The sequence below is a fragment of the Nocardioides sp. genome, assembly GCF_029937575.1.
Lineage (GTDB): Bacteria > Actinomycetota > Actinomycetes > Propionibacteriales > Nocardioidaceae > Nocardioides.
Genome location: NZ_JAPYPS010000025.1, coordinates 1 through 55,100 on the forward strand (window position 1 = coordinate 1; position 55,100 = coordinate 55,100).

Consider the following 55,100-nt stretch of genomic DNA (forward strand, 5'->3'; position numbering starts at 1 on the left):
CATCCACAGGGTTGTGGATGATTCGTGGGTAGGCGGGGGTGTCGGAGGGTAGTTGCGTCGCCGGGTCTCGAGGTTCGTCGCTGGCGCGCCTCAGCCCTCGACCAGCGTCGGGTCCGCTCCTCGCTGGCGCTCGCTGCTCAACCTCCGGGGGAGGTGCGGGGTGACGCGGTGAAGAACGCGACCATCTCGTCGACGAGCAGGTCGCGCTCCGGCACGGGGAACAGGCCCCAGTCGTGGAGGAGGTCGTGCCCCAGGCGCAGCTCGTGGTCGGTGCCCGGTGCGCTCGCGGCCAGGTCGGCCAGGCGTTCGCACTGCGGCTGGAACATCTCGGCGGTGCCGACCCACGACCGGATCTCGCCGAGGTCGTGCAGGCCGCCATTGATGGGAGAGAGCCACGGGTCGGCGGGGTCCCGGTCACCGCGGTAGAGCTCGATGCAGCCGTGCAGGCCGCGCAGCGAGAGCAGGACGTCGTCGCGCGCCGCCGTGACGGTGGCGGGATCGGCCATCACCGCGTCCACCCATGGCGAGAGCAGCACGGTGCGGGACGGACGGGTACGCCCCGCCCCGCGGATCTCCTGCAGGAGGACCAGCGCCAGGCCGCCTCCGGCCGAGTCGCCGGCCAGGTCGATCGGCGCGCCGTCGGCGAGGTCCACGACGTGCTGCCACGCTGCCAGCATCATCGGCACGGTCTGGTCCACGGTGTGCTCGGGAGCGAGCGGGTAGTCGACCAGGTGGACCGTCCAGCCGCGGGCGATGAACAGCCCCAGCAGGGGCCAGTGCTGGTCCTCGAGGGTGTAGGCGCCGCCGTGCAGGTAGAAGAGATGGCGGCCGGCCCCCGGGCAAGCGGGGGAGCCGCCGCTCGTGTCCCCGGCTCGGCGGGAGCGTGCGGTCACGACCGCACCCTCGGCGATCGGCGTCTCGCTGACGTCGTACAGCCGTGACAGCCCTCGTGGCGCCGCCGTGCCCCGTCGCCGTCGCAGTGGCCGAGTCAGCGCCGCGCGCCTGAGGGCGTCCGGCAGGAGTCCGAGGCCGGCGGAGATGGCGTTGGTCGCGGTGCTGGGCATGAGGGCACGGTAGCGCCGTCGCGCCCGGGCTTCGGGAAAGCGCGAGCATCTGGCAAAGTTGAGTGGAACAGACTCAACTTTCCGATCGTTGCACCCAGTGGAAGCATCGGCACGCACGAGAGCGAGACCCCCATGAGCACCTTCGGCGCAGAGAAGTTCACCACCCGCAGTCGCGAGGCGATCGAGGCCGCCCAGCTGGCCGCCACCACTGGCGGCCACAGCGCGGTCGAGCCGATCCACGTCCTGACCGCGCTGCTGCGCGATGGCGAGGGCACGGCCGGCAGCCTGGTCACCAAGGCCGGGGTGGACGCCGCCCTCCTGAGGGCCCAGGCGGAAGCGGCCCAGTCGCGCCTGCCCAGCGCCAGCGGCGCCACGGTCAAGCAGCCCGCCGCCTCGCCAGCCCTGACCCGCGTCCTGGCGGCCGCGCTCGACCTGGCCGGCAGCATGAAGGACGACTACGTCGCCACCGAGCACCTCCTGATCGCGCTCGCCGGCACCGAGTCGAGCGCCCAGCAGGTGCTGACCGACGCCGGCCTGACCGAGGCGGGGCTGCGCGAGGGGCTCACCGCCGTACGCGGCAACCGGCGCGTGACCAGCCAGGACGCCGAGGCGACGTACGAGTCGCTGGAGAAGTACTCCGTCGACCTCACCCGCGCCGCCCAGGACGGCAAGCTCGACCCCGTCATCGGCCGCGACGCCGAGATCCGCCGCGTGATCCAGGTGCTGAGTCGTCGGACGAAGAACAACCCGGTCCTCATCGGCGAGCCCGGTGTCGGCAAGACCGCCGTCGTCGAGGGCCTCGCCCAGCGCGTCGTCGACGGCGACGTCCCCGACAGCCTCAAGGGCCGCCGGGTGCTGAGCCTCGACCTGGCCGCCATGGTGGCCGGCGCGAAGTACCGCGGCGAGTTCGAGGAGCGGCTCAAGGCCGTGCTCGAGGAGATCAAGGAGGCCGGCGGGCAGGTCATCACCTTCATCGACGAGCTGCACACCGTCGTCGGCGCGGGCGCCGGCGGCGACTCGGCGATGGACGCCGGCAACATGCTCAAGCCGATGCTCGCGCGCGGCGAGCTGCACATGATCGGCGCCACGACCCTCGACGAGTATCGCGAGCGGGTCGAGAAGGACCCCGCCCTCGAGCGCCGCTTCCAGCAGGTCTTCGTCGGCGAGCCCAGCGTCGAGGACACCATCCAGATCCTGCGCGGGATCCAGGAGAAGTACGAGGCGCACCACGGCGTCCGGATCACCGACGCAGCCCTCGTCGCGGCCGCGACCCTGTCCGACCGCTACATCCCCGGCCGCCAGCTGCCCGACAAGGCGATCGACCTCGTCGACGAGGCCGCGAGCCGGCTGCGGATGGAGATCGAGTCGTCTCCCGAGGAGATCGACGAGCTCCGCCGCCGGGTCGACCGGCTCAAGATGGAGGAGTTCGCCCTCGCCAAGGAGTCCGACGACGCCTCGGTCGAGCGACTGGCCGTGCTCCGCGCCGACCTCGCCGACCGCGAGGAGGAGCTGCGCGGCCTCGAGGCGCGCTGGGAGCAGGAGAAGGCCTCGCTCGAGGGCGAGGGCGATCTGCGCCGCCAGCTCGACGCCCTGCGCATCGAGTCCGAGCGACTCCAGCGCGATGGTGACTTCGAGGCGGCCAGCGAGATCCTCTACGGCCGCATCCCCACCCTCGAGGCCCAGATCGAGGCCGTCGCCGCCCACGAGAAGGCGGCCGGCTCCGACGTCGAGCCCCTGGTGGGGGAGGAGGTCGGCGCCGCCCAGATCGCCGACGTCGTCGAGGCCTGGACCGGCATCCCCACCGGGCGGATGCTCGAGGGCGAGACCGCCAAGCTGCTGCGGATGGAAGAGGTCGTCGGGGAGCGCCTGATCGGCCAGCACTCCGCCGTCGTGGCGGTGAGTGACGCCGTACGACGCTCGCGCGCCGGCATCGCCGACCCCAACCGCCCGACCGGCTCGTTCCTGTTCCTCGGCCCCACCGGCGTCGGCAAGACCGAGCTCGCCAAGTCGCTGGCCGACTTCCTCTTCGACGACGACCGGGCGATCATCCGCATCGACATGAGCGAGTACTCCGAGAAGCACTCGGTCTCGCGGCTCGTCGGTGCGCCTCCCGGCTACGTCGGCTACGACGAGGGCGGACAGCTGACCGAGGCCGTGCGCCGCCGTCCGTACTCGGTGGTGCTGCTCGACGAGGTCGAGAAGGCCCACCCCGAGGTCTTCGACATCCTGCTGCAGGTCCTCGACGACGGTCGGCTCACCGACGGTCAGGGTCGCACCGTCGACTTCCGCAACACGCTGCTCATCCTGACCAGCAACCTCGGCTCGCACTACCTGGTCGACCCGACGCTCGACGAGGACAAGAAGCGCGAGTCGGTGCTGGCCGTCGTACGCCAGAGCTTCAAGCCGGAGTTCCTCAACCGGCTCGACGAGATCGTGCAGTTCGACGCGCTCAGCAAGGACGACCTGACCCACATCGTCGACCTGCAGCTCGCCCTGCTCGAGCAGCGGCTCGCCGTACGACGTATCTCGATCAGCGTCACCGAGGCCGCCAAGCGGTGGCTCGCCGAGACCGGCTACGACCCGGCGTACGGCGCCCGCCCGCTGCGCCGGCTGATCCAGTCGGCCATCGGGGACCCGCTCGCCAAGCTGCTGATCGGCGGCGAGGTCGTCGACGGCGGACAGGTCGGGGTCGACGTGGGTGCGGACGGGCTGGAGCTGCACCGCTGAGCGTCCGAGCGTCGGGCACGCGCCGTTTCGTGCCCGGCGCACGGCCTCTGCTGCAATGGAGGCATGCAGTCCGCCGCTCGCGACGTCGACCCTTCCCCTGATTCCGGTGCCCTTTCGGCTGACGCCGCACCCCACGAAGCACCCCCGCGTCGGCGCGGGCAGCTGCCCGTGGACCTCGGTCGCGGCTTCCTGATCGGCACCGCCGAGCTCGTCCCGGGCGTCTCCGGCGGCACCGTGGCGCTCGTGACCGGGGTCTACGAGCAGCTCATCGACTCCCTCCACCACGTCAGCCAGGCCGGTCGACGACTGGTCCTCGGTCCCGATCGGCTGACGTCGGCCCGGGCGGAGCTGCGCCATGTGGACTGGCGCCTGGTGGTGCCGGTCCTGGTCGGGATGGCCGCCGCCCTGCTCACCGTCGCCGGCGTCATGGAGTCCTTCGTCACCGGCTCCCCGGAGCTGGCCCGTGGGTTGTTCCTGGGGTTGGTGGTGGTCTCGATCGCCGTGCCCGTGCGGATGCTGCCCCCCGGGCGCCGTGCCGGGTGGCTCGACCTCGCGCTGGTGGTCGCCGTCGCGGCGGTGGCCTTCTGGGTCGTGGGGCTGGCCGGGGACGGCGGCTCGGGCGAGGCGCCCCTGGTCCTGGTCTTCGTCGCCGCGGCCGTCGCTGTCTGTGCGCTCGTCGTTCCGGGGGTCTCGGGCTCGTTCCTGCTGCTCATCGTCGGCCTCTACACCGTGACGCTGGACGCCGTGGATGCCCGGGACCTCGGCTACCTGGCTGTCTTCGCGGCCGGGGCCCTGGTGGGGCTGGCGTCCTTCGTGCCGGTGCTGCGGCACCTGCTCGAGCACCGCCGCCGCACCACGCTGCTCGTGATGGTCGGCCTGCTGCTCGGCTCCCTGCGCGCGCTCTGGCCCTGGCAGTCGGTGCCTGCGGGTGCCGCGGAGGAGGCGCACGGCCCGGGCGACCTGCTCGCGCCGTACGACCCGGTGCTCGGGCCCGTGCTCCTGGCCGTGCTCGGCGCCGTGGTGGTGCTCGGACTGATCGTCGTGGAGTCCCGGGCCAGCCGCAGCACGGCAGCACCCTGACCCGCCGGGCTCGGTTGCCGAACGCAACGGTTGGGGCCTCTGGGACACTCGGCGCATGACCGACAAGCCACTCCCACGCCCCCGGCAGGTGACGTTCAGCGGCTGGTCGATCGTGGTCGGGTCGGTCGTCACCATCCTCTTCGCCTACCAGCGGGTGGCCGCCCTGGGCACGATCGAGTCCCAGGAGTCGGTCAACGAGTTCATCTCGACCCCACCAGGTGAGGGTTTGGGGCTCAGCGTCGACGACGTGCAGCTGGCGATCCGGCTCATGTGCCTGGTGGCGGGTGGCTGCGCTGCGGCGACGGCCATCCTCGGGTGGCAGGTGCTGCAGGCCTCGCGCAGCGCGCGTGTGGTGCTCAGCGTGCTCGCCCCGATCCTGTTCGTCGCCGGCCTCACCTCGGGCGGCCTGATGTCGGCACTCGTCGCTGCTGCCGTGGCGATGCTGTGGGTGCAACCGGCACGGGACTGGTTCGACGGCAAGGAGCCGGTCCGTGACCGGGCCGCGGTCGCCGCCACGACGAGCGCTGCGGCGCCGCCTGGCTCCCCCTCGTCCCCGCCGTCCCCCTCGTCCCCCTCGTCCTCGTCGTCGGCGCCGCCCTCGGGGCCGGGGACGCCGCCGCCACCGCCGTCCGGGTCGTCGTGGAACCTCCCTCACCCCGACGCGTCCCGTGCCACGATGACGGGCATGAGCGAGCAGCCCTACAACCCGTACGGCGCACCGGCGGGTCCTCCGGCCGGTCAAGCGAAGCGTCCCGGCGGCGTGACGGCTGCGGGCATCATCACGATGATCGCCAGCGGCATCACCCTCGCCGGCCTGGCGGTCTCGATGATCTTCATCGGGACCTCACGCCAGGACTTCGTCGACGAGGTCGAGAAGGAGCTGTCGTCCAACTCGGCCTACCAGGACATCTCGCCCGAGACGATCGCCAACGCCGCGATCGGCTTCCTGGCAGTGCTGGCCGTGTGGTGCGTGATCGCGATCGTGCTCGCGGTCCTCACGATCCGCGGCAGCAACGGGGCGCGGATCACGCTCGTCGTCTCCGCCTCGATGGCGGCCCTGATCAGCCTCCTCGGCGCCCTCGTCATCGTGCCGCTCGTGCTCACGATCGCCGCGATCGCGACCGTGGTCCTGTTGTTCGTCGGTGGTGCCGGTCCGTGGTTCGCCGCTCAGAAGCACCGCTCCTGACGCGCTGAGTCCGGACGCACGAACCGGTCCGAGACGTTCGGCTGTCGTTCACCTCGTCGACGCCGTGCTGCAGCCGGGCTCATCCAGGGTCGGAGCGCCCCTGCACCACCAGCTCGCTGACTCGGCAGCCGACCCCCTTCGAGGATGCACACGTGCGCGCTCGCTCCTTGCTCCATCCCCTCCTGTCCGCTGCCATCACGATGAGCGGGGCGCTGGCCGTCTCGGTCGTCGCCGCCGCCCCCGCCCTGGCGGCGCCTGCCGACCTGGTCATCAACGAGGTTGAGTCCAACGGCGACGCCACCGACTGGATCGAGCTGGTCAACCCGACGCCGGTGGAGATCGACGCGACCGGGCTGCGGCTGAAGGACAGCGACGACACCCGGACGTTCGCGATCGCTGCGGGTACGACGGTCCCGGCCGGTGGGTTCGTCGCCATCGACGTGGACATCGACGGTCAGGACGGGTTCGGACTCGGGGGCGGCGACTCCGCACGCCTCTTCGAGGCGGACGGCACGACGCTGATCGACTCCTACACGTGGACCGAGCACGCGGCGACGACGTACGGCCGGTGTCCCGATGCCACCGGTGACTTCTTCGCCACCGTGTCGCCGACCAAGGGTGCGGCCAACGACTGCCCCGCTGGCCCCGCGGTGACGGTGACCTTCAACGAGGTCGAGTCCAACGGTGACCCGGTCGGGGACTTCGCCGAGCTGGTCAACACCGGTGCGGAGCCGTTCGACCTGTCGGGCTTCCGCTTCCGCGACAACGACGACACCCGGCCCTTCTACACGATCCCCGACGAGACCGTCGTCGCTCCCGGCGACTACTACGTCCTGGCCGAGGCCGACTTCGACTTCGGCCTCGGTGGTGGCGACTCGGTGCGGCTCTACGCGCCCACCGGTGGGCTGGACGGGGACACCCCGGTCGACACCTACACCTGGACCCAGCACGCCGCCACCAGCTACGGCCGCTGCCCCGATGGCACCGGCGAGTTCGTGACCACCGCCTCGACCACGCGCGGAGCGGCCAACGACTGCCCCGGCCCCGAGCTGCCCAGCATCGCGGTCAACGAGGTCGAGTCCAACGGTGACGCGGTCGGCGACTTCGTCGAGCTCAAGAACACCGGCGACGCCTCCGTCGACATCTCGGGTTGGATCTTCAGGGACAACGACGACGAGGACCCGACGCACGCCTACCCGATCCCGGTCGGGACCACGGTCGCCCCGGACGAGTACTACGTGCTGGCGACCGCAGACTTCGGCTTCGGCCTGGGCGGTGGCGACTCGGCTCGGCTCTTCCTGGCCGACGGCACGACGTTGGTCGACTCCTACGAGTGGACCGAGCACGCCGAGACGACGTACGGCCGCTGCCCCGACGGCACCGGCGGCTTCGGCACCACCCTGTCCTTGACGCGCGGTGCGGCCAACGACTGCCCCGCCGAGGCGAAGGTCACGGTGACCTTCAACGAGGTCGAGTCCAACGGCGACCTCGTCGGCGACTTCGCCGAGCTGGTCAACACCGGCACGGAGGGCTTCGACCTCTCGGGCTACCGGTTCAAGGACAACGACGACTCCAAGGCGTTCTACACGATCCCCGACGACACGATCGTCGCCCCGGGTGAGTACTACGTGCTCGCCGAGGCCGACTTCGGGTTCGGTCTGGGGGGTGCGGACTCGGTGCGGCTGTTCGGACCGGCCGGAGGCTCGGCCGGCGACGAGGCGATCGACACCTACACGTGGGTGACGCACGCGGCGACGACGTACGGCCGCTGCCCCGACGGCACCGGCGACTTCACCACCACCACGTCCTCGACGCGGGGTGCGGCCAACGACTGCTCGGCCGCGGTGCGGATCAACGAGGTCGAGTCCAGTGGCGGCGAGCCCGGTGACTGGGTCGAGCTGGTCAACAACGGTGTCGACCCGGTCGACGTCGGCGGATTCTTCTTCAAGGACGACGACGATGCCCGGACCTTCCAGATCCCGGCGGCGACGTCGATCGCGCCCGGTGCGTATCTCGTCCTCGACGAGGCCGACTTCGGGTTCGGTCTCGGGGGAGCGGACTCCGCTCGCCTCTTCGCGGCCGACGGGAGCACCCTGATCGACTCCTACACCTGGCTGACGCACGCGGCGACGACGTACGGCCGTTGCCCCGACGGGACCGGCGACTTTGCCACCACCCGGACCGCGACCAAGGGCGCCACCAACCAGTGCGTCGGTGACCTGGTCACCGAGCCGTGGCCCGGCAGCCAGGACGTCGCGACCGTCGACGAGGCCGGCGTGCTCGGCGGCGACATCAGTGGCCTGACCTACGAGAGCACCGGCACGACCACGCCGGCCACTCTCCTCGCCGTCAACAACGGCACCGGCGAGCTCGTGCGCCTCGCGAAGTCGGGCGACACCTGGTCGCCGACCGCGACCAACACCCTGACCTACCCCGACGGCACAGGTCTCCCCGACACCGAGGGCGTGACCCTGGGCGCCGGTGGCTCGGCCGACGGCGTGTACGCCGCCACCGAGCGCAACAACGCCTCCAGCGGCGTCAGCCGCCCTGCGATCCTGCGCTGGGACGTCCCGGCCGGCGAGGCCACCCTGAGTGCCACCCACGAGTGGAACCTCGTCGACGACCTGCCGACGGTCGCTGCCAACTCCGGGCTCGAGGGCATCGCCTTCGTGCCCGACTCCTACCTCCTCGAGGCTGGCCTGGTCGACGAGACCACCGGTGCGGCCTACGACCCGACGACGTACGCCGACCACCGCGGCGGGCTGTTCCTGGTCGGTCTCGAGGGCAACGGCCAGGTCTACGCCTACGCGCTCGACCACACCGCCGGCACCTTCACCCGCGTCGCCGACTTCGCCAGTGGCTTCCCCGCAGTGATGGACCTGCACTTCGAGGCGAGCACCCAGCAGCTGTGGGTCGTCTGCGACGACACGTGTGAAGGCCGGATCGGGCTCTTCGACGTCACCGACGGCGCGTTCGCGCCCGAGACCTACTACGAGCGCCCCGCCGGAATGCCCAACATCAACAACGAGGGCTTCACCCTCGCTGGCGGCAGCGAGTGCGTCGAGGGCGTCAAGCCGGCCCTCTGGTCCGACGACTCCAACACCGGCGGCTTCGCGCTGCGCGAGGGCACGGTCACGTGCGTCGAGGACGTCGACCCGGTCGTCGTCGACCCCACCATCACCGCGGACGTGACGTCGGCCGAGCCGCCGTCGGCCACCGGGTGGTACGCCGGCCCGGTCACCGTCACCTTCACCTGCACCCCGATGAGCGCACCGATCGTCGGGGACTGCCCGGCCCCGGCCGTGCTCGACGAGTCCGGCGCCGACCAGGTCGTGACCGGCTCCGTCACGGCCGAGGACGGCGGTACGGCGACCACGTCGGTGACCGTGGACGTCGACCTCGACGCCCCTGCCGTCACGGTGGGCGGCGTCAAGGACGGTCGCACCTACCGCGGCGACGAGCCGGCCGGCCGGTGCGTGGCCTCCGACGCCACGTCGGACGTCGACACCTGCACCGTCGAGTCGATGCGCAACGGTCGCTCGGTGCTGGTCACCGCGACGGCCACGGACCTCGCGGGGAACACCGCCAGCGCCTCCAAGCGCTTCCGGGTGCCGCTGGTCCAGGTGCTGGGCGCGCGCTTCAACGGCGGGCGCTACATCGTCAGACGCGGCGACGCGTTCCAGGTGCAGGCGGTCTTCGGTGCCTCCAGCAAGCCGCGGCTGCTCAAGCCCGTCAAGCAGAAGAAGCAGCTCTCGGGTGCCGGTCGCACGATGAGGGCGAGCGAGACCCAGGACAACGTGACGACCTGGGTCCGCAAGGCCAAGGTCGGCAAGAGGACCACGGGCAAGAAGTGGAAGGTCGGCGTCCTCGTCGGCGGCACCACGACGGTCATCAAGCTGAAGGTGCGCGGCTGAGGCCGTCCCGTGTCCGGCCCGGCCTGGCCGGCTCGGGCCGAGCCGGCTCGGGCCGGGCTCAGGCGTGCAGGTCTGCTGCGGCCAGCCGCGCCGTCGCCTCGCTGATCACGTCGCGCTGCTTGCAGAAGGCCCACCGCACCAGGTGGCGGCCGGCGCCGGCCGGGTCGTCGTAGAACCCCTGCACGGGGATCGCGACGACCCCGGCGCGCTCGGGCAGGGCCAGGCAGAACGCGGCGCTGTCCTGCCAGCCGAGCTCGCGGACGTCGGAGGTCGCGAAGTAGGTGCCCTGCGGGGTGGACGTCGGCAGGCCGGCGTCGCGCAGACCGCCGACGAGAAGGTCGCGTCGCTCCTGCAGGTCCCGGGACAGCGCACGAGGGAAGTCGGGGTGCTCGTTCAGCGCCACGGCGACGGCCGGCTGCAGGGGAGCCCCCGAGGTGTAGGTCATCCACTGCTTGGCGGCGACCATCGCGCCGACCAGCTCGGCCGGGCCGGTCGCCCAGCCGACCTTCCAGCCCGTCAGTGAGTAGGACTTCCCGACGCTCGACAGGGTGAGCGTTCGCTCGGCCATGCCGGGCAGCGTGGCGAGCGGGACGTGTGCGGGGTGGTCGGGGTCGTCGAAGACCAGGTGCTCGTAGACCTCGTCGGTGATGACGACCAGGTCGTGCTCGATCGCCAGCTCGGCGACCGCCTCCAGCTCGGCGCGGGTGAGCACGGTCCCGGTCGGGTTGTGCGGGCTGTTGAGCAGCACGAACCGGGTGCGCGGCGTGACGGCCGCGCGCAGCTCGTCGAGGTCGACACGGAAGTCGGGGGAGCGCAGCGTGACCGGTCGCCGTACGGCGCCGCACATCTGCAGCATGGCCGGGTAGGAGTCGTAGTAGGGCTCGAGGACGACGACCTCGTCTCCCGGGTCGACGAGGCCGAGCAGGGAGGCCGCGATCGCCTCGGTGCAGCCCGTCGTGACCGCGACCTGGGTGTCGGGATCGAGCTCGATCCCGTAGTGGCGGTGCTGGTGGTCGACGATCGCTCGTCGCAGCGCCGGGATCCCGATGCCGGGCGCGTACTGGTTGGCACCGCCCTGGATGGCCGCGACCGCGGCTGCGAGGACCTCGGCGGGTCCCTCCTCGTCGGGGAAGCCCTGGCCGAGGTTGAGGGAGCCCGTGCGCACGGCCAGGGCGGACATCTCGGCGAAGATCGTCGGGGGGATGCCGTCCAACCGGTGGGCGGGCCGGTGGTCGGGCCGGTGGTCGGGTCGGCGGGCGGGCGAGCGGCGGGACATGACGACTACCCTGCCAGTCGTGACCACCACCGACGACTCCCTCGCCGCCGACATCGACGCCTGCTGCCGCCTGACGGGTGAGTTCACCCTGCGCTCCGGCCAGGTCAGCCACGAGTACTTCGACAAGTACCTCTTCGAGGCCGATCCGCTCCTGCTCGGACGGGTGGCGCGCGAGATGATCCAGCTCGTGCCGCAGGACACCGAGCTGCTCGGCGGGCTGGAGATGGGCGGCATCCCGATCGCGACCGTGGTCAGCTCGATCCTCGGCACTCCGGCCCTCTTCGTGCGCAAGGAGGCCAAGACCTACGGCACCTGCAAGCTTGCCGAGGGCGGGGCGTACGACGGCAAGCGGGTCACCTTGATCGAGGACGTCATCACCACCGGCGGAGCGGTGCGTGACGCCACCCGGGCGCTGCGTGAGGGCGGGGCGATCGTCGACGTGGTCTGCTGCGCGATCGACCGCAGCCCCGCGGGCGAGAACCCGCTCGCCGACGTCGGTCTCGAGGTCCGCGCCGTGCTCACCAAGGCCGACCTGGACGCCGTACGCCACGCGGGATGAGCCTCGGTTGAGCGCGAGCGGAGCACCGTCCGGGCGCACGAGGACGCTCGCCGCCGAGCAGCCGTGGCACGATGACGGGGTCGCCGGATCGGACGCAGTGGGACATGGGGTCCTCACCGACGAGCGACTGCTCTGCGAAGGTGATCGCTCGTGTGGACTGCTCCCACCGCCCGTCCTGGCACCCGTCTCGCCGCGCTCGTCGTCGCGCTCCTGGTCCCGCTCGCGGCAGTGCTCGTGCCTGCCCAGCAGGCCGCGGCCGACCCCGTCCCCGGGGACGCTCACCCGGCGAGTGTGAAGAAGAAGGGGTGCACCAACTCCGGCAAGAGGTTCCGCCCGACGTCCCTCGGCGTGCCGGGCGTCTCGAAGCGGCGCGCCGTCCTGGCTCTGGGGCGCGATGCAAACAACGTGCCGAAGGCGCCCCCGCTGACCGACACCGGCAAGCGGCAGTTCGCGTGGGACGCGAAGGACAAGATCAGGGCCGGCGCCCGCCACGGCGTCGTGAAGACGAACGCCCACACCTACCCCGACGGTTCGGCGATCGGCAATGACCTCATCAACGGACTGCAGGTGGGCGGACGGATCGTCGCTCGTGGCGCCAAGGGTCAGGTGCGCTGCTACGAGGTGATCGACCGGGTCCAGATCACCGCCGAGAAGCGGTTCAAGCGCTACTACCGCACCGACGGCCCCGGCCGGCTGGCGATCGCCGTCTGCTCAGGCGTCCGGCGTGGCGCCGGCGACTGGAGCCACCGGACGATCTGGTTCGCGAAGGTGATCCGCTGAGGTAGGGGGGTCAGGCCTCGAGCTGACCGGAGACCTTGCCGACCTCGGGGGCCGCGGCGAGGTCCTCGGCGTGGCCGTGGCGCTTGTGCCGCCACCACTCCCACGCGAGCGGGATGACGGTGAAGAGCAGGATGGCGATGGTGACGTAGTCGATGTTCTCGCCGAGCCACGGCACCGCCTCGCCGAGGAAGTAGCCGAGCAGGGTGATGCTCGCGATCCAGAGCACCGCTCCGATGAAGCTCCACAGGAAGAAGCGACGGCGCTCCATCAGGGTGACGCCGGCAACCACGGTGATGTAGGTGCGGACGAAGGGGACGAACCGTCCGATGACCAGCGCCTTGTTGCCGTGCTTCTCGAAGAAGACCCCGGTCTGGTCGAAGTACTTCTTCTTCAGGATGCGGCCGTCGCGCTGATAGAGCGGTGGCCCGAGCTTGCGACCGATCTCGTACCCCACCACGTTGCCGAGGAAGGCCGCGATCACCAGCGCGATCATCGCCAGCACGAGCTCGACGGGCTTGTTCTCGAGGCCGAACGTCGTGTAGCCGGTCTTGGTGCCACCGGCGATGAAGAGGCCCAGCGCGAAGAGGAGCGTGTCACCGGGGAGGAACGGGAAGAACAGTCCGCACTCCACGAAGACGATCGCGAGCGCCAGGTAGATGAACGCGCCGCCGAACTCCGTCTGCAGGTAAGCGGGGTCGAGCCACTTGATACCGAAGAGCATCGGCTGGATGGTGTTCGGAAGGTCGGAGAACGCGGCCAGTAAGGTCACGTGCTTACGGTACCTGTCCCGATGCCGTCCTCGTGGCGGAGTCCGACCCTGGGATCACCCTGAGCTTCGCGCGGTCGTCCGCCCGTCGGCCCGGCCCGCTACGGTCTGCGTCGTGGGTCAGGGACCAGCGGAGGAGTCCGGCGGCGACGACGAGCGTCGCGCGCCGTACGACCCGATGCCGCACGGGCAGCCCGAGGTCGGGCTCGGCCCGTGGGAGGGCGCCTGGCCCGAGGGCGTCGGCGAGCCCGGCAGCGAGTACGACGCCGAGCTGCTCGCCGAGGGGGATCGACGCAACGTCGTCGACCGCTACCGGTACTGGACGCTCGAGGCGATCCGCGCCGACCTCGACACCCGCCGCCACGACTTCCACGTCGCGATCGAGAACTGGCAGCACGACTTCAACATCGGCACCATCGTCCGCTCGGCCAACGCGTTCCTGGCCGCCGAGGTCCACATCGTCGGCAACCGGCGGTGGAACCGCCGTGGCGCGATGGTCACCGACCGCTACCAGCACGTGCGCCACCACGAGACGGCCGCGGATCTCGCGGCCTACCTGGCGTCGTACGACGGGGGCACGGTGCCGCTGCTCGGCATCGACAACCTGCCCGGGTCGGCCCACCTCGAGACCATGACGCTGCCCCGGCGGGTCTGCCTCCTCTTCGGCCAGGAGGGACCGGGACTCTCCGAGGCGGCGCGGCAGGCGTGCGCGGGCACCTTCTCGATCGCGCAGTTCGGCTCGACGCGCTCGATCAACGCCTCGGCCGCGGCCGCGATCGCGATGCACGCGTGGGTGCGGACCCACGCCGACCTGTCGGGCGACGGTGCCCGCCCCGCCTGGCGGGGCGGGACACACGGCTGAGCTCAGCGCTTGTTCGCCGCCGCGCAGATGACGAACCTGAAGCCGTTGGCGAAGGACTCGGGGCTGGGCGGGATGGCCAGCCACTGCGGTCCGGCGATCGTGGTGCACCTGCGGTTGGCGATCCGCTGGAGCCGCGCCGAGGAGGGGTACTTCTTGCCCTTCAGCTTGAACGTGCCCTCGGCGCGGTACTCGTGACGCTGGGAGCATGACAGGGCCCGGTAGCCGGAGCGCTTGCCCGTGAAGCAGCGGGCCTCGACCGTGCTGGGAGAGCCCTTGCCGAGCTGCGGCTGGCGGGCATCCGGGAGCGACACGGCGCGCTTGTTGCCGACGATGATCAGGTCGCAGCGCAGGAAACGGGCGCCGTCCTCGATCTGGGCCTCGGTGGGGGCGAACCAGATGTAGGAGTAGACCGCCAGCAGCCTCTTGGCGGTGCTGCCGCCCACGGCCCGGTTCCACGCGGGGGTGCACTTCCGGTCGACGAGCTCGTTGAGAGCGTCGAGGTCGCTCATCTTCGTGCCCTTCGGCACGTCGATGACGCTGAACGTGCGGCTGGTGTGGTTGCGCTCGCAGTTGACCGGCTTCGTCCCGTCGGCGAGCGCTGCCTGCGCCGTGAGGTCGAGGCGGTGGCACTCGCCGACCTCCGGTTCGGCGACGGCGCGCTGCAGCGCCGAGCCGGCGAGGGCCGAGCTGGTGAGCGTCGAGCTCGCCGGTGCAGCGCCCGCCGGCGCGGGCACCAGCAGCAGGCTCGCCAGGAGGCCGAGGAGAGCGATGAGGGGGGTGGCGACCAGAGAAGGTCGACGGAGGAGGGTGGGCACGACGGGGTCCTTTCCCGAGATGGGTCGCGCAGAACCTAGCTCCCGGACCGGCTCGGGGGAGCCGAATGGCCAATTCGTGATGAAGGTTCTTTCGGACGTCGGACGCCGTTGGTCGGGGCGACCTACGCTGCCGGACGTGTGCGAGTCGAACCTCTCCCGGCGCCAGCTGCTGCAGTACGCCGCCCTGGTCGGTGCAACCTTCCCGGCTCTCGAGGCGATCGGGCCCGACTGGTCGCTGGCCGACGCGGTGGCCGAAGGAGGCAACGCCGTGCCGATCAACCTCGAGCTGGTGACCGTCACCGACACCACCGCGATCATCACCTGGTTCACCGGTGACCCGCTGCGTCTCGACGAGTTCGGCCGCCCCAGGCCGGTGGCGGCGCCGGGCCGGGTGCTCATCGGGACCGACCCCGACCCGCGCACGTGGAAGGTGGTCGGTCGCCACGACAAGACGGCCTACCACTACGTCGAGGTGACCGGGCTGAAGCCGGGACGCACGTACTACTGGCGCGCGGAGAGCAAGGGTCGGGTCGCGGTCGCCACGGGCGTGATCCCGGGCTCGATCCTGCGCGGTCCGGCCCCGCCGCTGTTCACCACGATGCTCCGCCCCGGCGGCAAGGAGGTCGGACGGGTCGCCTGGCTCAACGACCTGCACTTCGGCGAGCAGGTCGCCGGCCTGGCCTACAGTGACCCGAGCCTGCCCGGCGGCGGCATCCCGCCCGGCTTCCCGGTCGACCCCGAGCATCCCTACTGGCGCTTCATGGGCCGCGGCGCCGTCCACGACGCGAGGATGCGCGGCTGCAACCTGCTCCTCGCCAACGGCGACCTGTCCAACGAGTCCGAGCCCGCGGCACTGCGCGAGTGCAAGCGCACCCTCGACGGCCTCGGGGAGCTCGGCGGCACGGACCTGGTGCGTCCCGGCGACGACCCGCGCTACTTCGTGACCCGCGGCAACCACGATCGTCAGCGCCCGAAGGTGGACGCCGGTCTGGTCGACCGGTTCGACAAGCGCTTCCACCGCGGCTTCGAGAAGGGCACCCAGCACTTCTCGGTCGCCGTCGGCAACCACAAGGCCCGCTACCGCTTCGTCGGCCTCGACTCCAACGACGGCGAGACCACCGGGGTGCTGCGCCGCTCCGAGCTGGACTACCTCGAGGCCGAGCTGGAGAAGGGCGAGGCGACGATCCCGCTCTTCCACCACCCGGCCAGCGCGAGCGCGGCGGCGACCGGGATCCCTCCCTTCGCCAACGGCCTCGACAACGACGACGCCCGTGCCTTCCGCCGGCTGCTCGCGAAGTACCCCAACGCCGCGGGCGTGTACGCCGGTCACACGCACCGCAACGACCTGTCGCGCAACACCGAGACCGGTCGGCTGCCGTACTTCGAGGGGGGTGCGGTCAAGGAGTACCCCGGCGGCTACACCGTCGTGCGGCTCTTCGAGAAGGGCTACATGGTCAACTTCTACAAGACCCGCCGCCGCGACGCCCGGGCCTGGTCGGAGCGCTCGCGCGGCGAGTACTTCGGGTTGGCGCCGTCGTACCTCCTCGGCGGTCTGCAGGACCGCAACTGGTCCTACCGCGTCGACGCGCGACGCCGTACCCGCCTGGCCTTCGGGCGCGAGTCGCTGCACCCCGCCTTCACGCACGAGCGCCCCGACTCCCTGGAGGGGGTCGGGGCGCTCGTGGACTGAGCCGGCTCAGCGCCGGGCCTGGTGGCCGCTCAGCGGCAGGCCTTGCGAAGGTCGAGCCTCTTGACCTGGCCTCGGTCGACGAGGACCTTCTTCCTCGCCTTGACCGTGCCGTTCTTCTCGCAGGTCAGGGTGTAGCGCTCGATGCTGCCCTCGGTCGTCCTGGTCACCGACTCGAAGGCCTCGGTGGTGAGGGTGAAGTCGGGGGCCACCGAGGCGTAGTTGACCACGCGCAGGACGTAGGTGCCGCGGGCCGCGTCGGTGAGGGTGACCTGCTCCTTGGCGCCCGGCGCGTTGCCCGACGTACCGACCTGGACGACGCGGTCGCCGATCTGGCGGTAGACCTCCAGGTCGAGGTCGTCAGGGGTGGCCCAGTCGAGCTGGACCTCGAGGATGTCGGCCTTCCTCGGGAGCACGAACTCGACGTCGGTCGAACCGGTCGGGGCCGGCAGCGGCTCGGTGTCGACCTGGCGCTTGAACGGCTTCGCCTTCGGCGTCTCGATGGTCTTCGCCGCCAGCACCGGCCGCGTCGAGGGGTTGACCACCCACGAGAAGCGACCCGACTTCGGCACCGTGATCGCGGTGTCGACGAAGTCCTCGAAGGAGGACTCCCAGGTCGGGCTGTCGAACTTCTTCGCCAGCCGCAGGGTCGCACCCTTCGGAGCCTTGCCCTTCAGCGTCCCGCTGTACGTCGGGTCGGCGGCGTGCTCGAGGGCCAGCAGGTAGGCGCCGCGGTTGCCCTTGCCGCGGTACTTCCCGGCGCCGACGTACTCGTCGACGACCTCCTCGTAGGGCGGGTGGAACTCGTTGGGCCCGATCTCGAAGGTGTAGCCGAAGCCGCCGGTGGCGTTGTAGCTGTAGTCCTCGGTGGTGCCCGTCGTGTCGTAGAGCTGCCAGCCGTGGATGTTGGCGAAGCCGTTCTGGGCCGCCATCCTCGCGCCGAGCTGCTTGAGGCCCTTCTCGTCGGGGGAGTCGCCCACCGGCAGCCCGTCGGAGCCGACGGTGGTCGGGTTGACCCCGTTGGGCCGCAGGATCAGGTTGCCGAAGGTGTGGTTGGAGATCAGCATGGTGACGTTGCGGGTGCGCACGAGGTCGCGGATGTTCTGGGTCTCCGGTTCGGAGAACGCCTCGGCGCCGCGGTACGTCGGCTCGACGGGGAGCTCGCTGGCCCCCGGGCCGCCCCAGAAGCCGCCGTAGTTGCGGTTGAGGTCCACACCGGCACCGAACCCGCCGGGTGTGGCCAGGAGCAGCTTGCAGGTGGCGTCGGGAGTGTCGACGCCGTCGACGATGCGGCAGTTCTTGCGCATGTAGGCGCGCCCCGGCGTGGCCAGGATCGTGCCGGTGCCGCCGAGCGGGTCGTAGTCGTTGAGGTCGCGCAGGTCGACGTACTCACCGTCGGTGCGCGAGAGGTTGAAGCCGTCCTCGTTGACGACCGGGACGACGATCACGCGGGCCTTCTTGAGCAGGCGCGTGATCCGCTTGTTCGTGCCGTAGCTGGTGGCCAGGTCGATGGCGAACTCCATCGCCAGCTCACCCGAGGGCCACTCGCGGGCGTGGTGCACGCCCATCAGGAAGAACGTGGGCTGACCGGTGTTGGGCTTGCGCACCCCCTTGCCGATCTCCACGCCGTAGACGTCGCGGCCGTCGAGCGTGGGCCGCGGCAGCTTGAAGCGCTTGACGACCTTCTTGTGCTTCTTGGCCAGCAGCCGCATGTCGCGGTTGTAGTCCTTCGACGTGCGGTACGACGTGCGACCCGACGGGAGCGGGGACCTGCCCACCCTCAGGCCGTACGCCGCGTCGAGGGCGCGCACCTGCAGGTCGCGGGCGATCAGGTCGGGGATCCGCACGTCGTAGTCGAGCTTGTTGTCGACGAGCGTCCGCAGGTCGGCGGCGGTGTGGATCACCACCTCGGCGTAGTCGCGGCCGGCGTGCTCGGTCAGGTCCAGACCGAGCGACTGCAGGCGCTCCTTCTCGCCGAGACCACTGGTGTCGACCGTGACCAGGCGCGGGGCGAAGAAGTCGGCGAGGCCTGCGTCCACGGATGGGGGCGGCTCCTGTGCGCTGGACGACTGCGCGAGCGGTGCGATGCCTGCGGTGAGCGAGAGGGCGCAGGCTGCCGCGAGGAGGGCCGGTCGTCTGAACGGGTGCCTGAAGGCGGGGCGCGACTGGGGAGTGGGCATGGTCGGTCTCCTGGTGGGATCGGCCGAGAATGTCACCCGCTCAACGACGGGGGCTCGCTCAGGTCACGCCCGAGTCGTGCTGGTCGTGGTCCTGGTCGTGGTCCTGGTGCTGGTCCTGCTTGTGGGTCTTGGGGGACCGGCGACGTTCACGTCGTACGACGACCGTGCCGGCAGTCACACCCACCACCGAGATCGCGGCGCCCACGACCAGGGCGGCCAGTGCCAGCCGTCCGTCGTCGGTGACCGCGGCGTCGCCCAGGGCCGTGTAGGCGAACGCGCGCGGCGCCGATCCGACGACGGTGCCCAGCGCGATCGCGGGTACGCCGATCCCGATGGCGCCGAAGACGTAGGAGAACGGCGAGTCGGGGATCCCCGGGATCCAGCGCTGCAGGACGACGACCAGGAACCCGCGGCGTCGAGCGAGCGAGATGAGCGCCGTGGCCCGCTCGCCTGCCAAGGCCTCGACCGGTCGCTTGCCGAGCCGGCGGCTGACCAGGGTCGAGAGCACCGCCGACAAGGTCGCACTGCACGTGGTGACGACGAAGCCGGTCCCGGTGCCGAACAGTGCGCCGCTGACCCCGGCGAGCAGCGGTCCGGGGACGAAGATCATCCCGAGGAGGGCGCCGGCCAGGACGTAGGCCACCGGCGCCGCCGGACCGAGCGGCTCGATGGCCGCGGCGATGCCGTCGCGGGAGAGCGGCAGGACCAGCAGGGTGACGAGCCCGACGACTGTCAGGGCTGCCGAGAGTCCACCCAGGCGCAGCCAGGCCCGTCGTACGACGTCGGGCTCGTGCGCGGGGGCTGCCACGGGACCAGCGTGCCAGCCCCCTGGCGCTGCCTCACTGCTTGGTGGCCGTGCGGCCTCACCCGTGGGCGACCTCGTCGGGGCCCACGTCGGGTGCACGCGTGTCACGCGTCACGCCTCGACGACGGAGTCGACCGGCCAGGGGTTGTCCCGGCGGCGGATGAGCGTGAGCAGGTGCAGCATCGTCAGCTCGGCGACGGCTCCGCGGGCGGGCAGGTCGGCGATCAGGTACGCCGCTCCCAGGACGCCGCGCGGCTCGATGGCGATGGTCAACGAGATCACCGACGTGTCGTCGGCGGCCGTGACGCCCGCCTCGAGGGTGACCCGACCCGGAGCCCGCACCTCGGCCTCGAGCAGCAGCCGGCGATGGCGGTGGTCGGCCTCCACGACGTGCCAGAAGCCGACCCGGTCGCCGGCGGCGAGGCGGGCACGACCCGGCGGTCGGTGGCGGCGGCCGGCCCCGCCCAGGAACCTGTCGATGGCTCCGCGCACCACGAACGGCGCTGCGTCGACGTACCACTGGGGGCCGGACTCGCCCGACGCCACGAGGTCCCACGCCGCGGCCGGCGACCAGGCCACGACGGCGGACCGGCTGCTGGTGGTCAGGGTGCTGCTGCGGTCCATGCCCCGAGGCTACGTCGCCGGCGCGCGGGTGGGGAGGTCGCCGGGTCAGCGCAGGTCGAGCCGGACCCGCTCGCCGCGCTCGACGAGCACCTGCCGCTTGCCGAGACGCCGACCTCCCGCACGGACCTCGAGTCGGTAGCGCTCCCGGCCCTGGACGATCGGACGCGTCGACGGGTTGACGTGCCAGGCGAAGCGGCCGGAGCGCGGCACGCGCATCGAGATGCGGTACCGGGCCCTGCTGGTGCCGCCCCAGGTCGGGGTGTCGGCATTGCGGGTCAGGACGAGCCGGGCGCCGGCGGGGGCGCGTCCGGCGATCACGGAGTGGCTGCCGGCGTCGGCGGCATGCTTCAGGGCGAGGAGGTACGCTGCGCGGTTGCCCTTGCCGGCGTACCGCCCGGTCCCGACGTACTGGTCGACGACGTCCTCGAACGGCGGGTGGAACTCGGTCGGCCCGATCTCGAACGTGTAGCCGAAGGTGCCGGTGGCGCCGTAGGCCCAGTCCTCCGTGGTGCCCATCCCGTCGTAGAGGGCGTAGCTGCGTTGCGGGGTGTAGCCGTTCTGCCTCGCGAACCGCTTGCCCAGCTCGGCCAGGGCCTGGTCGTCTCGGGCGATGCCGACGCGGCGGCCGGTCTCGGACACGTTGTCGGGAGCCCCCGAGAAGGGCCAGAGCACGAGGTTGCCCGAGGTGTGGTTGGTGATCAGGGTCGTGACAGGGCGCCCGAGCACCAGGCTGCGCACGTTGCGGGTCTCGGGCTCGGAGAACGCCGACGCGCCGTGGTAGCGCGGGTCCACGATCCCTGCTGTGAACGCCTGGGCGTCGGGGAGAGCGGCTGCGGAGCCCGGTCCGCTCCACCACATCCCGTAGTTGCGGTTGAGGTCGACCCCGAGGCTGAAGCCCGCCGGGGTGGAGAGCTGGGCGGCGCAGGTGCCGTCCGGGGTGTCGACGCCGTCGACGAGGCGGCAGTTCTTGCGCAGGTAGGCGAAGCCCGGGGTCAGCTGCGTGGCGATCGGCAGGACCTGGTCGGAGGGGTCGAGCGGGTTGAGCACGTTCAGGTCGATCAGTCCGCCCGACGTGCGGGAGAGGTCGAAGCCGTCGACGTTGACCACCGGCACGATGACGACTCGGACCTTCCCGAGCAGCCGGGTGACCTGCTTGTCGGAGCCGAAGCCCCGGACCAGGTCGTAGGCGAACTCCATCGTGTGCTCGCCTGAGGGCCACTCCCGCGCGTGGTGCAGTCCGACCATGAGCAGCGTGGGTTGCCCGCTGGCCGCCCGGCGGACGCGGTGGCCGATCTCCAGGCCGTGGACGGCGTGGCCGTCGAGGGTGACGTGCGGCAGCGTGATCCGCTTGACCAGGCCGCGGTGCCGGCGCGCGAGCGTCCGCATCTCCGACTCGTAGTCGCTCAGCGTGCGGTAGGTGTCGCGGCCGCTCGGCAGGGGTGAGCGCTTCGTGCGGGCGGCGTAGGCGGCGTTCGCGAGGTTGTTGCGGGCCTCGCGGAGGAAGAGGTCGGCGATGTCGACGCGGGTGGTCAGGCCGCTGGCGGCCAGGGCGTCGCGCTGTGCCTCGGTGTGCAGGACGACGGTGGCGACGTCGCGGTCGGCGTGCTCGGTGCCGTCGAGCCCCAGGCCCGCGAGCACCGCGCGGGCCGCGCTGCTCGGCGTACGGACCGTGACGAGCTGGGGGGAGAACAGCGCGCCGGCGCCTGGGGTGCCCGGGTCGGAGGGGCTCGCGGGGTCGGGGGTCTCCGCCGCGGCCGTGGTGAGCGGCAGCACGAGCGCAGCGCACGCGGCGGCCGTGAGCAGGGCGAGGCGGCGGGATCTCATGACGGGGCAACGACCGGGGCCGGGCCGTGGTCACGGCCGGGCCGTGTGACATTGGCACACCCGCCGGGCCGGCGTCGAGATGTCCTAAGGTGTGCCACCGAGACCGCCGCCGCTTTCGAGGAGCCAGCTGATGCCCATCGCCACCCCCGAGAAGTACGCCGAGATGCTGGACGCGGCGAAGGCCGGAGCCTTCGCGTTCCCGGCCATCAACGTGTCGTCGTCGCAGACGCTGAACGCGGCGCTCAAGGGCTTCGCCGACGCCGGCTCCGACGGCATCATCCAGGTCTCGACCGGGGGTGCGGAGTACCTCTCCGGACCGTCGGTGAAGAACATGGTGACCGGCTCGCTGGCCTTCGCCGCCTACGCCGCCGAGGTCGCCAAGCACTACGACGTCCAGATCGCGCTGCACACCGACCACTGCCCCAAGGACAAGCTCGACGGGTTCGTGCGCCCCTTGCTCGACATCTCCGCCGAGCGCGTGGCCCGTGGCGAGGCGCCGCTGTTCCAGTCGCACATGTGGGACGGCTCGGCCGTGCCGCTGGAGGAGAACCTCGAGATCGCCGTCGAGCTGCTGGCCAAGGCCAAGGCGGCGCACATCATCCTCGAGGTCGAGATCGGCGTCGTCGGCGGCGAGGAGGACGGCGTCGAGGGTGGCGGCGGCGAGCAGCTCTACTCGACGCCCGAGGACGCCCTGGCCACCGTCGAGGCACTCGGCACCGGCGAGAACGGCCGCTACCTGGCGGCGCTGACCTTCGGCAACGTGCACGGCGTCTACAAGCCGGGCAACGTCAAGCTGCGCCCCGAGATCCTCAAGGCCGCCCAGGAGGCCGTCGTCGACCAGCTCGGCCTCGCCGCCGGCTCGAAGCCCTTCGACCTGGTCTTCCACGGCGGCTCCGGCTCCTCGCCCGAGGAGATCGGTGCGGCCGTCGACTACGGCGTCATCAAGATGAACGTCGACACCGACACCCAGTACGCCTTCACCCGCCCGGTCGCCGGCCACATGCTGGCCAACTACGACGGGGTGCTGAAGATCGACGGCGAGGTCGGCAACAAGAAGATGTACGACCCCCGCGCCTGGGGCAAGGCGGCCGAGGCCGGGATGTCGGCGCGCGTCGTCGAGGCCTGCGAGAACCTCCGCTCGGCCGGCAAGAAGGTCTGATCGCTCGGCGGACCATCCGCCGCTGTGGCCGCCCCGCGCGCGGAGTCCGCGCGGCTCGGGTCATGATGGGCGCATGAGTTCCTTCGGCGACCTGATGGCGGGCCCCCCGCCCACCCACCTTCCCCACGACCCGGCCTCGGACGCGCTGTCCTCCGGCACGAGCCCGGTCGACGCCGTACGCGAGTTCCCGGCGTCGCCGATCGCCTGGGCAGCGCTGGCCTCCGAGGCCGCCGCCGCTCAGAGCGACCCGGTCATCGTCTACGCCTACTCCCGCGTCGGCTACCACCGCTCCCTCGACATGCTGCGCCGCAACGGCTGGAAGGGACACGGTCCGGTCCCGTGGGAGCACGAGGGCAACCGCGGCTTCCTGGTCTGCCTCTCGCTCCTGGCCAAGGCGGCGCGCTCGATCGGGGAGGACGACGAGTGGGAGCGGTGCTCGGAGTTCCTGCGCGACTCCAGCCCGACGGCGTACGACCAGCTGATGGGCTGAGGCGCCGGGGCGGATGTTACTGACCGCTGTGCCTACTACCTGACTGTTGTAAGCGCTGGGCAGTAGCCACAGCGGTCAGTAACATGCAGCGGCTCGTCCGGCGTGGCGTACGGGCTTGTCCACAGGCAGCCGCGTGGGCTGTTTGCCGGGTCCGTGTTCGCGGCACGGTGCCACTCATGTACGCACGTCTCGCCCAGGTACTGGCCTCCCAGGGAGGTCTCGTGACACGGACTCAAGCGCTGGACCGGGGGCTGCCTCCCTCACGCATCAAGCAGCTGCTGGACACCGGGGCGCTGGTCTGGATGCTGCGCGGTGTGTATGCCGATGGCGAGCTGCACGCTGCCCTCGACGACTTCCGGGGGCTGCCGCTCCTACGAGTCCGTGCGACGTTGCTCGCCAAGCATCACAGCTGGGTGTTGAGCCACGACTCGGCGGCTCTGGAACTGGGGATGCCGCTGATCGACCCGCGGGTGAGTCTGGTGCACCTGACCCGACCGGGCTTCGGTGCGGCCTGGACGAGGGCGGGGGTCGCCCATCACTACGGTCGCTTCGCACCGGGTCAGCTGCAGACCTCCGAGGCGGGCTATCGCCACCTCTCGATCGCGCGTACGGCGGTCGACATCGCTCGCGAGCACGGAGAGCTCGCTGGGCTCGTCGCCTGCGACTGGGCGCTGCGGCAGGGAGTCCCCCGCAGCGCCCTGATCGAGGCCTACCTGCCGATGAGCCATTGGCCGGGTGTGATCGACGTACGGGCGGCGGTCGAGCGTGCTGACCCTCGCGCCGAGTCGGCGGCGGAGACCCTGGGGCGCGACCTCGTCGAGGAGCTCGGGGTGGGCGAGGTCGACGTACAGTTCCCGCTGCTCCTCGAGGGCAGGCCGGTCTGGTGCGACCTCAGGATCGGCAACCACGTCTTCGAGGTGCAGGGGAAGATCAAGTACACGCCAAGCAGCTCGGGCGGCGTCGCCGAGAGACCGATCACCGAGGTCGTGTGGGAGGAGAAGAAGCGCTCCCGCTTGATCCGGGTCGAGGGTCTGGGTGTGTCGGAGATCCTCTACCAAGACTTCTGGGGCGATCGACGGGCGGCCGCGCTGAGGCGACTCCGCGCCGAGCACGACGTGAGCTGCGATCGCTTCGGTGCCGACCTCCACCCACGTCTCGCCATCCAGGCCGCCGAGCTGAGGGCCAGGTTCGGCAAGCGTGACCGGGCCGGCTGATCGGCGTCGCTCGGATGTTACTGACCGCTGTGACTACTACCCAGCGGTTACAACCGTCAGGTAGTAGTCACAGCGGTCAGTAACATGCCCCGACCTACCCCCGCACCTCGGCGCGCAGGTGCGGGAAGAGGATGGTCTCGCGGATGCCGGCGCCGGTGAAGAGCATGATCATCCGGTCGATGCCGAGGCCGAGGCCGCCCATCGGCGGGGCGCCGTACTCCAGGGCCCGCAGGAAGTCCTCGTCGAGCTGCATGGCCTCGGGGTCGCCGCCAGCCGCGAGGAGCGACTGCTCCTCGAGCACGCTTCGCTGTACGACGGGGTCGACGAGCTCGCTGAACGCCGTACCGCGCTCGACGCCGCCGATGATCAGGTCCCAGGCCTCGATCAGGCCGGGCTTGGAGCGGTGGGGGCGGGCCAACGGCTGCGCCGACGGCGGGTAGTCGCACAGGAACGTCGGCTGCAGCAGCGTCGGCTCGACGAGCTCGGAGAGGAGCTCGAGCACGAGCTTCTCGGCACCCCAGGCGGGGTCGAACTCGACCTCGTGGCGCTCCAACAGCTCGCGCAGCCGCGCCGCGGGCGTCTCCAGGGTGATCGTCTCGCCGACGGCGGCCGAGACGCCGTCGTACACCGGGAGCCAGGTCCACTCGGCGTCGAGATCGACGGCTCCGGCCGGCGTCTCGACGACCCGTGACCCGACCGCGTCGGCGGCTGCGAGGAACATCTCGCGCATCAGCGCGGCCATGGTGTGCTGGTCGCCGTAGGCCTGGTAGACCTCGAGCATCGTGAACTCGGGGGAGTGCGTGGAGTCGACACCCTCGTTGCGGAAGATTCGGCCCATCTCGAAGACCTGGTCGACGCCCCCGACGACGGCCTTCTTGAGGTTGAGCTCGAGCGCGATGCGCAGGGTCATCTCCTGGCTGAACGCGTTCATGTGGGTGCGAAACGGCCGCGCCGCCGCGCCGCCGTGGATCAGCTGCAGCACCGGCGTCTCGATCTCCAGGTAGCCGGCCGTCTCGAGGGTCGTCCGTACGGCGCGCGTGATGGCCGAGCGGGTGCGCACCATGTCGCGCGCCTCCTGGCGCACGATCAGGTCGGCGTACCGCTGACGGACCCGAGCCTCCTCGGAGAGCTCCTTGTGGAGGACCGGCAGGGGACGCAGTGCCTTGGACGCCATCTGCCACCGCGTCGCCATCACCGACAGCTCGCCGCGGCGCGAGGAGATGACGCGACCCTCGACGAAGACGTGGTCACCCAGGTCGACCGAGCGCTTCCACTGCTCCAGCGCCTCGTCGCCCACCTCGGCCAGGCTGATCATCACCTGGAGGCGCGTGCCGATGCCCTCCTGCAGGGTCGCGAAGCAGAGCTTGCCGGTGTTGCGGACGAACATCACGCGGCCCGCGACGCCGACCACGTCCTGGGTCTCCTCGCCGGTCTCGAGGTGGTCCCACTGCTCGCGCACGGCGGCCAGGGAGTGCGTGCGGGCGACCACGACCGGGTAGGGCTCGTGGCCCTCGTCGAGCAGCCGGGCCCGCTTCTCGCGGCGGACCGCCTCCTGGGACAGGTCGTCCTCGGGGGAGTCGGGTGCGGCGGCGTCGGGCGTGGTCATGCGTCGCAGGCTATCCACGCTGGTGGGGTTGGGGCACATCGGATTCCGGGTACGGCGACCGCGCGGCGGTCGAGGACGACCGGAGACTCCGCTCAGGCCTCGCCCGGCAGCACCAGCGAGTACGCCGCGCGCTGCAGCCGCCACGACCGGTGCCGTTCGGGGCCGCTGATCTCGCCGTCCGCGCTGATCCAGAACTCCTCGCCGCTGACGGTGACCTGCGAGGCACGCAGCGAGATCACGTCGGAGTGGTCGGGGTGGCTGCCGAGGCTCAGGCGTCCGGCGTAGATCAACCGCGAGATCGGGCCGGTCGCCAGCGAGATCATCACGTCGGCCCTGCCGTCGCCGGGGTCCGCGCCGGGGGTGAGCTCGGTCCCGCCGCCGACCGAGGCGCCGTTGCCGATGGCGACCTGCAGCACGGGGGTGTCGAAGTCGGAGACGACCTCGCCGTCGACCTCGACCCGCAGCCGTACGACGGGCGGGTTCCAGGCGGTGATCGCCGCCCCGATCGGGTAGCCCAGTCTGCCGAGGTTGACCTTCTCGTAGCCGACCGCGCCGAGGCGTTCCTTCCAGCGGTGCGATCTCCGGCTGGCGGCGGCCCCCGCGCCCACGTGCACGTGGTTGACCACGATCTCGCCGACCTCGTCGATGAGCAGGTCCATCGGGGTGGGCGACCCGCTCACCAGCACGCGGGCAGCCTCCTCGACGTCGAGCGGGATGCCGGTGCTGCGGGCGAAGTCGTTGCCGGTGCCCAGCGGCAGCAGCCCCAGGGTCGTCCCCTCCAGCTCGTGGCGGCGGTAGAGGGCCGCGACGACCGCGTGGATGCTGCCGTCGCCGCCGGCCACGACGATGCGGCGCGAGCCGGCCCGGTGCAGCACGCCGTCGAGCTCACCGGGGTCCCCGGTCGCCTGCACCTCGACGGACGTGGTCTCGCGCAGCACGGCAAGTGCCACCTCGAGCGACTCCTCGTCGGCGGTGCCGGCGCCGCTGTTGGTGATGACGAGCAGCGGTTCTGACATGCCGGTGACCCTATCCGGCCCTCCTGGCGCGACGCGGGCGCAACGACGGTTCGGTGGCGAGGACCCGCAGTTGGTAGCGTGGGGTCGCAAGAGCCCCGGTGCTGTTGTGCCGGGGTCCTTGCACGTCTGGGGCGCAAGCCCACCACGAGATGCCAATGGAGTGACGATGCCGGCGATCGCGATCATCGGGGCCCAGTGGGGCGACGAGGGCAAGGGCAAGGCCACCGACCTGCTCGGCAGCCGCGTCGACCACGTCGTGAAGTTCAACGGCGGCAACAACGCAGGCCACACGGTGGTGATCGGCCAGCCCGACGGCAGCAGCGAGAAGTACGCGCTGCACCTGCTGCCCAGCGGCATCCTCAGCCCCAACTGCACCCCGGTCATCGGCAACGGCGTGGTGGTCGACATCGACGTCCTCTTCGAGGAGATCGACGGCCTCGAGGCCCGCGGCGTCGACACCTCCAAGCTCAAGATCAGCGCGAGCGCACACGTCATCCCGAGCTACAACCGGGCCCTGGACAAGGTGACCGAGCGATTCCTCGGCTCGCGCCGCCTGGGCACCACCGGGCGCGGCATCGGACCGACGTACGCCGACAAGATGAACCGCATCGGCATCCGGGTCCAGGACCTCTTCGACGAGAAGATCCTCACCGCCAAGGTCACCGGAGCGCTGGAGCTGAAGAACCAGATCCTCACCAAGGTCTACAACCGGCGCGCCGCCGAGGTCGAGGAGATCGTCGCCGAGCTGCTCACCCACGCCGAGCGGCTGCGCCCGATGGTCTGCGACACCGGACTGTTCCTCAACGAGGCCCTCGACGACGGTGACATCGTGCTGCTCGAGGCCGGCCAGGCCACGCTGCTCGACGTCGACCACGGCACCTACCCCTTCGTGACGTCGTCCTCGGCGACCGCCGGCGGCGCCTGCACCGGCTCGGGCATCCCGCCGATGCGCCTCGACCAGGTCATCGGCATCGTCAAGGCCTACACGACCCGCGTCGGCGAGGGTCCGTTCCCCACCGAACTGCACGACGACGCCGGCGAGCACCTGCGCAAGGTCGGCGCGGAGTACGGCACCACCACCGGTCGACCGCGCCGCTGCGGCTGGTACGACGCCGTCATCGCCCGCTACGCCGCGCGCGTCAACGGGGTCACCGACTTCGTGCTCACCAAGCTCGACGTGCTCACCGGCCTCGAGCAGGTGCCGGTCTGCGTGGCCTACGACGTCAACGGGGTGCGCCACGACGAGATGCCGGTCAACCAGTCCGACTTCCACCACGCCGTGCCGATCTTCGAGCACCTCCCCGGCTGGTGGGAGGACATCTCCGAGTGCCGCACCTTCGAGGAGCTGCCCGTCAACGCGCAGGCCTACGTCGAGGCCGTCGAGAAGATGTCGGGCTCGCGGATCTCCGTGATCGGCGTCGGCCCGTCGCGCGCGGCCACGATCGTGCGCCACGAGCTGCTCTGAGGGATCGGCGGAGCGACGTCAGGAGACCCCTGAGAACCCCCCGCCCACGCCAGCCCGCTCCTCCGTAGGATCAGCCGACGTGAAGACCCTCGTGATCGGCACCGGCGGGCGCGAGCACGCCCTGGCCCGCGCCCTGTCCCTGGACCCCGGCGTCACCGAGGTGCACGCGGCGCCCGGCAACCCGGGCATCGCCGCCGTCGCGACCCTGCACCCGGTGGACCCGCTCGACGGCGAGGCCGTGGCCGACCTCGCCGAGCGGCTCGGCGCCGGGCTGGTCGTCGTGGGGCCCGAGGCACCCCTGGTGGCCGGCGTCGCCGACGCCGTCGCCGCACGCGGGATCCCGGTCTTCGGGCCGAGCGGCGAGGCGGCGCAGCTGGAGGGGTCGAAGACGTTCGCCAAGGACGTGATGGCAGCAGCCGGGGTGCCGACCGCGCGAGCCCACACCTGCACCACGCCCGAGGAGGCCGCGGCCGCGCTCGACGAGTTCGGGCCGACGTACGTCGTCAAGGACGACGGGCTCGCGGCTGGCAAGGGGGTCGTGGTCACCGACGACCGGGCCGAGGCGCTGGCCCACGCGGCGGCGTGCGAGCGGGTCGTGATCGAGGAGTTCCTCGACGGGCCCGAGGTCTCGCTCTTCGCGCTCTGCAGCTGGAGCGAGGCCGACGGCGCGACGGTCTACCCCCTGCAGCCCGCCCAGGACTTCAAGCGGATCTTCGACGGCGACGCCGGCCCCAACACCGGGGGCATGGGCGCCTACACCCCACTCCTGTGGGCACCTGTCGACCTGGTCGAGGAGGTGCTGCGCGACGTGCTGCAGCCGACCGTCGACGAGATGGCCAGGCGCGGCACGCCCTTCACCGGGCTGCTGTACGCCGGCCTCGCACTCACCTCGCGCGGCATCCGCGTCATCGAGTTCAACGCCCGCTTCGGCGATCCGGAGACGCAGCCCCTGATGGCGCTGCTCGACTCGCCGCTCTCGCCCCTGCTGCTCGGCGCCGCCACCGGCCGCCTGGGCGAGGTGGAGCCGCCGCGCTGGAAGCCGGGCGCAGCCGTGGCAGTCGTGATGGCCAGCAAGGGCTACCCCGAGTCGTCGTCCTCCGGCGACGTCATCACCGGGGTCGAGGCGGCCGACGCGCTGCCCGACGTGCACGTCATCCACGCCGGTACGGCGCTCGGCGGGCCGGCCGGCGACGACCTGGTGACCGCCGGGGGACGCGTCCTGGCCGTGATCGCGACCGGCGACGACATCGCCGCCGCCCGCGCAGCGGCGTACGACGGCGTCGCGCGGATCGCCTTCGACGGCGCTCAGTCGCGCTCGGACATCGCGCTCCACTCGTCGGCCAGCAGCGCGTAGTAGTAGCCGTCGACTCAGCGATCCCAGGTGACGAAGTGGCCCCTGCGGACCACCATCCGGGGCCATTTCGTCACTCACCGACATCCGCGGGACAATCGCGGAGTGACCGTCCACCACGTCCCGAATGTCCTGGCCAGCCGCTACGCCGGAGCCGACCTCGCCGAGATCTGGTCGCCCGAGCACAAGATCGTCCTCGAGCGGCACCTCTGGATCGCCGTGCTCAAGGCGCAGCGCGACCTCGGCATCGACGTGCCCGACGGGGTCGTGGAGGCCTACGAGGCCGTCGTGGACAAGGTCGACCTCGACTCGATCGCCGCGCGCGAGCGGATCACCCGCCATGACGTGAAGGCCCGGATCGAGGAGTTCTCCGACCTCGCCGGGCACGAGCACATCCACAAGGGGATGACGAGCCGCGACCTCACCGAGAACGTCGAGCAGCTCCAGCTCAAGCAGTCCCTCGAGCTCCTCCGCGACCGCGCCGTCGCGACCCTCACGCGGCTCGCCCGCCTGGCCGCCGAGCACGAGACCACCGTGATGGCCGGTCGCTCCCACAACGTCGCCGCCCAGGCCACCACGCTCGGCAAGCGCTTCGCGACCGTCGCCGACGAGCTGATGATCGGCGTCGAGCGGATCGAGCAACTGCTCGCGCGCTACCCGCTGCGCGGGATCAAGGGCCCGATGGGCACCGCCCAGGACATGCTCGACCTCCTCGACGGCGACGAGTCCAAGCTCGCCGGCCTCGAGCACAGAGTCGCCGCCCACCTCGGGTTCGAGCGGGTGCTGACCAGCGTCGGCCAGGTCTACCCGCGCAGCCTGGACTTCGACGTGCTCTCCGCCGTCGTCCAGCTGGTGGCGGCCCCGAGCAACCTGGCGACCACGATCCGGCTGATGGCCGGCAACGAGATCGTCACCGAGGGCTTCAAGGAGGGCCAGGTCGGCTCCTCGGCGATGCCGCACAAGATGAACACCCGCTCCTGCGAGCGGGTCAACGGCCTCGCGGTCGTCACCCGCGGCTACCTCTCGATGGTCGGCGAGCTCGCCGGCGACCAGTGGAACGAGGGCGACGTCTCCTGCTCCGTCGTACGACGGGTCGCCCTGCCGGATGCGTTCTTCGCCGCCGACGGGCTCTTCCAGACGTTCCTGACGGTGCTGGACGAGTTCGGCGCGTTCCCGGCCGTGATCCAGCGCGAGCTCGACCGCTACCTGCCCTACCTGGCGACCACCAAGGTGCTGATGAGCGCGGTGCGCAACGGCGTGGGGCGCGAGTCCGCGCACGAGGCGATCAAGGAGGCGGCCGTCGGCACGGCGCTGGCGATGCGCCAGGGCCAGGCCGAGAACGACGTCTTCGCCAAGCTGGCCGCCGACGCACGCCTCGGGCTCACCCAGGACCAGCTGGCTGCCCTGGTCGCCGAGCCGATCGCCTTCACCGGCGCCGCCGTCGCCCAGACCCAGGCGGTGTGCCGCGCCGTGGCCGAGCTCGCCGAGCGCTACCCCGAGGCGGCGTCGTACGCGCCGGGCGCCATCCTCTGAGGGTCGTCGGCCCGTCCCCGGCCAGCAGTCCCGCGCGGTGTGAGACCCGCCACGCACCAGGCCGCAGGGCGGGGCAGGGCCCGGAAGGGCGCGACAGGAAGGTGGGGCGCGACTGTGCTCCCGGGCAGTCCGGCCCCAGGATGGGTCGATGAGCGATCCCGTCACCGTCGCGATCACCCGCCAGCTCGAGCCCGGCCACGAGGCCGAGATGATGAGCTGGCTCAACGCCGGCATCCACCTGGCCGAGCGCTTCCCCGGCTTCCTCGGAGCCGGGTGGGTGCGTCCCGAGGCGGCCTCGACGGAGTGGCACATGCTCTACCGCTTCGCCGACCACGACTCACTGCAGCAGTGGGAGCACTCCTCGCAGCGCGCCTGGTGGCGGGCCTCGGCCTCGGGGCTCGGGGTGGTCGAGGCGCGGGTCGAGAAGCGGACCGGGATCGAGGGCTGGTTCGACGTGCCGCAGTCGACGCTGGTCGTCGAGGGCGCGGCCCCGGCTCCCGCACCGCCACCGCGCTGGAAGCAGGCCTGCACGATCTTCCTCGTCTTCTTCCCGCTCAGCGTGGCCGCCAACTGGTTGGGCGGCGAGCTGGTCGGCGACCTGTTCCTGCCGCTGCGGGTGCTGCTCACCGTGCTCGTGATGACGCCCGTGATGACCTACGTGGCTCTGCCCTGGATCACGCGCACGATGCAGTGGTGGCTGCAGGGGCAGCCCGCGCCGTGGCGTCGTAAGGCGCAGGCGGCCTCCGCCTCGTAGGCTGCGAGATTCCCGGCGGTCGCGGGAAGGTCCGGGCGCTTCCACCGGGTTTCGTCGGTGACCGCACGACTCGCCCACCCGGAGGTCCCATGCTCGACGCGCCCGTACGCCGTGCGCTCGGGCCGTCCCTCGACGCGGCCGCCGCGACGCTCCAGCGCCTCGGCTGCAGCGCGACCGGCCTGACGGTCGCCGGGTGGCTGGTCGGCGTTGCCGCGTGCGTCGCTGCCGCGACCAGCCACTGGCACCTGGCGCTGGTCGGGTGGCTGCTCAACCGCGTCCTGGACGGCCTCGACGGGCCGCTGGCTCGCCGTACCGGCTCCACCGACCTGGGCGGCTTCCTCGACATCGTCGCCGACTTCAGCATCTACGGCGGGTTCGTCGTGGCCGCCGCCGTCGCCGAGCCGGACGCCCGCGTGGCGTGCCTGGTGCTGCTGGGCACCTACTACCTGTCGGGCACCGCCTTCCTCGCGCTCTCGTCGGTGCTGGAGAAGCGCGACGAGGCCGCGCGCGCCGACTACTCCGACGGACGGTCGCTGCTCTTCGTGGGCGGCCTGGCCGAGGGCACCGAGACCGTGCTCGCCTACGTGCTGATCTGCCTGCTGCCCCAGCACCTCGAGCCCATCGCCTGGGTGTTCGCGGCCGCGGTCGCGATCACCGCCGTCCAGCGCGTCGCCCTGGGCGTCCACCTCCTGCGCGCGCACCCGTCCCACGGGTCCGGCCCGATCCACACCCCTACCGAGGAGCACCGATGACCCGCCCCACCCGCCGCCGGAGCGCCGTCCTGAGCGGCCTGGCGGCCCTCCTCGTCCTCGCCGGGTGCGGAGGCGACGACTCCGCCGTCGGCGAGGAGACCGCGCCGTCGTCCGACTGGGACGCGGTGCTCGCCGAGGCCGACGGGCAGAGCGTCAACTGGTACATGTACGGCGGCGACGACACGCTCAACGCCTTCGTCGACGACGTCGTCACGCCTCGGCTCGCCGACCTCGGCGTGACCCTGGACCAGGTGCGCATCGACGACACGGCCGAGGCGGTCAACAAGGTCCTCGGCGAGAAGCAGGCCGGGCGCACCGACGGCGGCTCGGTCGACGCGATCTGGATCAACGGCGAGAACTTCGCCACCGGCGTCCAGGCCGACCTCTGGCGCTGCGGCTGGTCGCAGGACCTCCCCAACGCCCAGTACGTCGACCTCGACGCGCCCGAGGTCGCCACCGACTTCGGCACGCCGGTCGATGGCTGCGAGGCCGCCTGGCAGCAGGCCAACTCGGCCCTGGTCTACGACTCCGCGGTGCTCGACGACGCGGACGTGGAGAGCGTGGACTCGCTCTTCGCCTGGGCCGAGGCCAACCCCGGCCGGCTCGCCTACCCGGCCCCGCCCGACTTCTTCGGGTCGATGGCCGTGCGCACGGTTCTCTACGACACGATCGGTGGCCCGGACAGCCTGCTCGAGGGCGAGCCGGACACGTCCTCGGAGGCGTTCACCGACGCCACCGCCGCGACCTTCGAGCGGCTCAACGAGATCGAGCCCAGCCTGTGGCGCGGCGGGGAGACCTACCCGCAGAGCCAGGACGACATCGAGAAGCTCTACTCCGACGGGGAGATCAGCGCGTTCTTCACCTACGGGCCCGGCGCCGTCGGCACCAAGGTCGCCGACGGTCTCTACCCCGAGTCCACCCGCGAGGCGGTCCCGAGCGTCGGCAACATCTCCAACGTCAGCTTCGTGACGATTCCCGCCAACGCCGCCCACCAGGCCGGCGCCCTGGTCCTGGCCAACGTCCTGCAGGAGCCCGAGGTCCAGCTCGCGCTCTTCGAGGCCGCCGGCGTCTACCCGGCGATCGACGTCGCCACCACGCCGCAGGGAGTGCAGGACGCCTTCGCCGCCGTCGAGACCAGTCCCTCGGTCCTGCCCCTCGCCGAGCTGCTCGCCGACGCCCGCCCGGAGCTGGCCAGCGCCTACCTCAGCGCCATCGAGGACGGCTGGGTCGCCGAGGTCCAGCAGAAGTAGCGCGTGAGCCTGCCCGTGAGCCAGCCAGTGGTCTCGACCGGACCCACGACGCGGCAGCACGCCGTACGTCGTGGTGTCCCGGAGCGCCTGCGACCCCTCCTCCTGCTGAGCCCCGCACTCCTGGTGGTCGGCGTCTTCTTCGTCGGCGGGGTGGCCCAGGCGGTGCTGCAGAGCCTGGGCCGCCAGCCCTTCCTGGGGCAGACGGACTGGTCGTTCGACGCCTACCGCGCCACGTTCGCCGACCCGGCCTTCCGCGCCTCGCTCACGCTCACCCTGCGCGTCGTCGTCCTGTCCACCGGCCTGGCGACCGTGCTCGGCGTCGCCGTCGCACTGCTCGTACGGCGCCACGCCCGCGGTCCGTTGACGACCCTGCTCCAGAGCACCCTGGCCGTGCCCCACCTGGTGGGCGCGCTCTGCATCGGCCTGCTGCTCTCGCCCTCGGGGTTCGCGTCCCGGCTGGGCACCGGCGCCGGGCTGGTCGACGGGCCGCAGGACTTCCCGGTGCTCACCAACGACGCCTTCGGCTGGGGGATCATCGCGGAGTACACGTGGAAGGAGGCGCCCTTCGTCGCGGTCGTCGCCCTGGCCTCCATGACACCGCACGTGCGTGACCTCGAGGGAGCAGCACGCGTCCTGGGAGCGGGGCGGTGGCGGCGCTTCACCTCGGTCACGCTCCCGCTGATCGCGCCTCCGGTCGCGGCCGCGTCGGTGCTCGTCGCCTCGTTCGCGGCGGCGTCCTACGAGGTCCCGCGCCTGCTCGGGCAGAGCTTCCCCGCGACGCTGCCGGTCGTGGCGCTGCAGCGCTACCAGGACACCGACCTGCTCGTCCGACCCCAGGCGATGGCGGTCGCGACGATCATCGCGGTGCTGAGCCTGGTGCTCGTGGCGGCGTACCTGACCCTGGTCTCGCGGTTGTCGCGGAGGTCGCTGTGAACGGCCGGTGGGGCGGTCGCCTCGGGGTCGGCCTCCTGGTGGCCGCGGTGCTGCTCCCCGTCCTGCCGCTGGTCGTGTGGAGCGCGGCCGGCACGTGGCGCTACCCCGACGTCGTGCCGGGCCGGCTCACTCGCCGCGGCCTCGACCTGGTGCTCGACGGCGAGGTGGTCTCCGCGACCGCGACGTCGCTGCTGATCGCGGTGACGGTGGCGGCGCTGGCCTGCGCGATCGGACTCTCGGCCGGGCGCGCGATCGGGCTGTACCGCTTCCGCGGGCGACGCCTCGTGCAGTTCCTGCTGCTGGCGCCGGTGATCGTGCCGGGGCTCGCGGTGACGCTCGGCATCCAGGTCTTCTTCGTCCGCTACGGCCTGGCCGACACGGTGCTCGGAGTCGTGCTCGTCCAGCTGATGCCGACCGTGCCGTACGCCGCGACGCTGCTGGGAGCGGCGTACGCCAACCTCGACGTCGACTACGAGCGGCAGGCCCGCACGCTGGGGTCCGGGCCGCTGCGGACGTTCCTGACCGTCACCGTGCCACTCCTGCGTCCGGCGCTCGTGACGACGGCGCTGCTGACCTTCCTGATCTCCTGGAGCGAGTACATCCTGACCCTGCTCATCGGCGGCGGACAGGTGACCACGCTGCCGCTGCTGCTCTTCGCCGCGATCGGGTCCGCGGACCGTACGGCGGCCGCAGCGCTCGGCCTCCTGGTGGTCCTGCCGCCGGTCCTCATCGTGCTCCTCGTCGCCCGGCGGCTGCGTGGTCGCGACGACGCGTGGATGGGGTTGGCCCGTGGCTGATCCCACCCTCGCGGCACGCTTGGACGTCAGCGGGCTCGGCGCGCGCTTCGACGCCGTCACCGCCGTGGCCGACCTCGACCTGAGCCTCGCGCCCGGCTCCTTCACCGCGCTGCTCGGACCGTCGGGCTGTGGCAAGTCGACGACGCTCGCCATGGTCGCCGGACTGCTCGCCCCGACGACCGGGGACGTCCGGCTCGACGGCTCGTCCTTGCTGGGGGTGCCGGCCGAGCGACGCCCGGTCTCGCTCGTCTTCCAGAAGCCGTTGCTCTTCCCGCACCTCACCGTCGAGCAGAACGTCGCCTACGGGCTGCGCGTACGTCGTCCGGCCGGGGTCGGCACGGGGCGAGCCTCACGCCGAGAGGTCGCCACCCAGGTCGAGGCGATGCTCGAGCGGGTGCGCCTCGGCGGCCTGGGGCGACGTCGTGTCGGCGAGCTGTCCGGCGGTCAGGAGCAGCGGGTCGCCCTGGCCCGTGCGCTCGTCCTGCGGCCACGTCTGCTGCTGCTCGACGAGCCGTTCTCCCAGCTCGACGCCGACCTGCGTGCCGAGATGCGCGCTCTCGTCCGCGAGCTCCACGACGAGGCCGAGCTGACCACCTTGTTCGTCACCCACGACCAGGACGAGGCGGTCGAGCTGGCCGACACGATCGTGCTGATGCTGGAGGGTCGCCTGGCCGGAGAGGGTCCGCCGGAGACGTTCTACGCGGCGCCCCCGTCGCTGGCGGCCGCTCGGTTCTTCGGGGCCACCAACGAGGTGCACGGGCTGGTCGAGGCCGGCTGCTTCCGTGGTCAAGGCCTGCTCGAGGGGGCACTCACCGTGCCCACGACGGCGCCGCACGGGCCCGCCGTACTCGTCGTGCGGCCGGAGGCCGTCGGGCTCGACGGCGAGGTGCCGGCGCTCGTCACCGCCACTCGCTTCGCCGGCTCGGACGTGCTGGTCGACACCGCGCTGCCGGACGGTCAGCCCCTGCGGGTCCGGGTGCCGCTGGGCGCGCGCGTGGCCGTCGGTGACCGGGTGTCCCTGGCGCTCGACCCGGACCGCTGCAGCGTCTTCGCGCAGGAGGCAGAGCGATGAGGCGCTCGACGTACGTCAAGGCCGGCATCTTCGTCCTGCTCATCGCCACCGCGATCGTGGTGCAGGTCTCGATCGGGCTGCCGAGTCGCGACGAGCTGCAGTCGTTGCTCGACGGGTTGGGCGCGATCGCCGTCCCGGTCTTCATCCTCGCCTACGTCGGCGCCTCGCTGCTGCCGGTCGGTCCCAGCGCGGTGCTGACCATCGTGGGCGGTGCCCTGCTGGGGTTCGTGGTCGCGTTCGCGTCGGTGCTGGTCGCGGCCGTGATCGGTTCGACGATCGGGTTCCTGATCAGCCGCAGCCTCGGTCGCGACGCCATCCAGGGGCTCAGCAGCGAGCGCGTGCGTGACCTCGACGCCCGGGTCAGCGCGCACGGCTTCGGCGCAGTCCTGCTGGCGCGGATGGTCCCGCTGATCCCCTTCACCACGTCGAACTACGCCTTCGGGCTGACGTCGATCCCGCTGACGCCGTACGTCCTCGGCACGGCGCTCGGGATCATCCCCGGTACGGCGGTCTACGTCGCGGTCGGCGCGTACGGCGCGGAGCCGACCTCACCGCCGTTCCTGATCGCGATCGGGGCGCTGGTGCTGCTCACCGTGGTCGGGCTGCTGCGCTCGCGTCGGCCCAGGCCCCCGACCGGCTGACGCCCGTCGGGCCGGGCGGCGCCGGGGTCAGCGCGAGACCCACCACCGCCGCGCGCGGGCGAGCGCCGTGGTGACCTGCTTGGTCGGGGTGGCCGCGAGGTCGGCCCGACCCTGGGCCAGGGAGGCCTTCCAGATGCCGTCGGACCACGTCGGGTAGGCGTGGATCGCGCCAGCCATCGCGCGGCCCTTGAGGCCCTGCTGCCCGGCGAGCAGCGCCTCGGCCAAGGACTCGCCGGCGCGCGGGCCGACGATGGAGGCGCCGACGACGCGACCCTTCTGGTCCAGGACGAGCTGGGAGTAGCCGCGGGTGCGGCCCTCGGCCACCGCGCGGTCGACCTCGGAGTGCGGCACGGTGTGCACGCGCAGGCCCGGCCGGGAGTCGGCCGCCACACCGAAGGAGGCGACCTCGGGCGAGGTGTAGGTGACTCGGGGGATGACGTCGGGCTGCACGGTGCGGCGCAGGCCCAGGACCGCGTTGCTCGCCGCCAGGCTGCCGTGGTTGCCGGCCGTGTGGGTGAAGGGGGCGTACCCGGTCAGGTCACCGGCCGCCCAGATCCGGGGGTTGCTGGTGCGCAGGCGCTCGTCGACCTCGATGTGGCCGGAGTCGGTGACCGCCACGCCGGCCGCCGCGAGGCCGAGGGACGACGTGCGGGGGCTGCGACCGACCGCGACCAGGATCACCTCGACCTCGACCTCGGAGCCGTCGTCCAGCAGAGCCACGCGTCGTCCGTCACGGTCTGCGTCGACGGAGGTGAGCTTGACCCCGGTCCGTACGTCGATCCCGTCGTCGCGGAAGGTGCGGGCGAGGATGTCCGCCGCGGCCGGGGTCTCGCCGGGGATCAACCGCTCGGCCGCCTCGACGATCGTCACCGAGGAGCCGAGCCTCGCGAAGGCCTGGCCGAGCTCGCAGCCGATCGGGCCGCCGCCCAGCACCAGAAGCCTCCCTGGGAGCTCGGTCAGGGACCACACGGAGTCGGAGGTGAGGGGCGAGGCGTCGGCGAGGCCGGGCAGGTCGGGCACCACGGGGGAGGAGCCGGTGGCCACGAGCGCCTGGGTGAAGGTGACGGCCACGCCGTCGACCGTCGCCGACGTGGGACCCGTGAAGACCACGGTGCCCTGCGCGACCGCGGCGCCGGCGGCGCGGATCGCTGCGGGGGAGTCAACCGGCTCGATGGTCGTGATCGAGGCGCGGACGTGCTCCATCACCGCGCCGAAGTCCACCGACACCGAGTCGACGTGGACGCCCAAGGAGGCCGCGGCCCGGGCGTCGCCGGCGGCGTGCGCGGCGGCGAGCAGCGCCTTGCTCGGCACGCAACCGGTCCACAGGCAGTCGCCGCCGGTGCGTTCGCGCTCGACGAGGAGGGTGGTGGCACCGAACCCGGCCGCGGTGTGCGCGGCGACGAGGCCGGCGGTGCCGCCGCCGACGATCAGGAAGTCCCACGGGCGTGCGTCGGGAGCGGTGAGGGAGTCGGAGGACCACTCGGCCGCTGCGGGGGCCGTACCGCTGCCGGGCGTGCTCACGCCGGCCCCGGGCCGCGCAGCTGCGCGGCCATGGCGTCGAGGCGCTCCAGCGATGACGGGTCGGTGATCCGGCGCGCGTCGAGGCCGTGCAGCGCCTCGCGCAGGCGGCGTCGCTCGGCCAGGTCGCCGGCGCAGCGCCGGCACGTGGCCGCGTGCCGCTCGACCCGGCGTACGTCGGCGCTGCTCAGCACCGCGGACGGATCACCGTCGAGGTAGCGGTCGAGGCGCCGCGACGCCCACCAGCAGGTCGTCAGATTCATCGCTTCTCCTCCTGGTCGGGCCCCGGTGGTCGGTCCGGGCCCTGGTCCGCCGTGCTGCGGGAGCGTGGACGCCGGGCCCTGAGCTGCTTGCGCAGGCGAGCGCGGCCGCGGCTCAGTCGCGACATGACGGTCCCGACCGGGACGTCGAGCAGGTCGGCGGCCTCGGCGTAGGTGAGTCCGTTGAGGTCGATGAGCAGGACGACCGTGCGGAACCGTGGGTCGAGGGCGTCCAGCGCCACCTCGATGTCGCCGTCGAGCAGGCCCTCGTCCACGACGTCCTCGGGGGAGGCCACCGTGGCCCGCCCGAACGCCGGGCGACGTCGTTCGAGGGAGGTGTGGTCGACGAGGTCGGGTCGGGTGCGGCGCAGGCTGTTGAGGTGCGTACGGCGCAGGATGGTCAGCAGCCACGCCCGCGGGTGGCGTCCGTCGAAGCCGTCGATCGCGCGGTAGGCGCGGATGAGGGTCTCCTGGACGACGTCCTCGGCGTCAGCCCAGGAGCCGGTCAGGCTGTGGGCGACACGCAGCAGCACCTCGATCTCGGGCTCGACCCACCGTGCGAACCGGTGGTCTCCCGCAGGATCCGGTTGCGTCTGGGCGGTCACCGGGTCCACGGCGTCGCGAGCGTCGAGGGCATCCACGACGTGGTAACCCGGCGACGGGTTCGGATCCTTCCCCTGGTCGCCGGGGTTCATCTCCTCGACGGACATCGCCGGCGGGTCAGACCCGCGCCTCGCCGCCCCAGTTGGCGAGCTTCTCCGCGACCGTGCTCAGGTCGGCGCGCCAGACGTCCTCGGGTCCGGGCGGGATGATGTCGTCCCACTCCATCGCGGGTGAGCCGAGCACGTGCGTCAGCCGCGCCGTGCGCGCCCAGAACGTCTGGTGGAAGTGCGAGCCGCCGTCGCCCCAGCGGTTGACGTGGACGCGACCGATCTCCGGGAGGTTCTCCAGGATCCGGACGAGACGGTTGGTGATCCGCCCGAGCTGCGAGGCCTGGTCGTCGTCGAGGTTGCCCATGTCGAGGTGCTCGCGGGTGTGCAGGGTCAGCACGACGGGGAGTCCGGAGGGTCCGCCGCCATGGGTCAGGACCCAGGTCTCGTCCTCCCACACCACCTGGTCCTCGGCGAAGCCGTCGGCGCAGGCCCCGCAGGGCTTCTCGTCGCTCTCGCCCGAGCGGGCGGGGTCGTCGGACGGCGGGAGCAGGGTGCGCGGCGCGATCGCGCCGTCGACCACCTCCCACGGGAAGATGTCCCACTCGCCAGAGGGGGGCATCGGCAGGTGGCCGTCAGCGCCGACGGCGGCGACGACCCGGGCGTAGACCTCTTCGGCAGACTCCGGCATGCGCTCACTGTGCCACTGGCCGGATCGGCCCACGATGCGAGGGTCTTCCCTGACGCGGGCCATCCCCGGGCAGGAACCTCGGGGTGGGCAGGGGTGTCCCTAGACTCGACGCGTGCTCAACATCCCCGCCGCCCCGCCCCTCGAGGGTGCCAAGCACCTGCACTCCGGCAAGGTGCGTGACCTCTACGAGGTCGTCGACGGCCCCCAGGCCGGCCACCTGCTGATGGTCGCCAGCGACCGGATCTCGATCTTCGACTTCGTGCTCGACAGCACGATCCCCGACAAGGGCGAGATCCTGACCCGGATGTCGCTGTGGTGGTTCGAGCAGCTGCGCGACCTGGTGCCGAGCCACGTGGTCTCCACCGACGTGCCCGAGGACGTCCGTGGCCGCGCCGTCATCTGCGAGCGCCTCGACATGTACCCCGTCGAGTGCGTGGCGCGTGGCTACCTGACCGGCTCCGGGCTCCTCGACTACCGCGCCACCGGAGAGGTGTGCGGCATCGCACTGCCGCCCGACCTCGAGGACGGGAGCCGCCTACCGGAACCGATCTTCACGCCGGCAACCAAGGCCGAGCTCGGAGACCACGACGAGAACGTCTCCTACGCCGCCGTCGAGTCAGCCGTCGGCGCCGACCACGCGGCCGCCCTGCGCGAGCTCACGCTCCAGGTCTACGCGCGAGCCGAGCAGATCGCCCGCGAGCAGGGGATCATCGTGGCCGACACCAAGCTCGAGTTCGGCCGCAGCACCTCGGACGGGGCCGGCCGGATCGTGCTGGGTGACGAGGTGCTCACGCCCGACTCGTCGCGGTTCTGGCCGGCCGAGCACTGGGCGCCCGGTCGCGCGCAGGCGTCCTACGACAAGCAGATCGTGCGCGACTGGGCGCTGTCGGCCTCGTCCGGGTGGGGCCGCTCGTCCGGCGAGGCACCCCCGCCGCTCCCGGACGAGGTCATCGCCCTCACGCGGGGCCGCTACCTGGAGGCCTACGAGCTGTTGACGGGCGAGAGCTGGTGAGCCCGCGGCCGGTGCGGTTCCCGGTGTCGTGCGAGGTCGCCTACGACTACCTCGTGGCGCCGGACAACCGTGCTGCCTGGCAGTCGAGCCTGCGCGGCGTGGAGGACGTGATGGGTGACGACGGTGTCGTCGGGCAGTCGTGGACCGACGTGACGGGTGTCGGGATCAAGCCCCGGATGGAGCTCACCGACGCCGACCGGCCACACCGCTGGTCCGAGTCCGGCACCTGGGGCCGGTTCAAGGCCACGCTGACGCTCACGTTCGTGTCAGTGCCAGGCGCGTCCTGCGACGTCGAGGCCGCGATGGAGGTCCGCGCGTCCGGGCTGCTGAGGCCGCTAGGCCTGGCCGCCGGCCGTCTCGCGCCTCATGCCGTGCGAGGCGACCTGCGTCGTGCCGCAGCGATCCTCGGTCGTGACTGAGCCGGTGCGCTACCTGCCGCACCTGCTCGGGCGCCGGTTCTGGTGGCCCGGGCGGCTGTCCCGCAGTGCCGAGCACCGCACCGTCGGCGCCCACGCGGCCGACTGATCGTGGCGCACGTCACCGGCACCTGATTAGGTTGGCCCCGTGACCTCCTACAACCTCGCCAGCCTCCTCGAAGAGACCACCGCCGCTCACCCCGAGCGTGACGCGATCGTGTTCGGCGACACCCGCCTGAGCTACGCCCAGGTCAACGGTGCCGCCAACCAGGTGGCCAACCTGCTCGTCGAGCGCGGGATCAAGCCGGGCGACAAGGTCGCCCTGAGCTGCCCCAACCTCCCCTACTTCACGATCGTCTACTACGGCATCCTCAAGGCCGGCGGCACCGTCGTGCCGCTCAACGTCCTGCTCAAGGGCCGCGAGGTGGCCTACCACCTCGGCGACTCGGACGCGAAGGCCTACTTCTGCTTCCAGGGCACGCCCGAGCTGGCCATCGGTGCCGAGGGGTACGCCGGCTTCGGCGAGGCCGAGGGCTGCGAGCACTTCTTCATGATCACCGCCGACCCGACCGCGGCCTCGCCGATCGACGGCACCGAGACGATGGCCGCCGCGATGGGTGGCCAGGCGCCGACGTTCGAGACCGTCGACACCGACGAGGACGACACGGCCGTCATCCTCTACACCTCCGGCACGACCGGTCAGCCCAAGGGCGCCGAGCTGCGCCACCGCAACATGCGCGACAACGCGCGCTCGGGGGAGGAGCTCTTCGGCGCTGGCACGACCGAGAAGCCCGACAGCTACATCTGCGTGCTGCCGCTCTTCCACTCCTTCGGCCAGACCGTCATCCAGAACGGCGCCTTCGCCTTCGGCGGCACCGTCGTGATGCTGCCCCGCTTCGAGGCCGACGCGGCGCTCAAGCTGATGGCCAAGGAGGAGATCACGTTCTTCGCCGGGGTCCCGACGATGTACTGGGGGCTGCTCGGCGCGCTGGACGACTCGGGGGTGGACGTCAAGGCGCTCGCCGGCAACCTACGGGTCTCGGTGGCCGGAGGTTCGGCGCTCCCCGTGGAGGTCCACAAGGAGTTCGAGAAGCGCTTCGGTGTCACGATCCTCGAGGGCTACGGACTCTCGGAGACCTCGCCGGTGGCCAGCTTCAGCAAGTACGGCGAGGACGTGCGCGTCGGCTCGATCGGCACCCCGATCCCCGGTGTCGAGATGAAGCTCCTCAAGCCGGAGAGCTGGGACGAGATCGGTCCGGACGACGAGATCGGCGAGATCGCCATCAAGGGTCACAACATCATGAAGGGCTACTACGGTCGCCCCGATGCGACCGCCGACTCCATCCAGGACGGGTGGTTCCGCTCGGGCGACCTGGGCCGCAAGGACGACGACGGCTGGTACTACATCGTGGACCGCTCCAAGGACATGATCATCCGCGGCGGATACAACGTCTACCCGCGCGAGATCGAGGAGGTGCTGATGACGCACCCCGACGTCTCGCTCGCCGCCGTCATTGGCGTGCCCCACGAGAGCCACGGCGAGGAGATCAAGGCCGTGGTCATCCTGGAGAAGAACGCGAGCGTCACCGAGGACGAGCTGGTCGCGTGGGGCAAGGAGCAGATGGCCTCCTACAAGTACCCGCGCCTGGTGGAGTTCGTCGGTGACCTGCCGATGACGGCCACCGGCAAGATCCTCAAGCGCGAGCTCTCCTGAGGGCGGGCCCGGTGTCGGCACGCGTACGCCGGGTCCTGCTGCTGGTCCTCGGCTCGCTGATGTTCGCCGTCGGCGCGCTGTGGACCTTCCAGGGTCTGGGCTACATCGACGACACCTCGATGAGTGACGTCGAGGTCTTCGCGGTCGTCGGACCCCTCGTGGCCGGCCTCGGCGTGGCGTTGGCGATGGTGGCCTTCCGGCGGGCAGATTGACCCGACCGGACTCACCCGACTACGCCGAGCCGGCGGTCCTGGGGCCGTCGCGCAGCCCGCGTCCCGGTGCGCGACCCGACGTGCGACTCTGGGGCGGGCGGGGTCGCCGTGCCCTGCGGTGGGCCTGCGCCGCGGGTGCGCTGCTGCTCCCGGCGGTGCTCGTGGTGGTGCTGCTGAGCGACCGACCGGGCGCCGAGTCGCCGGAGGCGGCCGTCGAGCAGCTGCTCGGTGGCATCGCCGATCTCGACGGCGCGGCCATCGTCGGCGTGGTGGCCCCCGACGAGGTGGCCGACGCCGGTCGGGCCGACGACGCCTACACCCGGCTCGAGTCGCGGGTCCTGCGTGAGGGCGAGGTCCCGCCGGTCGAGGTGGACCGCGTCCTGGCTGCGGCCGAGGCCCAGCTCGGTGGCTCGGCCAGCCGGGCCTCCCTCGCCGTCCTGGCGGCGGTCGACCTCGAGCTGGGCGGTCTCGACCTGGCCGTCGAGGAGATCGACGACGGCGCGGTGCGCGTCTACCTGCTCGACGGGACGCTGGCGGTCAGTGTCGACGCCGACAGGTTGCCGGGCGACGCGGTGATCGACGGCCGTGGTCCGGACGGCACGCGCGCGTCGTACGACATGGCGCTGGCCGAGGGCTGGCAGCGCGACGGCGACGAGTTCCAGGCCTACCTGGTCACCGTCGAGGTCGACGGCCGATGGTTCGTCAGCCTCGAGGCCAGCGCCGACGACCTGCTGGGTCCGCCATGAGCACCACCAGCGCGACCGGCCCGATGCCGGGGACCCCGGCGCCGGTCGACGACCGGCGCCGACGTGAGCTGCTCGGCAGCGCGCTGTGGGCGGCTGCGGCACTGGCCTGGACGATCGCGATGCTCGTGCCCTGGTTCCGCGCGGGGGCGCTGTCGCACCTCAGCCCGATCGAGGCCGGCGGGGCGCTGCGCACCGGCCTCGTCGGGATCCCCTCCGCCGCCGGCTTCGTGGTGCTCCTGCTGCCGCTCGCGTCCTGGGTGCTGCTCGCGCTGGCGCCCGCTCGCGGACGGCTCGTGCTGGCGTGGCGGATCCTGCTGTGGCTGGCCTCGACCGTCGTCGGGCTCGGCCTGGTGGTGCTGATGGCGTCGGTCTCGGCGGATACCTACGGCTGGGGAGCAGGGCTGGTCGTCGTCGCGTGCGTGCTGGGCGCCGGGGGCCTGTGCTGCAGCACGCTGGTGCGAGCCGAGGAGGCCGAGGAGGCCCAGGAGGCGGAGGGGTAGCCCTCGGGGCTACTCGAACGGGTTCGGCAGCGCCCCGGGCAGCTTGGCGAGCAGCTCGCGCGCCTGGGCGGCCACCTTGTGCTCGACGAGCACCTCGTAGCGGGTGGCCACCACCTGCGTCACCGACTGGAAGTCGCGCTGCCCGCGCGTCATCGCGTAGCCGATGAGCCCCCACACGATGCCGAACGCGGCGCCGAAGAGCACGGTGGACAGGATCGTGGTGAACGCGCTCTCCTCGGTGAAGATGGTGAAGAGCAGGCCGACGAAGAGCCCCAGCCAGGCGCCGGACGCGGCGCCACCGAGGGCCACGCGGCTGTTGGTGAGCCGACCGGTGATCCGCTCGATGCGCTTGAGGTCGGTGCCGACGATCAGACAGTTCTCGACCGGGAAGTGCTCGTCGGAGAGGAAGTCGACCGCCTTCTGGGCGGCGGCGTACTCGTCGTAGACGGCCAGCGACTGCGGGAACTCCAGTCGCAACGGTGACGTGGCGCCGCGACGGCCCGCGGCAGAAGATCCTGACATGCTCATGGGTCCAGTCTGCCTGTTGCCTGGTCGTGGCGGTGGCGCTGGTGGTCTCCGCGCGGCACCTGAATATGATCGGGGCGTGCCCAAGGTAGTCGTGGACGTCATGCCCAAGCCCGAGATCCTCGATCCGCAGGGGAAGGCGGTGCTCGGTGCCCTGCCCCGGCTGGGGTTCAGCGGCGTGACCGACGTGCGGCAGGGCAAACGCTTCGAGCTCGAGGTCGCCGGAGAGGTCACCGACGAGGTGCTCGCGCAGGTGCGCGAGATGGCCGAGACGTTGCTCTCCAACCCGGTGATCGAGAACTACGCCGTGCGGGTGCTCGACCCCGCCGGGGAGATCGCCTGATGCGCGTCGGTGTCGTCACCTTCCCCGGCTCGCTCGATGACGCCGACGCCCAGCGCGCCGCCCGGATCGCCGGGCACGACGTCGTACCGCTCTGGCACGGTGAGCACGACCTGCAGGGAGTCGACGCGGTCGTGCTCCCCGGCGGCTTCTCGTACGGCGACTACCTGCGCTGCGGTGCCATCTCGCGGTTCTCGCCGGTGATGACCGAGGTCATCGAGGCCGCTGGTCGAGGACTCCCGGTGCTGGGCATCTGCAACGGGTTCCAGATCCTCTGCGAGTCCCACCTGCTGCCGGGCGCGCTGATCCGCAACGACCACCAGAAGTTCGTCTGCCGCGACCAGCGGCTGCGCATCGAGAACGCCTCCACCTCCTGGACCTCGGCCTACGACGAGGGCCAGGAGGTCACGATCGTGCTCAAGAACGGCGAGGGCGGCTACGTCGCCGACGACGAGACGCTCGACCGCCTCGAGGGGGAGGGCCGCGTCGTGGCGCGCTACCTCGACCTCAACCCCAACGGGTCCCTGCGCGACATCGCCGGCATCACCAACGAGCGGGGCAACGTGGTCGGCCTGATGCCGCACCCCGAGCACGCCGTGGAGGACCTCACCGGCGCCGGCACCGACGGGCTGGGCTTCTTCACCTCACTGGCCGGTCTGGTGAGCCTGACCGCAGCGATCTCGTGAGCCCGCTGCGGCTCTTCCGCACGACAGCCGTCGCCGAGGCGGTCACGTGGGCCCTGCTGCTCCTCGGGATGTTCCTCAAGTACGTCACCGAGACCACCGACGCCGCGGTGAGCATCTTCGGCCCGATCCACGGAGTCGCGTTCATCGCCTACGGGCTGACCGCGATCCTGGTCGCCGTCGACCAGCGCTGGTCGCCCGCCCGGACGGCGCTCGCGCTGCTCGCCGCGATCCCGCCGTTCTTCACGGTCCTCTTCGACCTGCTCGCCGAGCGACGCGGGGCCTTCACCGCCCAGTGGCGACTGATGTCGAGCGAGCCCCAGCGCCCGCTCGACCGTCCGGTCGCCTGGCTGCTGCGCAACCCGGGTCGGGGTGCCGTGGCCGGAGTGGTGGCCGTCGTGGTGCTGACCGGTCTCGCGCTGGCGGTCGGTCCACCGGTCGGCGGCTGAGCGCTTCCCCCGGGCCGGGTCAGCCCCGCTTGCCCTGCATGATCCGGCGCCAGGTGGGCGCGTCGACGACGCCGGTCTCGGGCAGGTCGACCTTGGCCTGGTAGTCCTTGACCAGGTTGGCCAGCGGGAACTTGTAGACGCCGTCGATCTTCACGCTCGAGCCCAGATCCGCGGCGTTGAGGGCCCGCTGCAGGCGTCGTACGTAGTACCCGGCGGAGCCGAACTTGAGGATCGGCTTCTGACCGAAGCTGAGCAGGCTCATCCAGTCGCGCCGTCCCCACACCGGGTTGGCCTCGAAGCCCATCCGCTTCTGCCAGGCGTTCGCCGCGGCCACGGTGGCCGGGCCGTACTTGCCGTGGACGTTGCCGCCGTACAGCTTGCGCTGCGACAAGAAGCACTGCAGCGCCTTGACCATCCGCTTCGGGGGCTTGTAGCCGTCGCCGGACTGACGCAGGACGGGGTAGCTGCGCGCGGCGACCTTCACGCCACCGCAGTGCTGCTCGCGCGGGGCGACCGACCCGTTGCCGAGGTCGAGGAAGTTGCTGTCGATGTTGATCCGCACGCCTCCCCACACCTCGTCGTGGCCGCCGCGGTACTGCTTGACCCGGCCACCGGGGCGCCAGCCGTCCTCGCGGATGTACGAGGTGGAGGTGTTGGCCTGGCCGTCCCAGCGGGCGACCCAGATCCGCTCCGGCAGGACGAAGGCGTTGGGGCGCTCGACCCGGGCGTCGTCGAGGACCTTGATGCCGGACCCGGCGCTCGAGTAGACGCCGGTGATGTAGCCCGCGGCCGCGACCTTGACGTTCCAGGCGTGCAGGAACGACAGGGCCGACTCGCGGCAGTGGGTGTTGGTGGCGTCGAAGCCCTCGAGGTCGTACCAGAGGGTGCTGCCCTGGACGAGGCCCAGCGCCTGTGCGTCGGCGATCGTGCTGGTCGCGGAGCTGCGCCCCATGGCGCGGGCCTTGCCGTACCTGCCCTTCTTGCCCGGCTTCGGGTCGATGGTGAAGTCGTCGTCGTAGCGCGGGAAGCGCGGCTGGCACGACGCCTGCGGGCCCAGCGTGATCGGCAGCAGGTGCCAGCCCTTGGCCAGCTGCTTGCGCACCCAGGTGGGTGTCAGGTTGGGCTGCACGCGGCACGCTCGCGAGTCGCCGGAGATGTAGATGCCGGCGGCGAGGTACGGCGAGGTCCGCAGCCAGGTGTTCATCGTCTTCTGGGTGGGGGTCAGGCACTGGTCGAACCCGTAGCCGGTGAAGTCGCCCGGTGTCGCGGGGTTCGGCTCGCTGCGGCGCTTGGCCATCAGTGCTGTGTCGGCCAGGCCGGCGCTCGTCGCCGGCCCCGTCGCGGCCGTCGCAGCAGACGCAGCAGACGCGGCGCCGGTGGCCGGCAGTCCGGTGGCCAGCAGGGCGCCGGCCGCGATCGCGAGGGCGCCGCGACGCAGGCGGGTGTGGAGGCACGGGCGGACAGAGCTCATGAGGCGGAACTCCAGGGAAGAGGGGGAAGGGGGAGCAGCAGACGCGTCGCTGTCGACGACGAGCGTCACCCTAACCTCACTGATCACTCCAGTAACAGAGTTCCCATCGAACTACCAGCATGTAGTTCGGCGTGTCGACGAGTCCGGTGGGGGATCGATCCGGTGGATCGCCCTGGTCCATCCGGGTCAGGGTCCCGCCGATCGGCCAGGATCCGGGGCGCGATCAGGTCACTTCCTGTGGATCTGCTCCCTCGCGCGAGGCCACGGGAGCACCCTGACGACAGGGCTCGACGGCGAGCCCTCTGTGACCCGGAGGTCGGCATGAGCGAAGCATCGTGGGCCGGTCAGCCCGTCCTGGGGGCGGCACCGTTCTTCCACCACGACCCGCACCTGGGCGGGGCGCCCTTGGCGAGCCCCGACGGACACTGGTGGTGGGACGGCGAGCAGTGGCGGCCGCGGGACGCCGAGAGCCCCACGGCCGCCTGATCCTCGGTACTGCGACCTGACGCTGCGTCAGGCCGCGGCCGCCACCTCGACGGACGCCGCCCGGTCGGCCCGGGCGCGCTCGCTGCGACGCCCGCGCAGGTGCAGCCACGCGGCCACCGCGAAGGCGATCGCCGCAAAGCTCGCCGAGGTGAGGAAGGCCGCGCGAGCACCCGGGAGGAACTCACCCGGCACCGACCCGGCGGCGTACACGGACACGATCACGGCCAGGCCGATCGCGCCACCCAGCTGCTGGAAGGTCTGCAGGAGGCCGGAGGCCGAGCCGGCGTGCTCCGGCTCGACGTCGGACAGGATGAGCACCGTGATCGGCATGAAGGCCAGTCCGGCAGAGACGCCGTTGATCAGCATGGCGGCGAAGACTCCGGTCCAGTAGGTGTCGCCGGGCGACACGGTGCTGAGCAGGGCGAAGCTCGTCGCGAGTCCGACGGCGCCGGTCATGATCATCCGCGTGGGTCCGAAGATGCCGAGCAGTCGTGGCGTCACCCGGGACATCGCGAAGATGCCGAGGGTGAGAGGCAGGAAGGCCAGTCCGGACTCCATCGGGCCGAAGCCGAGCTCGCCCTCGATGAACTGCACGGCGAGGAAGAACATCGACAGCTGACCGCCGACGACCAGCGCCATCGAGGCCAGCGCGCCCACTCGCCGCGGGTCGCGCAGCAGCTCGGGACGGAGCATCGGGTGCTCGACGCGCAGCTCGGTGCGCGCCAGCAGCGCGATCAGCGCTGCTCCGAGCGCCAGGCCGCCGATCGTGCGGGCCGAGGTCCAGCCGTGCTCGGGGGCGCTGATCAAGGAGTAGACGATCGCCACGGCGCCACCCGTGGCGCTGACCGCGCCCAGGAGGTCGAAGCGACCCGGGCGACGTGGGGTCTCGTCCAGGACTCGGCGGGTCAGCGCCAGCACGACCAGGCCGATCGGCACGTTGATGAACAGCGTCCAGCGCCAGGAGCCGACGTCGGTCAGCACGCCGCCGAGCAGGAGCCCGATCGACATGCCGCCGGACGAGACCGCTCCGAAGAGGGCCAGGGCGCGGTTGCGCGCCGCCGCGTCGGGAGCAGAGGTAGTCAGCAAGGCCAGGACGCCGGGTGCGGCCATGGCGGCTCCGATGCCCTGGACGGCGCGGGCGCCGACGAGCATCTCCGGCGACTGGGCGAGGCCGCCGACCAGCGAGGCGAGGGTGAACACGGCCAGGCCCGCCTCGAACATCCGGCGCCGGCCGAAGACGTCACCCAGCCGTCCGCCCAGCAGGAGAAGCCCACCGAAGGCGAGGGTGTAGCCGTTGAGCACCCACGACAGCGAGGCCGGGCCGAAGCCGAGGTCCGCGTCGATGTGGGGCAGCGCGACGTTCACGACGGTGGCGTCGAGGATGAGCATGAGCTGGGCGACCAGGACCAGCGCGATCCCGGCGGCTGCGCGCGCGGCGTTCGGCGGCAGGTCCGTCGGGACGCCGGTCGGGACGGTGGTCGAGGAATGTGCGGGGGGTGCGCTGGACGAGGTGGCGGTCGAGGACATGGGTGGAGGTCCTGTTCTGGCCTGAAGGGCCGACGTAGGCTTTACTGGAGGAGCTCTCCGGTTCCTGACGAACGATACGGAGACAGTCTCCGTTTAGCAAGTGGGAAGGGCTGACCCGTCATGCGCGCCGACGCCAAGCGCAATCGCGATCGGATCATCGAGAGCGCCCGTGAGGTCTTCCGCGAGCAGGGGTACGACGCCTCGCTGGACGAGGTGGCCAAGCGCGCCGGGGTCGGTGCGGGCACGCTCTACCGGCACTTCCCGGCGCGCGAGAACCTCGTCGACGCGATCATGCAGACCTGGGTGGACCGGGTCACCGAGGCCACCGACAAGGTGCTCGCCTTCGAGGGCGGGGAGCGCGATCTCCTGCTCCACTGGTTCGAGACCTACGTGGCGCTGATCAGCCTGCACAAGGGAGGGCCGGCCAAGATCACCTGCGCGATGGGGGACCCCGACTCCCCGATCCTGAGCAAGTGCCAGGTGCTCAGCGAGGCGAGCCAGCGCGTCGCCGACGTGCTGCTCGAGCGCGGCGCGCTGCGCGCCGACGTGGACGCCGTACAGATCTGTCGCCTGGTCGGTGGCGTGGCCACCGTCGCCGACAACGCCACGCTGGACGCGAGCGCCGTGCGACCGCTGCTCGAGGTCGTCGCCGACGGCCTGCTCCTCCCGGCCTGACGCGACGTCCGAGGCAGGACGGCAGCCCGATAGATTGGCGTCGTGCCAGAGACCAGCGCCGCCACCACTCTCGACACCGTCGCCGTCGCGGCCACCGACCCCAGTCGGGAGCAGCCCTGGGCCGACCTGGGCCTGAAGGCCGACGAGTACGACGAGATCCGCACGATCCTCGGTCGTCGCCCGACCAGCTCCGAGCTCGCGATGTACTCGGTGATGTGGAGCGAGCACTGCTCCTACAAGTCCACCAAGGTGCACCTCAAGCAGTTCGGCGAGATCCCCCAGACGACGCCGGTCGGCAAGATGCTGGCCGGGATCGGCGAGAACGCAGGCGTCCTCGACATCGGCCAGGGCTATGCCGTGACCTTCAAGGTGGAGAGCCACAACCACCCGTCGTACGTCGAGCCGTACCAGGGTGCCGCGACCGGCGTGGGCGGCATCGTGCGCGACATCCTCGCCATGGGCGCGCGACCCGTCGCGGTGATGGACCCGCTCCGCTTCGGTCCGCTCGACGCCCCCGACACCCGCCGGGTGCTGCCCGGGATCGTCGCCGGGGTCGGCGGCTACGGCAACATGCTCGGCCTGCCCAACATCGGCGGCGAGGCCGTCTTCGACGCCACCTACCTCGGCAACCCGCTCGTCAACGCCCTGTGCGTCGGGGTCCTGCGTCACGAGGACCTCCACCTCGCCAAGGCGAGCGGTGCCGGCAACCAGGTCATCCTGTACGGCGCCCGCACGGGCGGTGACGGCATCGGCGGCGTCTCGGTGCTGGCGAGCGAGACCTTCAGCGAGGACGGGCCGGCCAAGCGACCCAGCGTCCAGGTGGGCGACCCCTTCATGGAGAAGCTGCTCATCGAGTGCACGCTCGAGCTCTTCGCAGCCGGGATCGTCGCCGGCATCCAGGACCTCGGCGGGGCCGGGCTCTCGTGTGCCACCTCCGAGCTGGCCAGCGCCGGTGACGGCGGGATGCACGTCGAGCTCGACCGCGTGCCGTTGCGCGACTCCTCCCTGGCGCCGGAGGAGATCCTGATGAGCGAGAGCCAGGAACGGATGATGGCCGTCGTCGAGCCCGACGACGTCGCCGCCTTCCTGGGCATCTGCGCCAAGTGGGACGTGGAGGCCGTCGTCGTCGGCGAGGTTACCGACACCGGCCGCCTCGAGATCGACTGGCACGGCGAGCGCGTGGTCGACGTACCTCCCCGCTCCGTGGCGCACGACGGGCCCACCTACGAGCGACCTTTCGCCCGCCCCTCGTGGCAGGACGCGCTCCAGGCCGACGCGGCCGAGGAGCTGCCCCGACCGAGCACGGCGGAGGAGCTGCGCGCGACGCTGCTGGCGATGGTGGGCAGCCCCAACCTGTGCGACAAGTCCTGGATCACCGACCAGTACGACCGCTACGTGCGGGGCAACACCGTGCTCTCCCAGCCGTCGGACTCCGGGATGGTGCGCGTCGACGAGGAGACCAACCTCGGCGTCGCCGTCGCCACCGACTGCAACGGCCGCTTCGCCAAGCTCGACCCCTACGCCGGCGCCCAGCTGGCGCTCGCCGAGTCCTACCGCAACGTCGCCACCGGTGGCGCGGTGCCGCTGGCGATCTCCGACTGTCTCAACTTCGGCTCGCCCGAGGACCCTGACGTGATGTGGCAGTTCGCCGAGGCCTGCCGCGGTCTCAAGGACGCCTGCCTCGAGCTCGGGATCCCCGTCACCGGCGGCAACGTCAGCCTGTACAACCAGACGGGCGAGACGGCGATCCTCCCGACGCCCGTCGTGGCGGTGCTCGGCGTGATCGACGACGTCACCCGCCGTACGCCGACCGGCTGGCGCTCGGTCGAGGGGGACGACCCCGGCGAGACCGTGGTCCTGCTCGGCCAGACCGGCGAGGAGCTGTCGGGATCGGAATGGGCCCACGTCATGCACGGCCACCTCGGTGGGGTGCCGCCGGTGGTCGACCTCGGCGCGGAGCGGGCGCTCGCCGAGATGCTGCACGCCGCCGTCGGCCTCGTCACCAGCGCCCACGACCTGTCCGACGGTGGTCTCGCCCAGGCGCTGGTGGAGTCGTCGCTGCGCCACATGTGCGGGGTCACGGTGTCCCTCGAGTCGGTCGTCGAGGACCCGTTCGTGGCGCTCTTCTCCGAGTCGACTGCCCGGTGCCTGGTCACCGTGCCGCACGACGACGTCGATGCCCTGATCGAGCTCGCCGCCGAGCACGGGGTCCCCATCACCGAGCTCGGCACCACCGGCGGAGACCTGCTCGCGATCTCCGGTGGAGAGGACAGCGGCCTGGTCTTCGACGTCAACCTGCTCGAGCTGCGCTCCACCTGGATGAAGACGTTGCCACTCGCGCTGGCCTGAAGCCGAGCATCGGCCGGCTGTGGTGCGGTGCGCGCGAGTCGCGCGCCGTCGGTGAGCGCGAGCTCTAGGCGTGAGTGGACCCGGACGCTGGTAGCTGCCTGGGCGGCAGGTGGTCACCGCTGGAGGCGGGGTCGGTGTCGGATCCATTGGTCGGGTGGTGGGTGGTGGGGTCTGCGGGGTGGTGGTCGGAACTCGGGTCGGGCGTCTGTGGCGAGGCGGACCTGCCAGGTGGTGTCGTGGATGGTGCGGTGGTGGTGGCCGCAGAGCATGACGAGGTTGTTCAGACTGGTGGGTCCTCCGTCGGCCCAGTGGGTGATGTGGTGGGCGTGGCACATCACTGGTGGGCGGGTGCAGCCCGGGAAGGCGCAGTGGCGGTCGCGGGCGATGAGGGCGAGCCAGATCGCGGTGGTGACCAGGCGTTGAGCCCTGCCGACGTCGAGGGGTTGGCCCTGGGTGCCGAGACAGATCGGGAGGATGTCGGCGTCGCACGCGAGGCGGCGGACCGCGGCATGGGACAGGCGGAGCCCGTCGTCGGTCATCGCCGGCTGGCCCGCGTCGTCTCCCGACTGCGAGTCCTCTTGGAGGGATTCGAAGTCGATGAGGACCCCGACTCTGGGGCGGGCGCCGTGGGACTCGGGCTGGGCCTCGGTGTCGAGGGAGTGTTGGGCGAGGCCGACCATGGCGTCCCACATGC

51 protein-coding genes are annotated in these 55,100 nt (G+C 71.6%); 33 read left to right on the forward strand and 18 right to left on the reverse strand.

Annotated elements, in window-relative coordinates; all coding sequences use genetic code 11:
• Positions 1 to 137: 137 nt before the first annotated feature.
• Entirely contained in the window at positions 138 to 1,064 is a 927-nt protein-coding gene (locus Q1K33_RS10660) for an alpha/beta hydrolase (RefSeq protein WP_300403697.1), read from the reverse strand.
• 132 nt (positions 1,065 to 1,196) lie between these two features.
• Between Q1K33_RS10660 and clpB the strand changes: the two genes are divergently transcribed.
• The 4 genes from clpB (at position 1,197) to Q1K33_RS10680 (ending at position 9,971) form a co-directional block, all read left to right on the forward strand.
• The gene (gene clpB, locus Q1K33_RS10665) at positions 1,197 to 3,791 is read left to right on the forward strand and encodes an ATP-dependent chaperone ClpB (RefSeq protein ID WP_300403699.1); all 2,595 of its coding nucleotides are present in this window, start codon (positions 1,197 to 1,199) and stop codon (positions 3,789 to 3,791) included.
• 63 nt (positions 3,792 to 3,854) lie between these two features.
• Positions 3,855 to 4,871 carry a DUF368 domain-containing protein gene (locus Q1K33_RS10670; RefSeq protein WP_300403701.1) on the forward strand — a complete coding sequence of 339 codons (1,017 nt, stop codon included), beginning with the start codon at positions 3,855 to 3,857 and terminating at the stop codon, positions 4,869 to 4,871.
• A 55-nt stretch (positions 4,872 to 4,926) separates the two neighbouring features.
• Positions 4,927 to 6,057: a hypothetical protein gene (locus Q1K33_RS10675; protein WP_300403702.1), complete on the forward strand. Its 1,131-nt coding sequence runs from the start codon at positions 4,927 to 4,929 to the stop codon at positions 6,055 to 6,057.
• A 152-nt stretch (positions 6,058 to 6,209) separates the two neighbouring features.
• Positions 6,210 to 9,971 carry a lamin tail domain-containing protein gene (locus Q1K33_RS10680; protein WP_300403704.1) on the forward strand — a complete coding sequence of 1,254 codons (3,762 nt, stop codon included), beginning with the start codon at positions 6,210 to 6,212 and terminating at the stop codon, positions 9,969 to 9,971.
• Between the two features lie 58 nt (positions 9,972 to 10,029).
• Here the strand turns inward: Q1K33_RS10680 and Q1K33_RS10685 are convergent, their stop codons facing one another.
• Complete coding sequence (locus tag Q1K33_RS10685) at positions 10,030 to 11,247, reverse strand: pyridoxal phosphate-dependent aminotransferase (RefSeq protein ID WP_300403706.1); 1,218 nt, start codon at positions 11,245 to 11,247, stop codon at positions 10,030 to 10,032.
• Between the two features lie 19 nt (positions 11,248 to 11,266).
• On the opposite strand from Q1K33_RS10685, the gene pyrE reads away from it, so the two are divergent.
• Both pyrE and Q1K33_RS10695 read left to right on the forward strand, forming a co-directional pair.
• Positions 11,267 to 11,806 (forward strand): orotate phosphoribosyltransferase, encoded by a 540-nt coding sequence (gene pyrE / locus Q1K33_RS10690; RefSeq protein ID WP_300403708.1) that lies wholly within the window; start codon positions 11,267 to 11,269, stop codon positions 11,804 to 11,806.
• A gap of 150 nt (positions 11,807 to 11,956) precedes the next feature.
• Complete coding sequence (locus tag Q1K33_RS10695; RefSeq protein WP_300403710.1) at positions 11,957 to 12,586, forward strand: class F sortase; 630 nt, start codon at positions 11,957 to 11,959, stop codon at positions 12,584 to 12,586.
• A 10-nt stretch (positions 12,587 to 12,596) separates the two neighbouring features.
• On the opposite strand, the gene Q1K33_RS10700 is transcribed toward Q1K33_RS10695, so the two are convergent.
• On the reverse strand, positions 12,597 to 13,355 hold the full coding sequence (locus Q1K33_RS10700) for a VTT domain-containing protein (RefSeq protein WP_300403712.1): 759 nt from the start codon (positions 13,353 to 13,355) through the stop codon (positions 12,597 to 12,599).
• A gap of 175 nt (positions 13,356 to 13,530) precedes the next feature.
• Between Q1K33_RS10700 and Q1K33_RS10705 the strand changes: the two genes are divergently transcribed.
• Entirely contained in the window at positions 13,531 to 14,214 is a 684-nt protein-coding gene (locus tag Q1K33_RS10705) for a TrmH family RNA methyltransferase (protein WP_300403785.1), read from the forward strand.
• A 2-nt stretch (positions 14,215 to 14,216) separates the two neighbouring features.
• Here the strand turns inward: Q1K33_RS10705 and Q1K33_RS10710 are convergent, their stop codons facing one another.
• Positions 14,217 to 15,029, reverse strand: a complete 813-nt coding sequence (locus tag Q1K33_RS10710; RefSeq protein WP_300403714.1) for a septum formation family protein — start codon at positions 15,027 to 15,029, stop codon at positions 14,217 to 14,219.
• 136 nt (positions 15,030 to 15,165) lie between these two features.
• On the opposite strand from Q1K33_RS10710, the gene Q1K33_RS10715 reads away from it, so the two are divergent.
• The gene (locus Q1K33_RS10715; RefSeq protein WP_300403716.1) at positions 15,166 to 16,719 is read left to right on the forward strand and encodes a metallophosphoesterase family protein; all 1,554 of its coding nucleotides are present in this window, start codon (positions 15,166 to 15,168) and stop codon (positions 16,717 to 16,719) included.
• A gap of 29 nt (positions 16,720 to 16,748) precedes the next feature.
• Here the strand turns inward: Q1K33_RS10715 and Q1K33_RS10720 are convergent, their stop codons facing one another.
• From Q1K33_RS10720 to Q1K33_RS10735, 4 genes are all read right to left on the reverse strand, one after another.
• Entirely contained in the window at positions 16,749 to 18,896 is a 2,148-nt protein-coding gene (locus Q1K33_RS10720; protein ID WP_300403718.1) for a M14 family zinc carboxypeptidase, read from the reverse strand.
• Positions 18,897 to 18,954: 58 nt separating this feature from the next.
• Complete coding sequence (locus Q1K33_RS10725) at positions 18,955 to 19,704, reverse strand: VTT domain-containing protein (RefSeq protein WP_300403720.1); 750 nt, start codon at positions 19,702 to 19,704, stop codon at positions 18,955 to 18,957.
• Between the two features lie 108 nt (positions 19,705 to 19,812).
• Positions 19,813 to 20,325 (reverse strand): DUF2867 domain-containing protein, encoded by a 513-nt coding sequence (locus Q1K33_RS10730; protein WP_300403722.1) that lies wholly within the window; start codon positions 20,323 to 20,325, stop codon positions 19,813 to 19,815.
• Between the two features lie 45 nt (positions 20,326 to 20,370).
• Entirely contained in the window at positions 20,371 to 22,149 is a 1,779-nt protein-coding gene (locus Q1K33_RS10735; protein ID WP_300403724.1) for a M14 family zinc carboxypeptidase, read from the reverse strand.
• Between the two features lie 130 nt (positions 22,150 to 22,279).
• Here Q1K33_RS10735 and fbaA point away from each other — a divergent pair, with 130 nt between their 5' ends.
• The 3 genes from fbaA to Q1K33_RS10750 all read left to right on the forward strand — a co-directional run bounded on the left by fbaA (position 22,280) and on the right by Q1K33_RS10750 (position 25,012).
• Positions 22,280 to 23,308, forward strand: coding sequence for a class II fructose-bisphosphate aldolase (fbaA, locus tag Q1K33_RS10740; protein ID WP_300403726.1), 1,029 nt, complete (start codon positions 22,280 to 22,282; stop codon positions 23,306 to 23,308).
• 73 nt (positions 23,309 to 23,381) lie between these two features.
• Positions 23,382 to 23,798 (forward strand): DUF3151 domain-containing protein, encoded by a 417-nt coding sequence (locus Q1K33_RS10745; RefSeq protein WP_300403728.1) that lies wholly within the window; start codon positions 23,382 to 23,384, stop codon positions 23,796 to 23,798.
• A gap of 176 nt (positions 23,799 to 23,974) precedes the next feature.
• On the forward strand, positions 23,975 to 25,012 hold the full coding sequence (locus tag Q1K33_RS10750; protein WP_300403730.1) for a type IV toxin-antitoxin system AbiEi family antitoxin domain-containing protein: 1,038 nt from the start codon (positions 23,975 to 23,977) through the stop codon (positions 25,010 to 25,012).
• 94 nt (positions 25,013 to 25,106) lie between these two features.
• Here Q1K33_RS10750 and lysS read toward each other — a convergent pair whose 3' ends face one another.
• Both lysS and Q1K33_RS10760 read right to left on the reverse strand, forming a co-directional pair.
• On the reverse strand, positions 25,107 to 26,618 hold the full coding sequence (gene lysS, locus Q1K33_RS10755; protein ID WP_300403732.1) for a lysine--tRNA ligase: 1,512 nt from the start codon (positions 26,616 to 26,618) through the stop codon (positions 25,107 to 25,109).
• A gap of 92 nt (positions 26,619 to 26,710) precedes the next feature.
• The gene (locus Q1K33_RS10760; RefSeq protein ID WP_300403734.1) at positions 26,711 to 27,634 is read right to left on the reverse strand and encodes a diacylglycerol kinase family protein; all 924 of its coding nucleotides are present in this window, start codon (positions 27,632 to 27,634) and stop codon (positions 26,711 to 26,713) included.
• Between the two features lie 166 nt (positions 27,635 to 27,800).
• On the opposite strand from Q1K33_RS10760, the gene Q1K33_RS10765 reads away from it, so the two are divergent.
• The 10 genes from Q1K33_RS10765 to Q1K33_RS10810 all read left to right on the forward strand — a co-directional run bounded on the left by Q1K33_RS10765 (position 27,801) and on the right by Q1K33_RS10810 (position 38,182).
• Entirely contained in the window at positions 27,801 to 29,099 is a 1,299-nt protein-coding gene (locus Q1K33_RS10765) for an adenylosuccinate synthase (protein WP_300403736.1), read from the forward strand.
• Positions 29,100 to 29,178: 79 nt separating this feature from the next.
• Positions 29,179 to 30,453: a phosphoribosylamine--glycine ligase gene (gene purD / locus Q1K33_RS10770; RefSeq protein WP_300403738.1), complete on the forward strand. Its 1,275-nt coding sequence runs from the start codon at positions 29,179 to 29,181 to the stop codon at positions 30,451 to 30,453.
• Between the two features lie 102 nt (positions 30,454 to 30,555).
• A complete protein-coding gene (gene purB, locus Q1K33_RS10775) occupies positions 30,556 to 31,983 on the forward strand; it encodes an adenylosuccinate lyase (RefSeq protein ID WP_300403740.1) in 1,428 nt (475 codons plus the stop codon).
• A gap of 148 nt (positions 31,984 to 32,131) precedes the next feature.
• Positions 32,132 to 32,737 (forward strand): antibiotic biosynthesis monooxygenase, encoded by a 606-nt coding sequence (locus Q1K33_RS10780; RefSeq protein WP_300403742.1) that lies wholly within the window; start codon positions 32,132 to 32,134, stop codon positions 32,735 to 32,737.
• 89 nt (positions 32,738 to 32,826) lie between these two features.
• On the forward strand, positions 32,827 to 33,489 hold the full coding sequence (locus Q1K33_RS10785; RefSeq protein ID WP_300403744.1) for a CDP-alcohol phosphatidyltransferase family protein: 663 nt from the start codon (positions 32,827 to 32,829) through the stop codon (positions 33,487 to 33,489).
• On the forward strand, positions 33,486 to 34,739 hold the full coding sequence (locus tag Q1K33_RS10790; protein WP_300403746.1) for an ABC transporter substrate-binding protein: 1,254 nt from the start codon (positions 33,486 to 33,488) through the stop codon (positions 34,737 to 34,739). Before Q1K33_RS10785 ends, Q1K33_RS10790 begins: the two co-directional genes overlap by 4 nt.
• Before the next feature lie 3 nt (positions 34,740 to 34,742).
• Complete coding sequence (locus tag Q1K33_RS10795) at positions 34,743 to 35,672, forward strand: ABC transporter permease subunit (protein WP_300403748.1); 930 nt, start codon at positions 34,743 to 34,745, stop codon at positions 35,670 to 35,672.
• Positions 35,669 to 36,469, forward strand: a complete 801-nt coding sequence (locus Q1K33_RS10800) for an ABC transporter permease subunit (protein WP_300403750.1) — start codon at positions 35,669 to 35,671, stop codon at positions 36,467 to 36,469. Before Q1K33_RS10795 ends, Q1K33_RS10800 begins: the two co-directional genes overlap by 4 nt.
• Positions 36,462 to 37,541 carry an ABC transporter ATP-binding protein gene (locus Q1K33_RS10805; protein ID WP_300403752.1) on the forward strand — a complete coding sequence of 360 codons (1,080 nt, stop codon included), beginning with the start codon at positions 36,462 to 36,464 and terminating at the stop codon, positions 37,539 to 37,541. Before Q1K33_RS10800 ends, Q1K33_RS10805 begins: the two co-directional genes overlap by 8 nt.
• On the forward strand, positions 37,538 to 38,182 hold the full coding sequence (locus tag Q1K33_RS10810; RefSeq protein WP_300403754.1) for a TVP38/TMEM64 family protein: 645 nt from the start codon (positions 37,538 to 37,540) through the stop codon (positions 38,180 to 38,182). The genes Q1K33_RS10805 and Q1K33_RS10810 overlap by 4 nt, the downstream gene beginning before the upstream one ends.
• 27 nt (positions 38,183 to 38,209) lie before the next feature.
• On the opposite strand, the gene Q1K33_RS10815 is transcribed toward Q1K33_RS10810, so the two are convergent.
• Genes Q1K33_RS10815 through Q1K33_RS10830 form a run of 4 tightly spaced genes read right to left on the reverse strand, consistent with a single transcriptional unit; the run spans position 38,210 to position 41,301 of the window.
• Positions 38,210 to 39,703, reverse strand: a complete 1,494-nt coding sequence (locus Q1K33_RS10815) for an FAD-dependent oxidoreductase (protein WP_300403756.1) — start codon at positions 39,701 to 39,703, stop codon at positions 38,210 to 38,212.
• Positions 39,700 to 39,963 (reverse strand): zf-HC2 domain-containing protein, encoded by a 264-nt coding sequence (locus Q1K33_RS10820; RefSeq protein ID WP_300403758.1) that lies wholly within the window; start codon positions 39,961 to 39,963, stop codon positions 39,700 to 39,702. Before Q1K33_RS10820 ends, Q1K33_RS10815 begins: the two co-directional genes overlap by 4 nt.
• A complete protein-coding gene (locus Q1K33_RS10825; RefSeq protein ID WP_300403760.1) occupies positions 39,960 to 40,670 on the reverse strand; it encodes a sigma-70 family RNA polymerase sigma factor in 711 nt (236 codons plus the stop codon). Before Q1K33_RS10825 ends, Q1K33_RS10820 begins: the two co-directional genes overlap by 4 nt.
• A 10-nt stretch (positions 40,671 to 40,680) precedes the next feature.
• On the reverse strand, positions 40,681 to 41,301 hold the full coding sequence (locus tag Q1K33_RS10830; protein WP_300403762.1) for a hypothetical protein: 621 nt from the start codon (positions 41,299 to 41,301) through the stop codon (positions 40,681 to 40,683).
• 112 nt (positions 41,302 to 41,413) lie between these two features.
• Between Q1K33_RS10830 and Q1K33_RS10835 the strand changes: the two genes are divergently transcribed.
• The 6 genes from Q1K33_RS10835 to Q1K33_RS10860 all read left to right on the forward strand — a co-directional run bounded on the left by Q1K33_RS10835 (position 41,414) and on the right by Q1K33_RS10860 (position 45,901).
• Positions 41,414 to 42,313 (forward strand): phosphoribosylaminoimidazolesuccinocarboxamide synthase, encoded by a 900-nt coding sequence (locus Q1K33_RS10835; protein ID WP_300403764.1) that lies wholly within the window; start codon positions 41,414 to 41,416, stop codon positions 42,311 to 42,313.
• Complete coding sequence (locus Q1K33_RS10840) at positions 42,310 to 42,732, forward strand: SRPBCC family protein (RefSeq protein WP_300403766.1); 423 nt, start codon at positions 42,310 to 42,312, stop codon at positions 42,730 to 42,732. Before Q1K33_RS10835 ends, Q1K33_RS10840 begins: the two co-directional genes overlap by 4 nt.
• Before the next feature lie 145 nt (positions 42,733 to 42,877).
• Positions 42,878 to 44,443, forward strand: coding sequence for a long-chain fatty acid--CoA ligase (locus Q1K33_RS10845; RefSeq protein ID WP_300403768.1), 1,566 nt, complete (start codon positions 42,878 to 42,880; stop codon positions 44,441 to 44,443).
• Between the two features lie 11 nt (positions 44,444 to 44,454).
• Positions 44,455 to 44,655, forward strand: a complete 201-nt coding sequence (locus Q1K33_RS10850; RefSeq protein ID WP_300403770.1) for a hypothetical protein — start codon at positions 44,455 to 44,457, stop codon at positions 44,653 to 44,655.
• Positions 44,652 to 45,401, forward strand: coding sequence for a hypothetical protein (locus tag Q1K33_RS10855; RefSeq protein WP_300403772.1), 750 nt, complete (start codon positions 44,652 to 44,654; stop codon positions 45,399 to 45,401). The genes Q1K33_RS10850 and Q1K33_RS10855 overlap by 4 nt, the downstream gene beginning before the upstream one ends.
• Positions 45,398 to 45,901, forward strand: coding sequence for a hypothetical protein (locus tag Q1K33_RS10860; protein ID WP_300403774.1), 504 nt, complete (start codon positions 45,398 to 45,400; stop codon positions 45,899 to 45,901). Before Q1K33_RS10855 ends, Q1K33_RS10860 begins: the two co-directional genes overlap by 4 nt.
• A 9-nt stretch (positions 45,902 to 45,910) precedes the next feature.
• On the opposite strand, the gene Q1K33_RS10865 is transcribed toward Q1K33_RS10860, so the two are convergent.
• Positions 45,911 to 46,423, reverse strand: a complete 513-nt coding sequence (locus Q1K33_RS10865) for a general stress protein (RefSeq protein ID WP_300403786.1) — start codon at positions 46,421 to 46,423, stop codon at positions 45,911 to 45,913.
• Positions 46,424 to 46,505: 82 nt separating this feature from the next.
• Between Q1K33_RS10865 and purS the strand changes: the two genes are divergently transcribed.
• Genes purS through Q1K33_RS10880 form a run of 3 tightly spaced genes read left to right on the forward strand, consistent with a single transcriptional unit; the run spans position 46,506 to position 47,898 of the window.
• Positions 46,506 to 46,769, forward strand: a complete 264-nt coding sequence (gene purS, locus Q1K33_RS10870; protein ID WP_300403776.1) for a phosphoribosylformylglycinamidine synthase subunit PurS — start codon at positions 46,506 to 46,508, stop codon at positions 46,767 to 46,769.
• The gene (gene purQ / locus Q1K33_RS10875; RefSeq protein ID WP_300403777.1) at positions 46,769 to 47,452 is read left to right on the forward strand and encodes a phosphoribosylformylglycinamidine synthase subunit PurQ; all 684 of its coding nucleotides are present in this window, start codon (positions 46,769 to 46,771) and stop codon (positions 47,450 to 47,452) included. The genes purS and purQ overlap by 1 nt, the downstream gene beginning before the upstream one ends.
• Positions 47,449 to 47,898 carry a DUF3817 domain-containing protein gene (locus Q1K33_RS10880; protein ID WP_300403778.1) on the forward strand — a complete coding sequence of 150 codons (450 nt, stop codon included), beginning with the start codon at positions 47,449 to 47,451 and terminating at the stop codon, positions 47,896 to 47,898. The genes purQ and Q1K33_RS10880 overlap by 4 nt, the downstream gene beginning before the upstream one ends.
• 19 nt (positions 47,899 to 47,917) lie before the next feature.
• On the opposite strand, the gene Q1K33_RS10885 is transcribed toward Q1K33_RS10880, so the two are convergent.
• Positions 47,918 to 49,369, reverse strand: a complete 1,452-nt coding sequence (locus Q1K33_RS10885; protein ID WP_300403779.1) for a glycoside hydrolase domain-containing protein — start codon at positions 49,367 to 49,369, stop codon at positions 47,918 to 47,920.
• Between the two features lie 321 nt (positions 49,370 to 49,690).
• Here Q1K33_RS10885 and Q1K33_RS10890 point away from each other — a divergent pair, with 321 nt between their 5' ends.
• Entirely contained in the window at positions 49,691 to 49,855 is a 165-nt protein-coding gene (locus tag Q1K33_RS10890; RefSeq protein WP_300403780.1) for a hypothetical protein, read from the forward strand.
• Positions 49,856 to 49,882: 27 nt separating this feature from the next.
• On the opposite strand, the gene Q1K33_RS10895 is transcribed toward Q1K33_RS10890, so the two are convergent.
• On the reverse strand, positions 49,883 to 51,382 hold the full coding sequence (locus Q1K33_RS10895; protein WP_300403781.1) for an MFS transporter: 1,500 nt from the start codon (positions 51,380 to 51,382) through the stop codon (positions 49,883 to 49,885).
• A gap of 120 nt (positions 51,383 to 51,502) precedes the next feature.
• Between Q1K33_RS10895 and Q1K33_RS10900 the strand changes: the two genes are divergently transcribed.
• Together Q1K33_RS10900 and purL are read left to right on the forward strand one after the other, a co-directional pair.
• Positions 51,503 to 52,057, forward strand: coding sequence for a helix-turn-helix domain-containing protein (locus Q1K33_RS10900; RefSeq protein ID WP_300403782.1), 555 nt, complete (start codon positions 51,503 to 51,505; stop codon positions 52,055 to 52,057).
• A gap of 42 nt (positions 52,058 to 52,099) precedes the next feature.
• Positions 52,100 to 54,406 (forward strand): phosphoribosylformylglycinamidine synthase subunit PurL, encoded by a 2,307-nt coding sequence (purL, locus tag Q1K33_RS10905; RefSeq protein WP_300403783.1) that lies wholly within the window; start codon positions 52,100 to 52,102, stop codon positions 54,404 to 54,406.
• Positions 54,407 to 54,519: 113 nt separating this feature from the next.
• On the opposite strand, the gene Q1K33_RS10910 is transcribed toward purL, so the two are convergent.
• The coding region (locus Q1K33_RS10910; RefSeq protein ID WP_300403784.1) for an HNH endonuclease signature motif containing protein at positions 54,520 to 55,100 on the reverse strand (581 nt) is incomplete at its 5' end.

Bases quoted from the DNA above. Each gene is read 5' to 3' on its own strand.
- Q1K33_RS10660 (WP_300403697.1), bottom strand. From the start codon at position 1,064: ATGCCCAGCACCGCGACCAACGCCATCTCCGCCGGCCTCGGACTCCTG.
- clpB (WP_300403699.1), top strand. From the start codon at position 1,197: ATGAGCACCTTCGGCGCAGAGAAGTTCACCACCCGCAGTCGCGAGGCG.
- Q1K33_RS10670 (WP_300403701.1), top strand. From the start codon at position 3,855: ATGCAGTCCGCCGCTCGCGACGTCGACCCTTCCCCTGATTCCGGTGCC.
- Q1K33_RS10675 (WP_300403702.1), top strand. From the start codon at position 4,927: ATGACCGACAAGCCACTCCCACGCCCCCGGCAGGTGACGTTCAGCGGC.
- Q1K33_RS10685 (WP_300403706.1), bottom strand. From the start codon at position 11,247: ATGTCCCGCCGCTCGCCCGCCCGCCGACCCGACCACCGGCCCGACCAC.
- Q1K33_RS10705 (WP_300403785.1), top strand. From the start codon at position 13,531: ATGCCGCACGGGCAGCCCGAGGTCGGGCTCGGCCCGTGGGAGGGCGCC.
- Q1K33_RS10720 (WP_300403718.1), bottom strand. From the start codon at position 18,896: ATGCCCACTCCCCAGTCGCGCCCCGCCTTCAGGCACCCGTTCAGACGA.
- Q1K33_RS10730 (WP_300403722.1), bottom strand. From the start codon at position 20,325: ATGGACCGCAGCAGCACCCTGACCACCAGCAGCCGGTCCGCCGTCGTG.
- Q1K33_RS10735 (WP_300403724.1), bottom strand. From the start codon at position 22,149: ATGAGATCCCGCCGCCTCGCCCTGCTCACGGCCGCCGCGTGCGCTGCG.
- fbaA (WP_300403726.1), top strand. From the start codon at position 22,280: ATGCCCATCGCCACCCCCGAGAAGTACGCCGAGATGCTGGACGCGGCG.
- Q1K33_RS10745 (WP_300403728.1), top strand. From the start codon at position 23,382: ATGAGTTCCTTCGGCGACCTGATGGCGGGCCCCCCGCCCACCCACCTT.
- Q1K33_RS10750 (WP_300403730.1), top strand. From the start codon at position 23,975: ATGTACGCACGTCTCGCCCAGGTACTGGCCTCCCAGGGAGGTCTCGTG.
- lysS (WP_300403732.1), bottom strand. From the start codon at position 26,618: ATGACCACGCCCGACGCCGCCGCACCCGACTCCCCCGAGGACGACCTG.
- Q1K33_RS10760 (WP_300403734.1), bottom strand. From the start codon at position 27,634: ATGTCAGAACCGCTGCTCGTCATCACCAACAGCGGCGCCGGCACCGCC.
- Q1K33_RS10765 (WP_300403736.1), top strand. From the start codon at position 27,801: ATGCCGGCGATCGCGATCATCGGGGCCCAGTGGGGCGACGAGGGCAAG.
- Q1K33_RS10780 (WP_300403742.1), top strand. From the start codon at position 32,132: ATGAGCGATCCCGTCACCGTCGCGATCACCCGCCAGCTCGAGCCCGGC.
- Q1K33_RS10785 (WP_300403744.1), top strand. From the start codon at position 32,827: ATGCTCGACGCGCCCGTACGCCGTGCGCTCGGGCCGTCCCTCGACGCG.
- Q1K33_RS10790 (WP_300403746.1), top strand. From the start codon at position 33,486: ATGACCCGCCCCACCCGCCGCCGGAGCGCCGTCCTGAGCGGCCTGGCG.
- Q1K33_RS10810 (WP_300403754.1), top strand. From the start codon at position 37,538: ATGAGGCGCTCGACGTACGTCAAGGCCGGCATCTTCGTCCTGCTCATC.
- Q1K33_RS10820 (WP_300403758.1), bottom strand. From the start codon at position 39,963: ATGAATCTGACGACCTGCTGGTGGGCGTCGCGGCGCCTCGACCGCTAC.
- Q1K33_RS10825 (WP_300403760.1), bottom strand. From the start codon at position 40,670: ATGTCCGTCGAGGAGATGAACCCCGGCGACCAGGGGAAGGATCCGAAC.
- Q1K33_RS10830 (WP_300403762.1), bottom strand. From the start codon at position 41,301: ATGCCGGAGTCTGCCGAAGAGGTCTACGCCCGGGTCGTCGCCGCCGTC.
- Q1K33_RS10860 (WP_300403774.1), top strand. From the start codon at position 45,398: ATGAGCACCACCAGCGCGACCGGCCCGATGCCGGGGACCCCGGCGCCG.
- Q1K33_RS10865 (WP_300403786.1), bottom strand. From the start codon at position 46,423: ATGTCAGGATCTTCTGCCGCGGGCCGTCGCGGCGCCACGTCACCGTTG.
- purQ (WP_300403777.1), top strand. From the start codon at position 46,769: ATGCGCGTCGGTGTCGTCACCTTCCCCGGCTCGCTCGATGACGCCGAC.
- Q1K33_RS10885 (WP_300403779.1), bottom strand. From the start codon at position 49,369: ATGAGCTCTGTCCGCCCGTGCCTCCACACCCGCCTGCGTCGCGGCGCC.
- Q1K33_RS10890 (WP_300403780.1), top strand. From the start codon at position 49,691: ATGAGCGAAGCATCGTGGGCCGGTCAGCCCGTCCTGGGGGCGGCACCG.
- Q1K33_RS10895 (WP_300403781.1), bottom strand. From the start codon at position 51,382: ATGTCCTCGACCGCCACCTCGTCCAGCGCACCCCCCGCACATTCCTCG.
- Q1K33_RS10900 (WP_300403782.1), top strand. From the start codon at position 51,503: ATGCGCGCCGACGCCAAGCGCAATCGCGATCGGATCATCGAGAGCGCC.